54 protein-coding genes (2 of these 54 cut by a window edge) are annotated in these 56,771 nt (G+C 71.8%); 32 read left to right on the top strand and 22 right to left on the bottom strand.

Annotation, left to right across the window (positions count from 1 at the left end; genetic code table 11):
• Together ABEB12_RS21390 and bla are read right to left on the bottom strand one after the other, a co-directional pair.
• Positions 1-116: the 5' portion of an MmcQ/YjbR family DNA-binding protein gene (locus ABEB12_RS21390; RefSeq protein ID WP_185060335.1), read on the bottom strand. Its footprint begins 226 nt before the window's first position; 116 of the gene's 342 nt are visible here — the first part of the coding sequence; it begins with the start codon at positions 114-116; the stop codon falls past the left edge of the window.
• Positions 113-1,018 (bottom strand): class A beta-lactamase, encoded by a 906-nt coding sequence (gene bla, locus ABEB12_RS21385; RefSeq protein ID WP_345703011.1) that lies wholly within the window; start codon positions 1,016-1,018, stop codon positions 113-115. The genes ABEB12_RS21390 and bla overlap by 4 nt, the downstream gene beginning before the upstream one ends.
• Before the next feature lie 162 nt (positions 1,019-1,180).
• Between bla and helR the strand changes: the two genes are divergently transcribed.
• Positions 1,181-3,352, top strand: coding sequence for an RNA polymerase recycling motor ATPase HelR (gene helR / locus ABEB12_RS21380; RefSeq protein ID WP_345703010.1), 2,172 nt, complete (start codon positions 1,181-1,183; stop codon positions 3,350-3,352).
• A gap of 431 nt (positions 3,353-3,783) precedes the next feature.
• Here the strand turns inward: helR and ABEB12_RS21375 are convergent, their stop codons facing one another.
• Positions 3,784-4,500 (bottom strand): FCD domain-containing protein, encoded by a 717-nt coding sequence (locus ABEB12_RS21375; protein ID WP_185060337.1) that lies wholly within the window; start codon positions 4,498-4,500, stop codon positions 3,784-3,786.
• A 254-nt stretch (positions 4,501-4,754) separates the two neighbouring features.
• Between ABEB12_RS21375 and ABEB12_RS21370 the strand changes: the two genes are divergently transcribed.
• The 8 genes from ABEB12_RS21370 to ABEB12_RS21335 all read left to right on the top strand — a co-directional run bounded on the left by ABEB12_RS21370 (position 4,755) and on the right by ABEB12_RS21335 (position 14,155).
• Entirely contained in the window at positions 4,755-5,912 is a 1,158-nt protein-coding gene (locus tag ABEB12_RS21370; protein ID WP_185060338.1) for an exonuclease subunit SbcD, read from the top strand.
• The gene (locus ABEB12_RS21365) at positions 5,912-9,316 is read left to right on the top strand and encodes an AAA family ATPase (RefSeq protein WP_185060339.1); all 3,405 of its coding nucleotides are present in this window, start codon (positions 5,912-5,914) and stop codon (positions 9,314-9,316) included. The genes ABEB12_RS21370 and ABEB12_RS21365 overlap by 1 nt, the downstream gene beginning before the upstream one ends.
• Positions 9,313-10,305 carry a hypothetical protein gene (locus ABEB12_RS21360; RefSeq protein ID WP_345703009.1) on the top strand — a complete coding sequence of 331 codons (993 nt, stop codon included), beginning with the start codon at positions 9,313-9,315 and terminating at the stop codon, positions 10,303-10,305. The genes ABEB12_RS21365 and ABEB12_RS21360 overlap by 4 nt, the downstream gene beginning before the upstream one ends.
• Before the next feature lie 10 nt (positions 10,306-10,315).
• Entirely contained in the window at positions 10,316-11,221 is a 906-nt protein-coding gene (locus ABEB12_RS21355) for an SDR family NAD(P)-dependent oxidoreductase (protein WP_185060340.1), read from the top strand.
• Between the two features lie 191 nt (positions 11,222-11,412).
• A complete protein-coding gene (locus tag ABEB12_RS21350; protein WP_185060341.1) occupies positions 11,413-11,721 on the top strand; it encodes a PIN domain-containing protein in 309 nt (102 codons plus the stop codon).
• An 83-nt stretch (positions 11,722-11,804) separates the two neighbouring features.
• Positions 11,805-12,803, top strand: coding sequence for an acetamidase/formamidase family protein (locus tag ABEB12_RS21345; protein ID WP_185060342.1), 999 nt, complete (start codon positions 11,805-11,807; stop codon positions 12,801-12,803).
• Positions 12,803-13,564: an SDR family oxidoreductase gene (locus tag ABEB12_RS21340; RefSeq protein ID WP_185060343.1), complete on the top strand. Its 762-nt coding sequence runs from the start codon at positions 12,803-12,805 to the stop codon at positions 13,562-13,564. The genes ABEB12_RS21345 and ABEB12_RS21340 overlap by 1 nt, the downstream gene beginning before the upstream one ends.
• 18 nt (positions 13,565-13,582) lie before the next feature.
• Positions 13,583-14,155, top strand: a complete 573-nt coding sequence (locus ABEB12_RS21335; RefSeq protein WP_185060344.1) for a TetR family transcriptional regulator — start codon at positions 13,583-13,585, stop codon at positions 14,153-14,155.
• On the opposite strand, the gene ABEB12_RS21330 is transcribed toward ABEB12_RS21335, so the two are convergent.
• Both ABEB12_RS21330 and ABEB12_RS21325 read right to left on the bottom strand, forming a co-directional pair.
• Complete coding sequence (locus ABEB12_RS21330; protein ID WP_185060345.1) at positions 14,136-15,110, bottom strand: hypothetical protein; 975 nt, start codon at positions 15,108-15,110, stop codon at positions 14,136-14,138. The two genes, ABEB12_RS21335 and ABEB12_RS21330, sit on opposite strands and share 20 nt — an antisense overlap.
• Positions 15,111-15,611: 501 nt before the next feature.
• Positions 15,612-16,952, bottom strand: a complete 1,341-nt coding sequence (locus ABEB12_RS21325; RefSeq protein ID WP_185060346.1) for a cytochrome P450 — start codon at positions 16,950-16,952, stop codon at positions 15,612-15,614.
• Between the two features lie 112 nt (positions 16,953-17,064).
• Between ABEB12_RS21325 and ABEB12_RS21320 the strand changes: the two genes are divergently transcribed.
• Positions 17,065-17,925, top strand: a complete 861-nt coding sequence (locus ABEB12_RS21320; protein ID WP_185060347.1) for an oxygenase MpaB family protein — start codon at positions 17,065-17,067, stop codon at positions 17,923-17,925.
• Between the two features lie 194 nt (positions 17,926-18,119).
• On the opposite strand, the gene ABEB12_RS21315 is transcribed toward ABEB12_RS21320, so the two are convergent.
• Positions 18,120-18,440, bottom strand: a complete 321-nt coding sequence (locus ABEB12_RS21315; RefSeq protein WP_185060348.1) for a hypothetical protein — start codon at positions 18,438-18,440, stop codon at positions 18,120-18,122.
• A 290-nt stretch (positions 18,441-18,730) separates the two neighbouring features.
• On the opposite strand from ABEB12_RS21315, the gene ABEB12_RS21310 reads away from it, so the two are divergent.
• From ABEB12_RS21310 to ABEB12_RS21265, 10 genes are read left to right on the top strand one after another with little or no spacing between them, the layout of a single operon-like run.
• Positions 18,731-19,465 carry an MlaE family ABC transporter permease gene (locus ABEB12_RS21310; protein WP_185061301.1) on the top strand — a complete coding sequence of 245 codons (735 nt, stop codon included), beginning with the start codon at positions 18,731-18,733 and terminating at the stop codon, positions 19,463-19,465.
• Positions 19,466-19,477: 12 nt separating this feature from the next.
• The gene (locus tag ABEB12_RS21305) at positions 19,478-20,320 is read left to right on the top strand and encodes an MlaE family ABC transporter permease (RefSeq protein ID WP_185061300.1); all 843 of its coding nucleotides are present in this window, start codon (positions 19,478-19,480) and stop codon (positions 20,318-20,320) included.
• A 4-nt stretch (positions 20,321-20,324) separates the two neighbouring features.
• Entirely contained in the window at positions 20,325-21,419 is a 1,095-nt protein-coding gene (locus ABEB12_RS21300; protein WP_185060349.1) for an MCE family protein, read from the top strand.
• Between the two features lie 7 nt (positions 21,420-21,426).
• Complete coding sequence (locus ABEB12_RS21295; protein WP_185060350.1) at positions 21,427-22,443, top strand: MCE family protein; 1,017 nt, start codon at positions 21,427-21,429, stop codon at positions 22,441-22,443.
• Positions 22,443-23,441 (top strand): MCE family protein, encoded by a 999-nt coding sequence (locus ABEB12_RS21290; protein ID WP_185060351.1) that lies wholly within the window; start codon positions 22,443-22,445, stop codon positions 23,439-23,441. Before ABEB12_RS21295 ends, ABEB12_RS21290 begins: the two co-directional genes overlap by 1 nt.
• Positions 23,438-24,511, top strand: coding sequence for an MCE family protein (locus tag ABEB12_RS21285; RefSeq protein ID WP_185060352.1), 1,074 nt, complete (start codon positions 23,438-23,440; stop codon positions 24,509-24,511). The genes ABEB12_RS21290 and ABEB12_RS21285 overlap by 4 nt, the downstream gene beginning before the upstream one ends.
• The gene (locus ABEB12_RS21280; protein WP_185060353.1) at positions 24,508-25,587 is read left to right on the top strand and encodes an MCE family protein; all 1,080 of its coding nucleotides are present in this window, start codon (positions 24,508-24,510) and stop codon (positions 25,585-25,587) included. Before ABEB12_RS21285 ends, ABEB12_RS21280 begins: the two co-directional genes overlap by 4 nt.
• Positions 25,584-26,810: an MlaD family protein gene (locus ABEB12_RS21275; protein WP_345703006.1), complete on the top strand. Its 1,227-nt coding sequence runs from the start codon at positions 25,584-25,586 to the stop codon at positions 26,808-26,810. The genes ABEB12_RS21280 and ABEB12_RS21275 overlap by 4 nt, the downstream gene beginning before the upstream one ends.
• A gap of 26 nt (positions 26,811-26,836) precedes the next feature.
• Positions 26,837-27,586: a methyltransferase domain-containing protein gene (locus ABEB12_RS21270; protein ID WP_185060355.1), complete on the top strand. Its 750-nt coding sequence runs from the start codon at positions 26,837-26,839 to the stop codon at positions 27,584-27,586.
• A gap of 58 nt (positions 27,587-27,644) precedes the next feature.
• Positions 27,645-27,827 (top strand): hypothetical protein, encoded by a 183-nt coding sequence (locus ABEB12_RS21265; RefSeq protein WP_185061417.1) that lies wholly within the window; start codon positions 27,645-27,647, stop codon positions 27,825-27,827.
• Here ABEB12_RS21265 and ABEB12_RS21260 read toward each other — a convergent pair.
• Complete coding sequence (locus ABEB12_RS21260) at positions 27,824-29,101, bottom strand: MFS transporter (RefSeq protein ID WP_185060356.1); 1,278 nt, start codon at positions 29,099-29,101, stop codon at positions 27,824-27,826. The two genes, ABEB12_RS21265 and ABEB12_RS21260, sit on opposite strands and share 4 nt — an antisense overlap.
• A 118-nt stretch (positions 29,102-29,219) precedes the next feature.
• Between ABEB12_RS21260 and ABEB12_RS21255 the strand changes: the two genes are divergently transcribed.
• Positions 29,220-30,515 carry an acyltransferase family protein gene (locus ABEB12_RS21255; protein ID WP_185060357.1) on the top strand — a complete coding sequence of 432 codons (1,296 nt, stop codon included), beginning with the start codon at positions 29,220-29,222 and terminating at the stop codon, positions 30,513-30,515.
• Positions 30,516-30,747: 232 nt separating this feature from the next.
• Here the strand turns inward: ABEB12_RS21255 and ABEB12_RS21250 are convergent, their stop codons facing one another.
• Positions 30,748-32,169 (bottom strand): AarF/UbiB family protein, encoded by a 1,422-nt coding sequence (locus tag ABEB12_RS21250; RefSeq protein ID WP_185060358.1) that lies wholly within the window; start codon positions 32,167-32,169, stop codon positions 30,748-30,750.
• A 456-nt stretch (positions 32,170-32,625) separates the two neighbouring features.
• Complete coding sequence (locus ABEB12_RS21245; protein WP_185060359.1) at positions 32,626-33,267, bottom strand: TetR family transcriptional regulator; 642 nt, start codon at positions 33,265-33,267, stop codon at positions 32,626-32,628.
• 223 nt (positions 33,268-33,490) lie between these two features.
• Here ABEB12_RS21245 and ABEB12_RS21240 point away from each other — a divergent pair, with 223 nt between their 5' ends.
• The 6 genes from ABEB12_RS21240 (at position 33,491) to ABEB12_RS21215 (ending at position 39,564) form a co-directional block, all read left to right on the top strand.
• The gene (locus ABEB12_RS21240) at positions 33,491-35,050 is read left to right on the top strand and encodes an NAD(P)-binding domain-containing protein (RefSeq protein ID WP_185060360.1); all 1,560 of its coding nucleotides are present in this window, start codon (positions 33,491-33,493) and stop codon (positions 35,048-35,050) included.
• A gap of 2 nt (positions 35,051-35,052) precedes the next feature.
• The gene (locus ABEB12_RS21235; protein WP_185060361.1) at positions 35,053-35,898 is read left to right on the top strand and encodes an SDR family NAD(P)-dependent oxidoreductase; all 846 of its coding nucleotides are present in this window, start codon (positions 35,053-35,055) and stop codon (positions 35,896-35,898) included.
• A complete protein-coding gene (locus ABEB12_RS21230) occupies positions 35,895-36,254 on the top strand; it encodes a DUF4873 domain-containing protein (RefSeq protein ID WP_345703005.1) in 360 nt (119 codons plus the stop codon). The genes ABEB12_RS21235 and ABEB12_RS21230 overlap by 4 nt, the downstream gene beginning before the upstream one ends.
• A gap of 111 nt (positions 36,255-36,365) precedes the next feature.
• A complete protein-coding gene (locus ABEB12_RS21225) occupies positions 36,366-37,136 on the top strand; it encodes an SDR family NAD(P)-dependent oxidoreductase (RefSeq protein WP_185060362.1) in 771 nt (256 codons plus the stop codon).
• A gap of 107 nt (positions 37,137-37,243) precedes the next feature.
• Positions 37,244-38,167: an extracellular catalytic domain type 1 short-chain-length polyhydroxyalkanoate depolymerase gene (locus ABEB12_RS21220; RefSeq protein WP_185060363.1), complete on the top strand. Its 924-nt coding sequence runs from the start codon at positions 37,244-37,246 to the stop codon at positions 38,165-38,167.
• Positions 38,168-38,337: 170 nt separating this feature from the next.
• Entirely contained in the window at positions 38,338-39,564 is a 1,227-nt protein-coding gene (locus ABEB12_RS21215; RefSeq protein ID WP_185060364.1) for a CoA transferase, read from the top strand.
• Here ABEB12_RS21215 and ABEB12_RS21210 read toward each other — a convergent pair.
• A complete protein-coding gene (locus ABEB12_RS21210; RefSeq protein ID WP_185060365.1) occupies positions 39,527-40,837 on the bottom strand; it encodes an MFS transporter in 1,311 nt (436 codons plus the stop codon). The two genes, ABEB12_RS21215 and ABEB12_RS21210, sit on opposite strands and share 38 nt — an antisense overlap.
• An 81-nt stretch (positions 40,838-40,918) precedes the next feature.
• Positions 40,919-41,311 carry a VOC family protein gene (locus tag ABEB12_RS21205; RefSeq protein WP_345703004.1) on the bottom strand — a complete coding sequence of 131 codons (393 nt, stop codon included), beginning with the start codon at positions 41,309-41,311 and terminating at the stop codon, positions 40,919-40,921.
• Positions 41,312-41,461: 150 nt separating this feature from the next.
• On the opposite strand from ABEB12_RS21205, the gene argS reads away from it, so the two are divergent.
• Both argS and ABEB12_RS21195 read left to right on the top strand, forming a co-directional pair.
• Positions 41,462-43,234, top strand: coding sequence for an arginine--tRNA ligase (gene argS / locus ABEB12_RS21200; RefSeq protein ID WP_345703003.1), 1,773 nt, complete (start codon positions 41,462-41,464; stop codon positions 43,232-43,234).
• Positions 43,231-43,992, top strand: coding sequence for an RluA family pseudouridine synthase (locus tag ABEB12_RS21195; RefSeq protein WP_345703002.1), 762 nt, complete (start codon positions 43,231-43,233; stop codon positions 43,990-43,992). The genes argS and ABEB12_RS21195 overlap by 4 nt, the downstream gene beginning before the upstream one ends.
• A gap of 1 nt (position 43,993) precedes the next feature.
• Here ABEB12_RS21195 and lepB read toward each other — a convergent pair whose 3' ends face one another.
• From lepB to ABEB12_RS21145, 10 genes are all read right to left on the bottom strand, one after another.
• Complete coding sequence (gene lepB / locus ABEB12_RS21190; RefSeq protein ID WP_345703001.1) at positions 43,994-44,716, bottom strand: signal peptidase I; 723 nt, start codon at positions 44,714-44,716, stop codon at positions 43,994-43,996.
• A gap of 490 nt (positions 44,717-45,206) precedes the next feature.
• Positions 45,207-46,157, bottom strand: a complete 951-nt coding sequence (locus ABEB12_RS21185; RefSeq protein ID WP_345703000.1) for a TAXI family TRAP transporter solute-binding subunit — start codon at positions 46,155-46,157, stop codon at positions 45,207-45,209.
• The gene (locus ABEB12_RS21180; protein WP_185060367.1) at positions 46,151-47,593 is read right to left on the bottom strand and encodes an ATP-binding protein; all 1,443 of its coding nucleotides are present in this window, start codon (positions 47,591-47,593) and stop codon (positions 46,151-46,153) included. The genes ABEB12_RS21185 and ABEB12_RS21180 overlap by 7 nt, the downstream gene beginning before the upstream one ends.
• Before the next feature lie 18 nt (positions 47,594-47,611).
• Positions 47,612-48,268 carry a winged helix-turn-helix domain-containing protein gene (locus ABEB12_RS21175; RefSeq protein ID WP_185060368.1) on the bottom strand — a complete coding sequence of 219 codons (657 nt, stop codon included), beginning with the start codon at positions 48,266-48,268 and terminating at the stop codon, positions 47,612-47,614.
• 14 nt (positions 48,269-48,282) lie between these two features.
• Complete coding sequence (locus tag ABEB12_RS21170; RefSeq protein ID WP_185060369.1) at positions 48,283-49,629, bottom strand: MFS transporter; 1,347 nt, start codon at positions 49,627-49,629, stop codon at positions 48,283-48,285.
• A gap of 162 nt (positions 49,630-49,791) precedes the next feature.
• Positions 49,792-50,115 carry a hypothetical protein gene (locus ABEB12_RS21165; RefSeq protein WP_185060370.1) on the bottom strand — a complete coding sequence of 108 codons (324 nt, stop codon included), beginning with the start codon at positions 50,113-50,115 and terminating at the stop codon, positions 49,792-49,794.
• 33 nt (positions 50,116-50,148) lie between these two features.
• A complete protein-coding gene (locus tag ABEB12_RS21160; RefSeq protein ID WP_185060371.1) occupies positions 50,149-50,358 on the bottom strand; it encodes a DUF2283 domain-containing protein in 210 nt (69 codons plus the stop codon).
• 34 nt (positions 50,359-50,392) lie between these two features.
• The gene (locus ABEB12_RS21155; protein ID WP_185060372.1) at positions 50,393-50,746 is read right to left on the bottom strand and encodes a DUF4258 domain-containing protein; all 354 of its coding nucleotides are present in this window, start codon (positions 50,744-50,746) and stop codon (positions 50,393-50,395) included.
• Positions 50,747-50,869: 123 nt separating this feature from the next.
• Positions 50,870-52,996, bottom strand: coding sequence for an acyl-CoA dehydrogenase family protein (locus tag ABEB12_RS21150; protein ID WP_221497655.1), 2,127 nt, complete (start codon positions 52,994-52,996; stop codon positions 50,870-50,872).
• Between the two features lie 22 nt (positions 52,997-53,018).
• Positions 53,019-53,744, bottom strand: coding sequence for an alpha/beta fold hydrolase (locus ABEB12_RS21145; protein WP_185060373.1), 726 nt, complete (start codon positions 53,742-53,744; stop codon positions 53,019-53,021).
• 114 nt (positions 53,745-53,858) lie between these two features.
• On the opposite strand from ABEB12_RS21145, the gene ABEB12_RS21140 reads away from it, so the two are divergent.
• From ABEB12_RS21140 to ABEB12_RS21130, 3 genes are all read left to right on the top strand, one after another.
• Positions 53,859-54,593: a tyrosine-protein phosphatase gene (locus ABEB12_RS21140; RefSeq protein ID WP_185060374.1), complete on the top strand. Its 735-nt coding sequence runs from the start codon at positions 53,859-53,861 to the stop codon at positions 54,591-54,593.
• A gap of 177 nt (positions 54,594-54,770) precedes the next feature.
• Positions 54,771-55,253, top strand: a complete 483-nt coding sequence (locus tag ABEB12_RS21135) for a DUF3145 family protein (protein WP_185060375.1) — start codon at positions 54,771-54,773, stop codon at positions 55,251-55,253.
• Between the two features lie 282 nt (positions 55,254-55,535).
• Positions 55,536-56,090, top strand: coding sequence for a hypothetical protein (locus tag ABEB12_RS21130; protein WP_185060376.1), 555 nt, complete (start codon positions 55,536-55,538; stop codon positions 56,088-56,090).
• A gap of 57 nt (positions 56,091-56,147) precedes the next feature.
• Here ABEB12_RS21130 and ABEB12_RS21125 read toward each other — a convergent pair whose 3' ends face one another.
• Positions 56,148-56,771: the 3' portion of a beta-ketoacyl-ACP synthase II gene (locus ABEB12_RS21125; protein WP_185060377.1), read on the bottom strand. Its footprint extends 600 nt past the window's final position; 624 of the gene's 1,224 nt are visible here — the last part of the coding sequence; the start codon falls outside the window, past its right edge; it ends in the stop codon at positions 56,148-56,150.

The raw sequence follows: 56,771 nt of genomic DNA, 5'->3' as shown, positions 1-56,771 counted from the left end.
GAGAACGCCAGGTAGACGATGCGGCCGATGCGGAACCGGGCACCGTCCCCGACGTACCCGAGCGTGGTGCGCGGCAGGGTCAGCGCGTACTCCCGCACCGCCTCCGCCGTGGTCACCCCGCCAGCGTAGCGACCGCGTGGGCGGCGGCCTCGGCGACGAGCGCCTCGCTGTAACCGGCGTCCCGGGCCGGCTTGCTGGTCATGATCGAGATGATCAAGGGCTCAGTGTGTGGCGGCCACACCACGGCGAAGTCGTTGACCGTGCCGTAGTCGCCGGTGCCGGTCTTGTCGGCCACCCGCCAGCCCCTTGGCAGCCCCGCCCGGATGCGGCGGGTGCCGGCGGCGGTGGCGTTGCGCTCCATCAGGTCGCGCAGGAGGTCGCGCTGCTCCGGCGCCAGCGCGTCGCCGAGCAGGATCCGCTGGTAGTCGCCGCCGAAGGCGCGGGGCGAGCTGGTGTCGCGCGGGTCGCCCGGGGTCGCCTCGGTGATGAACGGCTCGAAGCGGTCCATCCGGGTCACCTGGTCGCCGAGACTCCGCGCGTACGCGGTGAGCTCGGCCGGCCCGCCGAGGTCACGCAACAGCAGGTTGCCGGCGGTGCCGTCGCTGTACCGGACGGCCGCGTCGCACAGCTGGCGGACGGTCATGCCGGTGTCCACGTGGCGTGGGGTGATGGCGGCGTTGCGCAACAGGTCGGCCCGGGTGTAGCGGACCAGGGTGTCCAGGTGCGACGGCGGGTTGCGCCGCAGCACCGCCGCCGCGGCCAGGCCCTTGAACGCCGAGCAGAACGCGAACCGTTCGTCCGCCCGGTACTCGATGGTCGCTCCGGTACCGGTGGCCAGCGCGTACATCCCCAGGCGCGCGCCGTAGCGCCGTTCCAGCTCGGCGAGCCGGTGCTCGCTCCGGGCGGGCTGCGGCGCGACCTTCGGGTCCGGTGCGGTGGGCTCGTCGGCGCATCCGGCCAACGGCAGGAGCGCGGCGGCGGCCAGGAAACGGCGACGGGTGAAGGCTGGTTCGATCACGCCCGCATCATCCGGCCCGGCCGTCGATGCCGTCCAAGACGGAAGCCGGGGGTTCGATGCGGAAGCGGCATAAAGGGACGTCATTTCCTCCCGCCACTTTCAACTTATAGCGCACCGGGGGGCTTGCGGCAAGACCCCGGTGGTGCCGCACAATCTCCCGCCGTGGCCAAAAGCTATGCGGAAGAATTGCTGTCCGAACGGAACTATGTGGCCGGGCTCTACGCGCGGCTGGACGCGGAACGGGCCCGGGTGAAGGGCAAGTACGGCGAGGCACTGGGGGGCACCGGCGGTTCGCCCATGGAGCGGGACGTCGAGGTGCGGGCGCTGGCCAAGGTGGTGAAACGGCTGTACGCGGCCGACAACGGGCTTTGTTTCGGTCGGCTGGACACCATTTCCGGCGAGCATTCCTATATCGGCCGGATCGGTATTTTCGACGAACGGAACGAGTTCGCGCCGCTCTTGCTGGATTGGCGGGCACCGGCGGCGCGCGCCTTCTACACCGCGACCGGAGCGACCCCGGAGAACATGCGCCGGCGCCGGCAGTTCCACACCCGGGGCCGCCGGGTGGAGGGCTTCACCGACGAGGTGCTCGGCCGGCCGGACGGTGCCGAGCGGGGCGACGCGGCGCTCCTCGCGGCGGTGAACGCGCCGCGCGGCGACGGCATGCGCGACATCGTGGCGACCATCCAGGCCGAGCAGGACGAGATCATCCGCCTGGACCACCCGGGCGTGCTGGTGATCGAGGGTGGCCCGGGCACCGGAAAGACCGTGGTCGCGCTGCACCGGGTCGCGTACCTGCTCTACACCCAGCGGGAACGGATGGAACGACACGGCGTGCTCGTGGTCGGCCCGAACCCGTCGTTCCTCGACCACATCGGCCGGGTGCTGCCGTCGCTGGGCGAGTCCGACGTGGTCTTCATGACCACCGGTGACCTGGTACCCGGCATGCGCGTCACCGCCGAGGACGGTCCGGAGGCCGCGCGGCTCAAGGGTTCGCTGAAGATCCTGGACGTGCTGAGGGCGGCGATCGCCGACCGGCAGACGTTGCCGGAGCAACCGGTGCCCGTCGCGCTGGGCGGCGCCGAGGTGCGCATCGACGCCGAGACCGCCGAATGGGCCAGGGAGGAGGCGCGGGCGAGCGGCCTGCCGCACAACGAGGCGCGCGGGGTGTTCGCCGACGTCGTCGCCTACGTGCTCACCGAGCGCGCCATGACCCGGATCGGCCGGGGCTGGCTGACCAGGGCGGAGCGCGAGCCGTGGGAGCGGTTGCGCGCCGACCTGGCCAAGGAGCTCGCGGGCAACGACGAGTTCGTCGCCGCGCTGGACCGGCTGTGGCCGATCCTGGCGCCGGAGGAGGTGCTGGCGTCGCTGTACGAGTCGCCGGGCGCCGACCCGGTGCTGCGGCGCGCGGACGGGCGGGCCTGGACGGTGTCGGACGTGCCGCTGCTGGACGAGCTGGTCGACCTGCTCGGGCGGGACCGGGTGGCCGAACAGGCCGCCGAGGAGGCCGGCGCGCGGGAGCGGGAGACCGAGGCCGAGTACGCCGCCGGCGTGCTGGACAGCCTGGTCGACCGCCGGGACTCGATGGACGACGAGGACCACCTGTTCGCCACCGACCTGATGTACGCCGAGGACCTGGCCGACCGGTTCGTCGAGCTGGACACCCGGGAGCTGGCCGAACGCGCCGCCGCGGACCGGGACTGGACCTACCGGCACATCGTGGTCGACGAGGCCCAGGAACTGTCCGAGATGGACTGGCGGGTGCTGATGCGGCGCTGCCCCGGCCGGTCCTTCACCGTGGTCGGCGACCTGGCGCAACGCCGTTCGCCGGCCGGGGCGGCCTCGTGGGACACCATGCTGGAGCCGTACGTGCCCGGCCGCTGGGTCTACCGGTCGCTGACGGTCAACTACCGCACGCCGGCGGAGATCATGGACGTGGCCGCCGCGCTGCTGGCCGAGTTCGCGCCCGGGATCCGGCCGCCGGACTCGGTCCGGGCCTGTGGTGTGCGGCCGTGGGCCCGGCGGGTCAGCGGGGAGGAGTTGGCGGCCGCGGTCGAGGAGTTCACCCGGGAGGAGGCCGGGAGGGACGGCACCAGCGTGGTGATCGGGCCGCCCGGGGTGCCGGGCGCGGTGCCGGCCTCGGAGACGAAGGGCCTGGAGTTCGACGCGGTGCTGGTGGTGGAGCCGGAACGGATCCTCGCCGACGGCCCGCGCGGCGCGGCCGAGCTGTACGTCGCGCTGACCCGGGCCACGCAGCGCCTCGGCGTGCTGCACCGGGAGCCACTGCCGAAGGCGCTGGGTGGGCTGGCGGAGAGGGCCGGCGTCGGGGCGTAGCGGTCGGGCGGAAGCGGGTCGGTGCCGGTCCCCGGTGGTGGGGATCGGTGCCGGATTAAGGATCGGCTTGGACGGCCGCGGTTGGGCTGGTCTGCCGCGGCTCGGGTGCGGCCCGTCGCTTTCTCGTTCGTCACTTCGGTTTCGTGAGGGGGACATGATGGGGTCGCGCGAAGATCGAATCCCAGTCGGCGGTCAATCCGTGATCAGCATGACATGGTGGTCGCCTCGGGTTGCCCGGTGCGGCCATGGTGTCATGTTGACCATGTAACCGATGATCATCAGGCAACCAAGGCGGTTTTGGCGGCCGCACACCACCCTGAGTGCCTGCTGATCATGAAACGCAACGGCCGTCACCCCAGGGCGCGGGAGACCAGCCAAGCCGCGGCCGTCCAAGCCGGTCGTTAAAACCCGCACCGGACAAAAGGTGGCGGTCAGCCGCCCGGTTCCGGTTCGGCGAACAAACCGGTCCCCAGGGGTAGCGTGTCCAGCGCGGTGCGCAGGCGGGCGTGGTGCTCCCGGGCTATTCGCACCAACTCGGCCGCGTCCCGGGCCAGGAACGCGGCGAGCAGTGCCTCGTGGTCGGAGTGCAGCTCGGACCGCTCGGTGGCCGGCAGGTGCGCCATGGGCTGCACCGGCTCGGTGATGTTCCACGCCGACTCCAGCATGCCGAGCAGCCGTCGCATGCCGCACGGCTTCACCAGCGCCCAGTGGAAACGACGGCTCTCGCGTTGGTACGAGCGCGCGTCGCTCCAGGTCACGGCGGTGCCGAGGGACTGGTGGGTGGCGCGCGCCTCGGCGTCGTCGGCCGGGCCGGCCTCGGCGACCGCCGCACCCAGCGCCGCCGTCTCCAACACCTCCCGCACCAGGTACAGCTCGCGCAGCTCGCGGACGGTCAGCCGGGCGACCGTGTAGCCGAAGTTGGTCCGGTGCTCCACCAAGCCCTCGCCGATCAGCGTCTTGAGCGCCTCCCGCACCGGTATCCGGCTGACCCCGAACACGTTCGCCACCTCGTCGCACGGGATCAGCGTGCCGGGCGGCACGCCGCCGTCCAGCAGGCAGCGGCGCAGCTCCTCGAGGATCGCGGCCTGGGTGTGCCCGCCCCGGCGCAGCCGGGCGAGCAGGACGGACCGGTGCCGAGGTGCTGGCATGTCGCCTCCAGTGCAGTGCCCTGGTGAAGGACAGTAAGCCAGCCCGGCCCAGAGCGTCCGGCGAGCGAGGGGTCCGGCTCGCGGCGCCCAGGCGGATACCTCGCGGCGTTGTCCTCCTCGCCCATAGCTCCGCTATGAACTCGTCGTCCGCCTTGCGATTGCCCGGGTGCGGGTGTCCCGCATCGACATGGCACCTGGACACCGCTCCCTGCCCGAACCCCTCGCTCGCCGCACGCTCTAATGTTTGCCCTGTCATGCGCTTCCTGCACACCTCCGACTGGCATGTCGGCAAGACGCTCAAGGGCCGCTCCCGCCTGGACGAGCAGCGCGAGGTGCTGCGCGAAATCGTCGGCATCGCGCGCGCCGAACAGGTGGACGCGGTGCTGGTCGCCGGCGACCTCTACGACAACGCGGCGCCCGGTGCGGCGGCCCAGCAGCTGGTGGTCGGCGCGCTGCTCGCGCTGGCCGACACCGGCGCCCAGGTCATCGCGATCGCCGGCAACCACGACCACGCGGCCAGCCTGGACGCCTACCGGCCGCTGGCCGAGCACGCCGGGATCACCCTGGTCGGCGCGGTCCGGCCGGCGGACCGGGGCGGGGTGGTGCGGTTCGAGGCCCGGTCCACCGGCGAGCCGGTGAACGTGGCGGTGCTGCCGTTCGTCTCGCAGCGCTACGCGGTGCGCGCCGCCGAGCTGGTCGCGCACACGCCGGCGGAGAACGCGGCCAGCTACGACCAGCTGGTCCGGGACGTGCTGGCCACGCTCACCGCCGAGTTCACCGACGACGCGGTGAACGTGGTGATGGCGCACCTGACGGTGACCGGCGGGGCGTTCGGCGGGGGCGAGCGGGCCGCCCAGTCGATCTTCGAGTACCACGTGCCGGCCACGGTGTTCCCGGCCGAGGCGCACTACGTGGCGCTCGGGCACCTGCACCGGCGGCAGAGCCTGCCCGCTCCGTGCCCGGTGCACTACTGCGGCGCCCCGCTGGCCGTGGATTTCGGCGAGCAGGACAACACCAACGTGGTCTGCCTGGTGGAGGCCGCGCCGGGGGTGCCGGCGAAGGTGCGGGACGTGCCGATCAACGCCGGCCGCCGGCTGCGCACGGTGCGCGGCAGCGTGGCCGAACTGTCCGAGCTCGCCGGTACGGTCGGCGACGACTTTCTCCGGGTGTGGGTGCGCGAGCCCAGCCGGGCCGGGCTGCGGGACGAGGTGCTGGACGTGCTGCCGAACGCGTTGGAGGTGCGCATCGACCCGGAGTTCGCGGCGCCGGTGGAGGGCTCCCGCCCGGCGAGCGGGCCGGGCATCGAGCGCACGCCGGGCGAGCTGTTCGCCCAGTACTGCGCCGAGCACGGTGTGGCCGACGACCGGGTCGCCACCCTGTTCGCCCACCTCCACGACCGGCTCAGTAGCTGATGCGCCCGGTACGACTGGAACTCGACGGATTCGCCGCGTTCCGCGAGCCCACCACGGTGGACTTCACCGGCGTCGACTACTTCGCGCTGGTCGGGCCCACCGGCGCCGGCAAGTCCACGGTGATCGACGCGATGACGTTCGCGCTGTACGGGTCGGTGCCGCGCTGGGACGACCGGCGCACGGTCGCGCTGGCGCTGTCCCCGACGGCCAACCGGGGCACCGTGCGGCTGCTGTTCGACGTGGGCTCGGTGCGGTACGTGGTGGCCAGGGAGCTGCGCCGGTCGGCCACCGGCTCGGTGACGGTGCGCAACGCCCGGCTGGAGCGGTTGGTCGGCGAGTCCGAGCTGGACGAGTCCGAGACCGAGGTGCTGGCGCACGACGGCGCGGTTTCCAAGGCGGTGGAGGAGCTGCTCGGCCTGCCGTTCGAGCAGTTCTGCATCTGCGTGGTGCTGCCGCAGGGCGACTTCGCGCAGTTCCTGCACGCCAAGCCGGCCGACCGGCAGCGCACGCTCACCCGGATCCTGGGCCTGAGCCGGTACGAGGCGATGGCCAGGGAGGCCGCCAACGAGGCCAAGCTGGCGGCGCAGCGGGCGGACGTGCTCGGTGAGCAGCTCGCCGGTTACGCCGACGCGGACCAGGCCGCCGAGGCCCAGGCGGCCGAGCGCGAGGCCGAGCTGGCCGCGCTGGTCGAGTGGGTGGACCGCACCCAGCCCGAGCTGCTCGCCACCGGGGAGCGGGTGGCCGAGATGGAACGGGACACCCGGCGGCTGGCCGACGAGCGCACCCAGCTGGCCGCCGTCGCGGCCCCGGAGGGACTGGACGAACTGGCCGAGCGGGCCCGGCGCACCGGCTCCGAGCTGGCCGAGGCGCGCCGCGCGCTCGCCGCCGCCGAGCGCGCCGACAACGAGGCCCGCGCCCGCCAGGCCGGCGTGCCCGACCGGGAGCCGCTGCGGCAGCGCCAGAGGGACCACGCCGAGCGGGCCGAGCTCACCGAACGCGCCCCCGAGCTGCGCGAACGCTGGGAGGCCGCGCGGCGGGCCACCGAGACGGCCGGCGCGGACGCGGAGGCGGCGGCGAAGGAGCTGGCCGGCCTGCGGAACCGCCTGAACGACGCGACCGCCGCCCTGCGCGAGCTGCGTACCCGGGCGGACCGGCTGGCCGGGGAACGGGAACGCCTGGCGGCCGTCCGGGTGCCCGACTCGGTGGCCGAGTTGGGCGCCCGCCGCCGCGCCTCGGTGGACGCGCTGGCCGCCGCGCGCCGGGAGCTGGCCGAGGCCGAGCGGGCCGACCTCGCGGCCCGCGACGAGCTGGCGCAGGCCCCCGACCGCGCCCAGCTGGAGCAGGCCCGCCGCGACCACGCGGCGCTGGCCGAGGCGCAGCGGGCCAGGGACTCGCTGACCGCCCGCTACGACCAGGCCGCCGCGCGCACCGCCGAGGCGGACCGCGTGCTCGCCGCCGCCGAGCACGCACTGGCGCACGCCCGGGCGCAGCGGGACGCCGCCGCCCGGGTGGACCTGGTGGCGGCGGTGCGCCCCCGGCTGCGGCCGGGACAGCCGTGCCCGGTGTGCACCCAGCAGGTGCACCGGCTGCCCCCGCCGGCCGAGGGCGGTGACCTCGCCGCCGCCGACCGGGAGGTGCAGCGCGCCGGCGCGCACCGCGACCGGGTCGCCGCCGGGCAGCGCAAGGCGGCCGAGGCGGAGCACCGCACCGGCGCCGAGCTGGACACCCTGCTGGACCGGGTGGAGGGACTGCGCGCCGCGTTGGCCGATGCGCCGGCCAACCCCAACGAGGTGGACGCGCTGCTGGCCGAGTCCAACCGGCTGGCCGGGACGGCCAGGGCGGCCGACGAGCGGCTGCGCAACGCGCGCCGCGAGCGGGAAGCCGCCGAGGCCGCCGGGACCGAGGTGATCCGGGGGTTGGCCGCTTCGTTCGGCGAGCTGCGCGCGGCCCGCGACCCGCTGGTGGAGCTGGGCGCGCCCGGCCTGGACAGCGAGGCCGACGACCCGGCGGCCGCGTGGCGGGAGCTGGCCCGGTGGGCCTCCGAGGCCGCCGGCCAGTGGGCCGACCGGGAGAGCGCCACCAGGAAGGAAGCCGAGGGCGCCGAGCGGGCGCACGCGGAGGCGGAGCGCGCGCTGCGCGAGGCCGAAGAGGGTGCCGAGCGGGCCGACCGGGCGCGCACCGGCGCGGTGCGCGCCGAGCAGGACGCGCACAACGAGCTGACCAGGGCGGACCGCCGGCGGGAGGAACTCGCCGAGGCACTCGAGGACGGCCCGGACGAGGCCGAGGTGACCGCCCGGCTGGGCGAGCTGGACGAGCTGGACGCCGAGGTCCGGGCGGCCGACGAGCGGCTGCGCGCGGCCCGGGAGGCGGCCCGCGAGGCGCGCACGGCGGACGTGGAGGTCTCCGGGCAGCTGGACCTGGGCTGGCGCCGGCTGCGCGGCGCGCGGGACCCGCTGGTCGGGCTGGGTGCCCCGGTGCTGGACCGGCCGTCCGGCGGCCTGGACGACGACTCCGACGACCCCGACGAGGACCCGGACGAGGAGCACGAGGGTGACGACCCGGACGGCCCCGGCGACCACCTGGTCGGCGCCTGGCGGGCGCTGACCGGCTGGGCCGAGCGGGGCGCCCGGGACCGGGCCAAGCGGCTGATGGCCGCCGCCGTCGAGCTGGCCGACACCCGGCGGCGGTGGGAGGAGCTGCAGCGGGAGCTGCTCGACGCGCTGGCCGAGCAGGGCATCGAGCCGCCCCAGGGCGAGCAGCGCCCGGTGGCGACCTGGGCGCCGGCGGGGGTTTCGGCGGCGCTGGAGCGGGCGCGCGCGGCGACCGCGCGGCTGGTGGAACGGCGCGCGGCGGCGGCCAGGCTGACCGCCGACCGGGCCGAGGCCGAGCAGGCCCACCAGGTGGCCAAGATGCTGGCCGGGCTGCTCCGCTCGGACGCGTTCCCCCGCTGGCTGGTCGCGTCCGCGCTGGACACGCTGGTGGCCGACGCCTCGCGGAACCTGGAAGAACTGTCCGGCGGGCAGTTCGAGCTGGCCCACTCGGACGGCGAGTTCGTCGTGGTGGACCACGCCGACGCGGACGCCCGCCGCCCGGTGAAGACGCTGTCCGGCGGCGAGACCTTCCAGGCCAGCCTGGCGCTCGCGCTGGCACTTTCCGAGCAGCTGTCCACGCTGGCCGCGGCGGGTGCCGTCCGGCTGGACTCGATCTTCCTGGACGAGGGCTTCGGCACCCTGGACGAGGCGAACCTGGAGGTGGTCGCGGCCACCCTGGAGAACCTGGCCTCGCTGGGCGACCGGATGGTCGGCGTGATCACCCACGTCCCGGCGCTGGCCGAGCGGGTGCCGGTGCGGTTCGCGGTGAGCCGGGACCAGCGCACCGCCACGATCACCAGGGAGATGGCGTGACCACCGCCGCGACCGGCATGCGCTGGCGGGTGGAGAGCTGGGACCCGTCCTACGGCGCCAGCACGGACGGGGACTCCACACCCGACGCGCGCGCGGCCGACCAGGTGGCACTGGACGTGGAACGGCCGGCGGCCGACTGGCAACCGGTGGACCCGGGTGACGCCGCGCCCGAATGGCCGGTGGTGCGGTTCGTGGACGGGGTGCGCCGGGTGGACGCGCTGGCCTGGGTCACCGAGCCGGACACGGAGACCGCCAGCATGGCGCTGTGCGCGTCCTACGCCGCCGGCGTGGTCCGCTGCGGCCCGGACGGCGCGCACCTGGCCAGCGCCGAGGTGCGCCGGGGGTTGTTCACCACCAGCCGGCACGCCACCGACGCGCGCACCGCCGCCGGGCACTACCGGATGGTGCGCGCCACCCCGCGCGGCGAGCCGATGGCCGACCTGAACGCGGCGGTGCAACGCGAGCTCACCGACGTGGAGGCGGCCGTCGCCTCGGCCGCCCGGGAGGGCGTGTCGGGCGGGTTGGAAGACGACGACCTGCTGGTGGTGGACGGCCCGCTGCGTGGCCGCGCCCACCTGCCCCGGGTGCTCGGGTTCATCAAGTCGCACAACCGCCCTTACCTGCCGGCCGAGCTGCACCGGCTGGTCGGCACGCTGCGGGCCGGGCAGCGCACGCCGGTGTTCGGCCTGGTCACCAGCTGGCAGCGGTACACCTGGTACCTGAAGCTGCCGGAGCGGACCGGCGCGCCGTGGGCCGGGGTGGTCCGGGTGGAGTGCCCGATCGAGCTGCCGCCGGCCGAAGCGGTGGCGCTGGCCGACCGGTCGGCCCAGGTGCTGTGCCGGTACGCGTCCGCCGAGTACAAGGACTCCCGCGCGCCGCAGAACCTCTACCCGATCGCCGGCCTGGAGCGGGAGCTCAAGCACCGGCTCGGCGAGGCGGCCCTGCTCTATCGTGCGATCCGGAGCGCGGCCCAACCGAACGAGCGATAAGCTGCGGCCCGTGACTGATATCAACTTCATCGACCGCGTGGCCATCGTGACCGGGGCCGGGGGCGGTCTGGGCAAGACGTACGCACTGGACCTGGCCTCGCGCGGCGCATCCGTCGTGGTCAACGACCTGGGTGGGGCCGCCGACGGCACCGGGGCCGACGCCTCGGCCGCGCAGAAGGTGGTCGACGAGATCAAGGCGGCCGGCGGCAACGCGGTCGCCTCCCACGACTCGGTGGCCACCCCGGAGGGCGGCGCGGCCATCGTGCAGACCGCGCTGGACGCGTTCGGCAAGGTCGATGTCGTGATCAACAACGCCGGCATCCTGCGGGACAAGACCTTCGCCAAGCTGTCCGACGAGGAACTCAACGCGGTGCTGGACGTGCACCTCAAGGGCGCCTTCTACGTCAGCCAGCCGGCCTTCCGGGTGATGAAGGAGAACGGCTACGGCCGCTTCGTGTTCACCGCCTCGAACGCCGGCGTGCTGGGCAACTTCGGCCAGACCAACTACGGCGCGGCCAAGATGGGCCTGGTCGGGCTGAACAACGTGCTCGCCCTCGAGGGCGCCAAGAGCAACATCAAGAGCAACGTGATCTGCCCGATCGCCCGCACCCGGATGACCGAGGACCTGCTCGGACCGCTGGCCGAGATGGTGGAGCCGGACCTGGTCACCCCGATGGTGGTCTACCTGGCCAGCGAGGCCTGCGAGCTGACCCACGAGGTGTTCTCCGCCGGCGGCGGCCGCTACGCGCGGATGTTCGTCGGCCTCACCCCCGGCTGGTTCGCCGGCAAGGGCACCAAACCGGCCGCCGAAGACATCGCCGGCAACATCGAGCAGATCCGCAACCAGGACGGCTACATCGTCCCCACCTCCATCGCCGACGAACTCCAGCAACTCCTCCCCCTCCTGCAGTCCTAGGCAGCCCGCACCCACCGTTCGGCGCTGGCACACGTGCCGCGGTCCGTGTGCCAGCGCCGAGCTGATCGCTTCGGGAAAGTTGCGCCCGGCGAGCGTCGGCGGGCCGATCCCTAGGCCGACCGGGCCGGTGCGCACCGACAACGAGGCCGGCGAACTGATGCGCCGGCTGCGCGACGACGAGCGCTACTAGCGTGATCTCCTCCGCGTTGGTGGAGGTCGAGCTGCCGAGGGCGTTGCGGCGCACCGAGCCGGAACTGGTCGCGCAGGTGCCGGCTCTGCTGGCCCGGGTGGCCCGCTACGAGGTCGACGAGCTGGTTCGAGCGTCGGCGGCGGCCTTCCCGGAGCCGGAACTACGGTCGCTCGAGGCGATCCACCTGGCGACCGCGCATGCCGTGTTCGGTGGCCGGTTGACCGCGTTCGTCAGCTACGACCGGCGACTGCTCGCGTCCGCCTCGGTGCTCGGTCTTCCGGTGGAACACCCGACACCTCCGGCGGAATAGGCGCCGGCACGGTGCGGTTGCGTGGTGGGCGTTGAGCCGAGATGCTTCCACTTGCAACTGTTTCGCCGGGAGGAGCGTCTGGGATGGATGTGGTGGAGTTCCGGCCGGCCCCGGAGCAGTACGCGTGGACCTTCGGCGGGGTGCCGCCGGTGGCCAGGGTGACGCCGGGGTCGCTGCTCAAGGTGTGGACCGAGGACGCGTTCGCCGGTCGCATCCGGTCCACCGGCGACCTGCCCACCCGGTCGCTGCAGATGCCCGACGTGAACCCGCAGACCGGGCCGTTCCACGTGGAGGGCGCGGAGCCGGGGGACACCCTGGCGCTGCACTTCGTGTCCATCGAGCCGGCCAGGGACTGGGCGGCGTCCACCACCATCCCGTTCTTCGGCGGGCTGACCGGCACCGACCGCACCGCCACCCTGCAGGAGCCGCTGCCCGAGCGAACCTGGATCTACCACCTGGACCGCGCGAAGGGCACGGTGGCCTTCGAGGCGAGCAACGGCCTGGTGATCGAGCTGCCGATCGACCCGATGCACGGCACGGTGGGCGTCGCCCCGCCGGCCAGGGAGGTGCGCTCCTCGCTGGTCCCGGACACGTTCGGCGGCAACATGGACACCCCGGAGATGCGCGCCGGGGTGACCTGCTACCTCGGCGTGAACGTGCCGGGCGCACTGTTCTCCATCGGTGACGGGCACTACCGGCAGGGTGAGGGCGAGGCCTGCGGCACCGCCGTGGAAGGTGCCATGAACACCACGCTGCTGGTGGAACTGATCAAGGGCCGGGGGCCGGCCTGGCCGCGCATCGAGTCGGACGACGAGATCATGGTGGTCGGCTCGGCGCGGCCGCTGGAGGACGCCTGGCGGGCCAGCCAGGTGGAGATGGTCGGCTGGCTGGCCGAGCTGCTCGGCATCGACCGGCTGGACGCGTACCAGCTGCTCACCCAGGTCGCCCGCTGCCCGCTGGCCAACGTGTGCGACACCAACTACAGCGCGGTCACCAAGGTGGCCAAGGCGTTGCTGCCGCCCGTCCGGGCGTTCGACGGCATGCACTCCTACCTGCGCGAACAGGCGAAAGGAACGATGTAGTGGACCTCGGGCTGAAGGGCCGCCGGGCACTGGTCACCGGCGGCAGCAAGGGCATCGGCCGGCGCATCGCGGAGACCTTCGCCGACGAGGGCGCGCACGTCTCCATCTGCGCCCGGGACGCCGGCGACGTGAACGCCACGGTCGAGGCGCTGCGCGGACGGGGAGTGAGGGCGTTCGGCCAGGCGCTGGACGTGGCGGACGCCGAGGCGCTCACGCGCTGGGTGGAGCGGTCGGCCGAGGAGCTGGGCGGCCTGGACATCGCGGTGGCCAACGTGAGCGCGCTGGCCATCCCGATCACGCCGGAGAACTGGCGCATGTCCTACGAGGTCGACCTGATGCACACCGTGCGCATGGTCGACGCGGCCATGCCCCACCTGGAGCGCAGCGAGGTGCCGTCCATCGTGACGGTGTCCAGCGTGTCCGGCCGGGAGATCGACTTCACCGCCGGCCCGTACGGCACCTTCAAGGCCGCACTGGTGCACTACACCCAGGGCGTGGCCTTCCAGCAGGCCGCCAAGGGCATCCGGGCGAACACGGTCTCCCCGGGCAACGTCTTCTTCGAGGGCGGCGTCTGGGACAACATCGAGCGCAACAACCCGGAGCTTTACGCGCAGGCGCTGGGCCTGAACCCGACCGGCCGGATGGCCACCCCGGAGGAGATCGCCCGGGCGGTGGTGTTCGCGGCCAGCCCGGCCGTGCCGTTCATGACCGGCACCAACATCGTGGTCGACGGCGCGCTGACCAGGGGTGTTCAACTCTAGTTGGTAATCTGGGGCTCGATGTCGACCGCGCTGACCGAACATGAGCAGCAGATACTCGAAGCCGCCAGGGTGGAGTTCGAGACCTACGGGCTGCGCCGGGCCAACGTGGACTCGGTGGCGAAACGGGCCGGCGTCGGCCGCAGCACCCTCTACCGCCGCTTCCCGAACAAGGAGGCGCTGTTCAGCGAGGTGGTGCGGCACCAGGGGCGGGAGTTCCTGCGTGCGCTGGACGCGGCGATCGAGGGGTGCGGCCCGAAGGAAGCGGTGGTCGAGTCGTTCGCCGCGACTGCCCAGCTCGCCCACCGGATGCCGCTGGTCGCCCGGCTGCTGGACAGCGAGCCCGAGGCGCTGTTCGCCCCCGGCACCGCGCCGGGCGGCGCGCTGTTGCGCGACGAGTTCACCGCGCGCATCGCGGCGGCGCTGAAACGTTGCGGTTCCACCATGGAGCAGGACGACCTGCTGGCGGTCTCCGAGATCCTGCAGCGGGTTGCCATCTCCATGGTGCTGTTCCCGGGCGGCCAGTTCGACCTGGCCGACACCGCCGCCGTGCGCCGCTACGCCGAACGCCACCTCACCCGCCTGGTGGACTGACCCGGCCGGACCGCTTCCGCCACGCCGCTCCGACGACGACGAACGCGCCGAGAATTGACGCGAGCACGCACGACAGGTAGGCGCTGGGCGTGTAGGCCTGCGGGTCGTACACCGGCTGGTTGCCGGCCAGCCTGGTCAGCTGGTCGCCGATGACCCATTCGTTGTAGCGCGCGAGGTAGTTCGACCATTCGCCCCAGGTGAGCATCAACAACACCAGCGGCGCCAGCCAACCCGCCAGCACCGCGCCGGCGGCGGCGGCCCAGCCGCCGTCCCGACGCACCGACCAGGCCGACCCGACCAGCATGGTCAGCAGCACCAGGTGCAACGCGACCAGCAGGAGGCTCAGCAGCCAGGCCGCACCACCGATCAGGGGAGCGAGGGCGTAAACGAGGATGGACAACGCCAGCAGCGCGCCCACGGCGATCGCCACCGGTTTGGCCCGTCCTGGCTCCGCCACCGCCACACAGCCGACCGTGACGGCGCAGCCGAGCAGCAGGAGCAGCCCGCCGGCCGGCCGCCACAGCGCCGAGGCGTCCTCCGGCGCACCCGGGATCCAGCCGATGCCCTCCGCCGCCGTCAACGCGAACACCGCCGCGACGTACAGCCCGGCGGCGCCGGGCTTCGGTTCACCCCGGCGGGCCAGCAGGCACAGGCCGGTCAGCACCAGGCCGGCCACCGCCGCCAGACCCGCCGCGGCGGTAACGCCGGCCAGGTTCGCCCGGTCGAGCAGCACGTCGAGCGCCACCCACGCCAGCGCGCCGGCGATCGCGCCCCGGCCGGCTCCCCGGCGCCCCCGGCCGGCGCACACCAGCGTGGCGGCGGCCAGCACGATCAGCGCCATCCGCAGGTCACGCGCCCAGTAGTTGCCGATGTCCAGGTGCCCGGACACCCGCTCGGCCAGCGGCTGCCACAGGGCCAGCGACACCGCCCAGCCGACCGCGCAGGCCCAGAGCATGACCAGAGGCAGCGTTGGCGACAACCGGTCGATTCGCATACCGGAAGATCGCCGAGCGTCCCCGGCTCGTTATCTGTCGGTCTGGCGCGGCTCGAACCTCGCTCGGTGCCTTATCGCTCGCCGCCCGCGCCTGGGCCCGTGGCGAGCGGCTGGTGCATAGCGGCCTTCGTCACGCAGCGTCGCCAAACCGTCGAGCCCGCGCGGGCGATTCCGCGGCGGATCTCCATCGAGTGCGACACCATTCTGGTTCGATCTTGAAAAAACCAGACTGGTGTCGACTTCGAGAACGAGATGAACCGAACTCGGCCACTACCGGTCACGCTCCGCGGTGAGGCCGGCGGCCGGGAGCGAGAACCGCGGCAGGGCGGCCACCGATCCGCGGTCCAAGCCATCTTTCGAACCCGACCCCCACCGCGCCGGCGCTCTAGTCATGGTCATCAGGACCTGGGGGCCGCTTTCCGGGCCGATAGGTGACCGTGACGTCCTGATGATCATGCGGGCTCAGCGGCGGCGCAGGTCCACGGGCAGGCCGTCGCGGGGGAACGGCAGGCTGCTGTAGTCGATCGGCCAGGTGTAGTCGTCCGGCACGCTCCACTCGAAGCGTTGCAGCAGCTCGTGGTAGATGGTCTTCACCTGCATGCCGGCGAAGTGCAGTCCGATGCACTTGTGCACGCCGCCGCCGAACGGGTGCCAGGCGTACTTGTGCACCTTGTCCTCGGCGCGTTCGGGGGAGAACCGGTCGGGGTCGAACACGGTCGGGTTGGACCAGTACTCGGGCAGGAAGTGGTTGGTGAGCAGGGTCGGCGAGATGTAGGAACCCTCCGGGATGCGGTAACCGAGCACCTCGGTGTCCTTGATCGCGCGCCGGGGCAGCCCGGGCACCGGCGGGCACAGCCGCAGCGACTCCTTCATGATCCGGTCCACCGCGACCAGTTCGCCCAACTGCTCGTAGCCGAGGTCCGGGCCGAGCCCCAGTGACTGCTCGCGCGCCCGCCGCTGCCACTCGGGGTGTTTGGCCAGGTAGTAGGACATGGTCGTCATGGTGATGGTGGTGGTGTCGTGCGCCGCCATCAGCAGGAAGATCATGTGGTTTACCACGTCCTCGTCGCTGAACCGCTCGCCCTCGGCGGTGGTGGCGGCGCACAGCGCGGCGAAGAGGTCGTCCCCGCCGTCGCGGCGCTTCGCCTCGATATGGGAGTAGAAGAACTCCTCCAGCACCTTCCGCGCCCGGATGCCCCGGTGCCAGCGCAGCCCGGGCACGGGCATCCGGACCAGCGCCGTGCCGGCGAGCACCGCGTCGATGAACGCCTTGTTGATCCGGTCCGCCTCGGCGCGGGGCAGCTTCAGCCCGACGAACACCTCCAGCGCGAGGTCCAGGGTGAGCTGCTTGAGGGCGGTACGCAGGCGGAACCCAGGGCCGGGGGACCAGCGGTCGAGCTGTTCGCGCACGTTCGGCTGGATCAGCTTCGAGTAGGCGCGCAGCCGGTCCGGGGTGAACGCGGACTGCATGATCCGGCGGTGCAGCAGGTGCTCGTCGAAGTCCAGCAGCATGATGCCCCGGTTGAAGAACGGGCCGATGAAGTAGCTCCAACCGGGCCCGCTGGCGAACGCCCGGTCCCGGTTCACCAGGATCTGCTCGGCCGCCTCCGGCCCGCGCGCGTTGACGATCTGGATGCCGAACACGTTGATGGAGACCAGCGGGCCGAACTCGCCGTGCAGCTTGTCGCCCATGCCGTACGGGTCGCGCATCAGCCGCAGCGCCAGCAGTGGACCACCGGAGCGCGGGCCGCGAACCTCCTTCAGTCCTTCGGTCGGGGTGTTGCCGGCCTGAGTTGGCTGCATGCGCTTCGCCCATCGCGTCGGTGCGGGTCTCACTGGAACGCTGGGACATATCTATGCTTATGTCCCAGGGCAGTGTACCGTTCGGGTGAGCCCACGGGAAGGGAGTCGGTAGATGACGGGCGTGGAGACGCGACGGCTGGGGCCGGATTCGCTCACCTGGCGCTACTTCGGTGACTACCGGTTGGTGCTGCTCGGGCCGCGCGCGGCCCTGCTGCAGAACATGCTGCCCGAACTGGGCCAGGCGGTACTGGACCACTCGGTGTTCTTCGCCGACACCCTCGGCCGCCTGCGTCGCAGCGTGCCGCCCATCCTGAACACGGTCTACGGCGGTCCCAGGGCCGGTGAGTCCGGCCGGACCGTGCGCGACTTCCACACCGAGATCAAGGGCGAGCTGCCCGACGGCCGGCGCTACCACGCGCTCACTCCCGAGGTCTACTTCTGGGCGCACGCCACCTTCTTCGACCAGCTGCGCGAGGGCATCCAGCGGTTCGTCCGCCCACTGGACCGGGCCGAGCAGGAGCGGCTCTACGAGGAGTCGAAAATCTGGTACCGGCTGTACGGGGTGAGCGACCGCCCCATGCCGGAGACGCTGGACGAGTTCGACCGGTACTGGGACCGGATGCTGCGCGAGGAGCTGGTCGCGCACAAGACCGCGAAGTACGGCATCGGGTACGCCACCAAGGGCATCCCGAGGCCGCCGAAGGTGCCCGGGCCGGTGTGGGCGGTGGTCCGCCGGCCGCTCAACCACGTGGCGCGGCTGCTGTCCGTGGGCGGGCTGCCGGAAAGGGCGCGGGAGATCCTGGACCTGCCGTGGACCGACCGCGACGAGCGGTCGTACCAGCGGGTGGCCGCCGCGGTCCGCGCGCTCGCCCCGCTCTGGGACCGCCTCCCGATGAAGGCACGCTACATCTCGGTCGCCCACCGCGCCTTCGCCCGAGAAGCCCAACCCGATTCAGTCACTCCTGCACACTGATTCAGTCACTTCAGCTCGGTGATTCAGTCACTCCTGCACAGTGATTCAGTCAACACTGTTGACTGAATCGGCCTGCTGAAGTGACTGAATCGGCCTGCTGAAGTGACTGAATCGGCCTGCTGAAGTGACTGAATCGGCCTGCTGAAGTGACTGAATCGGCCTGCTGAAGTGACTGAATCAGGTTGGGGTGGGGGTTAGCTGATGCCTAGGGCGGCCGCGATTTCGGGGTAGCCGGCGCCGGCTTGGCCGGCGTAGAAGGCGTCCGCGTCCGCCCGGCTGTCCGCGCTGGCCCGGATCTTGGCCAGCAGGTACAGCCGGGCCAGGTGGGCCGCCGCCCGGTCCGACTCGGGCAGCTGGGGGTCGGCCGGGCCGAACGGGGCCTGTTCCACGCGCAGCCCGCCGAGGCGGCGCGCCCACCGCCAGGCCAGCTCCGCGACCTCTCGATCCAGGTCGGCCAGCTCGCTCTCCGTCAGCGTCCGCCAGCGCATCGATCCGTCCTGGCCCCGTGTCCGCATCTCCCTACTTTCGCTCTACTTCGCCGGCCTCGCAAGGGGCTGACCAGGGGTGATCATCAGGCTCCGTGCGACGCTGCAACAAATCCACCGATTTGTCGTAGCGTCGTAACCGTGACGCACGTCGCTCGTTATAGCTGCCATCGGGTCGCGCCGGGGCGGCGCGGACAGGACTGAGGGGACGGGAGTTGGACCTCCTCCAGCGATACGGACAGAACCGACTCGGGGGACTTGTCGGAACCGTCCTCGGCCGGATCTACGACGGGGTCGTCACGGCCGGAAAGATCTTCGTGATGGCCGTCGACGTGGTCGTCTTCCTGGTCCGCGACACCCTGCGCGGGCAGTTCCAGTTCAAGGAGACGATCACTCAGGCCTGGTTCATCGTGCGCGTGTCGGTGGCCCCGACGCTGCTGGTCGCGGTGCCCTTCGGCGTGATCATCTCGGTGCAGATCGGCAGCCTGGCCAGCCAGGTCGGCGCCACCTCGTTCATCGGCGCGGCGAACGGCCTCGGGGTCATCCGGCAGGGCGCGCCGACCGTGGTCGCGCTGCTGCTGGCCGGCACGGTGGGTTCGGCGATCTGCAGCGACCTCGGCGCCCGGACCATCCGCGAGGAGATCGACGCCCTGGAGACGCTGGGCATATCCCCGATCCAGCGGCTGGTGGCCCCCCGGGTGGTGGCCACCACGGTCATCGCGCTGCTGCTGTGCGGCGTGGTCGCGTTCGCCGGCGTGCTCACCGGCTTCCTGTTCAACATGCTCGCGCAGAACGGCACGCCGGGCAGCTACATCTCCTCGTTCGCCGCCTTCGCGCTGCCGTCGGACCTGATCCTGGCCGAGGTCAAGTCGGGCATCTTCGGCGCCATGGTCGGCGTGGTGGCCTGCTACAAGGGGCTGGACGCGAAGGGCGGCCCGAAGGGCGTCGCGGACGCGGTGAACGCCTCCGTCGTGCTGTCGGTGGTCCTGCTGTTCGCGGTTAACGTGATCATCACCCAGATCTACGCGGTGATCTCGCCGCCCCGGCTGGGCTGAGCCGTGGCACAACTGAGCTCGCGAACCGGGCGGGCCGTGGAGGACCTGGCCCGCAAGCCGGTGGACGCGGTGGCCCAGGCCGGCCACCAGGCGACCTTCCTCGGCCAGACCTTCGCCGCCGTGCCGCTCACCCTGCGCAGCTACCCGGGTGAGGTGATCCGCCTGCTCGGCGACATCTGCTGGGGCAGCGGGGCGATCGTGGTCGGTGGCGGCATCATCGGCGTGATGGTGCTGCTCTCGCTGTTCACCGGCGCCTCGGTGGGCATCGAGGGGTTCAACTCGCTGGACATCCTCGGCCTCGCGCCGCTCACCGGCTTCGTCTCCGCGTACGGCAACACCCGGGAGATCGCGCCGCTGGTCGCCGGCATCGCGTTCGCCTCCCAGGCCGGCTGCCGGTACACCGCGCAGCTGGGCTCGATGCGCATCTCCGAGGAGATCGACGCGCTGGAGTCGATGGCCATCCGGCCGCTGCCGTACCTGGTCACCACCCGGGTGATCGCCGCGTTCCTGGCCATCCTGCCGCTGTACCTGATCGGCATGGGCGGCAACTACATCGCCACCCAGCTGGTGCTGAACATCGGCTACGGCCAGTCGGTCGGCACCTACCTGCACTACTTCCACTCGTTCCTGGTCCCGGTGGACATCCTCTACTCGGTGCTCAAGGCGGTGGTCTTCGTGGTGCTGGCCACGCTGATCCACTGCTACTACGGGTACTACGCGTCGGGCGGTCCGCAGGGCGTCGGCGAGGCGTCCGGGCGGGCCATCCGGAACAGCCTGATCGCCATCGTGCTGAGCGACATGATGATCACCATGGCGCTCTGGGGCTTCGACCCCGGCATCCGGATCTCGGGGTGACGCGGTGCCTTACGCGGTAGACACATCGGGCAGAGGGCCGTCCACCGGCGCTCTGGTGGTGCGCGGCCTGATCGCGCTGGCCGTGGTGGTCGTGGTGATCGGGCTGCTGTTCGCGCAGTACCGGGGCGCCTTCCGGCCGGTGTTCGAGGCCGTCGCCGTGGTGGACGACATCGGCGACGGGATCGCGCCCGGCGCGGACGTGAAGCTGCGCGGCGCGCGGATCGGCAACGTCTCCGGGGTGCGCGCACTGCCCACCGGGGACGGCCTGGTCGAGGTGGCCCAGCACGAGGTGGACCTGGAGCTGCGCTCCCAGTACGCCGACGGCATCCCGGCCGGGGTGACCGCCCGGGTGGTGCCCAGCAACGTGTTCGGTGCGCCGGCCATCGAGCTGCTCGACCCCTCGGACACCGGCGGGCCCCGGCTGGCCGTGGGAGCGCGCATCCCCGGCGACCGCTCGCTGGAGACGGTGCAGCTGCAAACGGTGATCACCCAGCTGAACAAGGTCCTCAAGGCGATCCACCCGGCCGAGCTGAACGTGGCGCTGACCAACATCTCCCAGTCGCTGCAGGGCCGGGGCCAGCGGTTCGGGTCCATCGTCGACCGCGCCGCGCCCTACCTGAGCACGCTGAACGCGCACACCCCGGAGTTCGTCACGGACCTGCGCCTGCTCGGCACCGACCTGGACACCCTGGCCGACTCGGCGCCGGACCTGCTGGACACCGTGGACAACGCGGTGGTCACCGCGCGCACGGCGGTGGACAAGCGGGACCGGCTGGCCGACGTGCTCACCGGCGGGGAGCGCACCGCGAAGTCGGTGGACGAGTTCCTGGACCACAACTCCGGGCACATCATCCGGGTCACCGACAACCTGAGCGGCATCCTGCGCACCCTGGCGATCGCCCCGGACGAGATCCCGGAGGCGCTGCGCCGGCTGGGCGAGGGCGCCCGCCCGCTGGCCGTCGGGTTCGACCCCAACGGCGGCAAGCTGGTGATCAAGTTCAGCCTCACCCCGTGGGACCCGTACACCGCCGCCGACTGCCCGCGCTATCCCGGCGTGCTCGGCGGGCCGGCGATGTCCGGCCGGAACTGCGGGAGGTGAGCGGGGCATGAGCGTTCGTCGTGAGGTAGTCAAGCTGCTCGTGTTCAGCGTGGTCGCGCTGACCCTGCTGTGGATCCTCTGGTCCACCCTGCTGAACACTGTCGGCGGGGACACCCGCGCCTACACCGCCGAGTTCACCGACGTCTCCGGCCTGCACGAGGGCGACACGGTGCGCAGCGGCGGCGTGCGGGTGGGCCGGGTGGAGTCGATGAAGCTGGTCGGCCCCCGGGCCCGGGTGACCTTCGAGGTGCAGTCGGCCCAGCCGATGTACGAGAACACCCGGGTGGTCATCCGGTACCAGAACCTGATCGGGCAGCGGTTCCTGTCCCTGGTGCCGGGCGAGGGCAGCGCCCCGCCGCTGGTCGACGGCGCGTTCATCCCGATGGAGCGCACCGAGTCCTCGTTCGACGTTGCCGAGCTGCTGAACGGGTTCCAGCCGCTGTTCACCACGTTCAACCCGGCCGAGTTCAACCGGCTCAACGCCACCCTGGTGCAGGTGCTGCAGGGCAGCGGGAAGGACATCGGGCCGCTGCTGGAACAGACCGCGCAGCTCAGCAACACCATCGCGGACCGGGACAAGGTGATCACCAGCGTGATCGACAACCTGGTCCCGGTGCTGGACCAGCTGTCCAGCAAGACCCCCGAGTTCGACCGGCTGCTGGACCAGTCCGAGCGGCTGGTCGGCGGGCTGAACGAGCACACCGGGGAGATCTACGGCGCGCTGGAGAAGGTGCGTTCGGTGACCGGCACCGCCGAGGACCTGATCTCGGACATCCGCCCCGACCTGCGCGCCGACCTGGGCAAGGCCACCGAGGCCTCCGACGTGTTCCTGGACAACGACGAGCACCTGGTCGCCACGCTGGACGGGCTGCCGCCGTTCCTGGCCGCGCTCGGCCGGACGCAGCACTACGGCTCGTTCATCAGCCTGTACGCGTGTGACCTGGCCATCCAGATCCCCGGGCTGCCGCCGGACCTGCTCAAGATCCCGGACTCCGTGGCGACCCATACCGAGGTGTGTCGCTGATGCAACGACCACTGCTCCGCCCGCTGGGCGAGTACAACCCGTTCTGGCTGGGCCTGGTGGCCTGCGCGGTGATTGCTGCGATCGTGCTGGCCGCGCTGGGCTTCGGCCTGCTCGGCCTGGGCAAGGACCGGTACAGCGCCGAGTTCGCCAACGCCGGCGGCATCCGCCCGGGCAACGAGGTGCGGGTGGCCGGCATGGGCGTCGGTGAGGTCACCGGGGCCGAGCTGGAGGGGGACCACGTGCTGGTCTCCTTCCGCATCGAGTCGGACGTCGAGCTCGGCGCGGACGTGCTGGCCAGCATCAAGCTGGGCACGCTGCTCGGCGGCCGGTACCTGGAGCTGCGCCCGTCGGCCACCGGCAGCCCGAAGAACAACCGGATCCCGCTGGCCCACACCACGGTGCCCTACGACCTGTCCAACGTGCTGGAACAGGCCACCCCGCTGACCGAGCAGCTGGACGAGAAGCTGCTGCACCAGGCCATGGACGAGGTGAACAAGAACCTGCGCGGCGACGGGCCGAAGGTGGCCGCCGCGCTGGACGGGCTGGGCCGGCTGACCGACGTGGTGAACAGCCGCCGGGAGCAGATCGGGAAGATCATCCGATCCACCGACACCCTGGTCACCCTGGCCGACCAGCGCAGCGACCGGCTGTTCGCGCTGCTCGGCCAGACCGACACGCTGCTCAAGGCGCTGGTGTCGCGCCGCGACCTGATCCGGGGGCTGCTCTCCGACCTGGCCTCGCTGACCGACGAGCTGCGCGGCCTGCTCAAGGAGGACGAGCCCAAGTTCGGCCCGCTGCTGGACAACATCGTGGAGCTGTCCGACCTGCTCAAGAAGAGCGACAGCCAGATCGACCACGCGCTGGAGCTGCTCGCGCCGGCCTCCCGGTACACCGCGAACGCGTTCGGCAACGGGCCGTTCTGGGACGTGCACCTGCCGTACTCGATCTTCCCCGACGACTTCCTCTGTGCCGTCGGCTTCAACAAAGGTTGCAAATGAGGACCCTGCGCAGGACGGCCCTGGCCCTGGTCGCGCTGCTCACCGTGCTCGGCACGGTCAGCTGCGGCGTGGGCGCCGGGCCGACGAAGATCAGCGCGCAGCTTTCCGACTCGGTCGGGCTCTATCCGGGCAACGACGTCGCGGTGCTGGGCATCAAGGTGGGCAGCGTGACCGCGGTCCACCCGGCCGGCCGGTACGTGCTGGTCGAGATGGCGGTGGACCCGGAGATCAAGATCCCGGCCGACGCCATGGTGGTGACCCTGTCCCCGTCGGTGGTGACCGACCGCCGGGTGGAGCTGACCCCGGTCTACCGGGGCGGACCGACCATGCGGGACGGCGCGCTGATCCCGATCGAACGCACCCGCACCCCGGTGGAGATCGACCGGGTCTTCGCGGCCGCCGACAAGCTGGCCGCCGAGCTGACCAAGGACAAGGACACCACGCGCGCGCTGAACGGGGCGCTGGCCACCTCGGCCGACCTGGTGCGGGGCAACGGGGACAAGTTCAACCACGCGCTGAAGGGGGTCGCCGACTCGGTCGGCGTGCTCTCGGACAACCGCGACCAGCTGGTCAACCTGATGCGCAACGGCGAGCACCTGACCGCCGTCGCGGCCCGCAACGACCAGGTGATCCGTTCGGTGACCGGCAACCTGAACCAGGCCGCCGCACTGTTCGACCAACAGGGTCCCAACCTGGTGCGGGTGCTGGACGACCTCACCGACGTGCTGGACCGGACCGAGCACCTGCTCAAGGAGCACCGGTCGAAGTTCAACACCTCCGTGGACAACCTCCAGGTCACCGTGGGCACCCTGGCCAACCGCAAGCGCGAGCTGCAGGAGTCCCTGGACGTGCTGCCGCTGCTGCTGCAGAACCTGGGCAACGCCATCGACACCAAGGCGGGCGGGGCACGCGTGCACATCTCGATCTTCCAGCCGATCCTGGACACCGAGCTGGCGAAGGGGCTGTGCGCGCGGTTCCCGCTGCCGCTGTTCTGCCCCACGCCCGGCGGCCTGGCCGGTGCCGGGATGCCGGACCTGGCCGGGCTGTTCCTCGGCGGGAGGAGCCGGTGAGGGCCCGGTTGTCGCGGATGGCGCTGGTCCTGCTGCTGGGCGCGGCGCTGTCCGGCTGCTCGCTGTCCGCCACCGACCTGCCGCTGCCCGGGCTCGGCGTGGAAGGGGAGAGCTACGAGGTGACGGCGGTGTTCGCGGACGCGCTGAACCTGCCGGACGGCGCGCACGTGAAGCTCGGCGGCGACGACATCGGCCGGGTTCGGGAGATCCGGCCGGACAAGTTCGACGCGCGCGTGACCATGCAGCTGCGGGCCGACATCCGCCTGCCCCAGGGCACCACCGCCGAGCTGCGCCAGGCCACCCCGCTGGGCGAGGTGTTCGTGGCGCTGCACCCGCCGGCGGGGCGGGCCGCGCCCGGCGCTCCGGCGCTCAAGGACGGCGACGTGATCGACCTGGCCCGCACCGACTCGGCGGCTTCGGTGGAGGACCTGCTGGCCACCCTGTCCGGGGTGGTCAACGGCGGCGGCCTGGCCCAGCTGCCGGTGATCACGCACGAGGTGAACGCGGCGCTGGCCGGGCGCGCGCCCGAGCTGAACCGGCTGATCAACACCACCCGCACCACGGTGGGCACGCTCACCGCGCACACCAAGGACTTCGACCGGGTGCTGGACGCGGCGAACCGGGCCAGCCACACCCTGCGCGAGGGCTCGAAGACCATCGACGAGGGCTTCCGGGACCTGCCGCCGGCCGTCGAGGTCTTCGCCGACGAGACGGACCACCTGGTCGGGGCGCTGAACAGCGCCGGCCGGGCCAGCCGGACCGCCGACCACATCCTGCGCGAGTCCGATCACGAGGCGCGCGGCCTGCTGCGGGCCGCCGGGCCGGTGCTGGACGGGTTCACCGACACCCGGCCCTACCTGGGGCCGTCACTGGACAGCCTGGTGTACCTGGGCCGTTCGGTCGAGGCGATCACCAAGGGCGAGGGCGCCGCCGCGCACGGGGTCATCGCGCTGGGCAACCTCATCCTGCTGCCGCCGATCTCCGGCCCGCCCGGCCCGAACGACCTGGCCGACGGCGGCCGGGACCTGGCCAACATCTTCGAGCGGCAGCTGCGGACGTTCGGGGGTACCCGGTGAAGGGGCGGGCGGTGATGACCGTGCTCTCGGTACTGGCCCTTTCCGCGGTCGGCCTGGCCTACCTGCTGTTCGGGGTCATCCGGATCGACCCGTTCAGCAGTCCGATGACCATGACGGTGAACCTGGCCAAGACCGGCGGGCTGCTGGACTACTCCGAGGTCACCTACCGGGGCATCCCGATCGGCCGGGTCACCGCGATCGACCTGCCGCCCGGCGGCGCGCGGGCGGTCATCCGGGTCAACGAGGGGGTGCGCATCCCCACCGACACCGAGGTGGTGGTGGCCAACCTCTCGCCGGCCGGCGAGCAGTACCTGGACTTCCGGCCGAGGACCGACCAGGGACCGTTCCTGGCCGACGGCGCGGTGATCGACCAGCGGCAGACCCGGCTTCCGGTGCCGTTCCCGCAGGTGGTGGGCAACGTGACCCAGCTGGCTATGCAGGTGGACCCGGACAACGTGCGCACCCTGGTCGGTGAGCTGGCCAAAGGCCTGCGGGACACCAGCCAGGCCACCCAGCGCACCCTGGACGGCACCGACTACCTGCTCGCCGGCCTGGAGGGCGTGCTGCCCCAGACCGTGGGCCTGCTGCGCAACAGCCAGACCGTGCTCGGCACGTTCAACGACCTGCGGCCGGAGTTCCGAGGGTTCAGCCAGCACGCCCGGGGCGCCACCGGCGCGCTGCGCGACGGCGACCCGGCCCTGCGCGACCTGCTGGACGAGGCGCCGGGCGCGTTGGACCTGGTGGACGACGTGGTGCGCAAGGACGGGCCGGACGTCGGGGAGCTGCTCGGGGACCTGGCCACGTTCAGCCAGATCGCCGCCGACCGGCTGCCGGCGATGCGCCAGGTGCTGCCCGGGCTGATCCGGGTGGGCAAGGCGGCCCCCAGCGCGGTGCAGGGCAACCAGATCACCGCGCTGGCCGACCTCTACCCGCGCCCGGTGTGCGACTACGGCACCCCGCGCCGCCTGCCCACCATCGGCGGCAGCCCGCCGCCCCGGATCTACCGGTACTGCACGGTCGACCAGCCCCGGCTGCAGCAGCGCGGCGCGCAGTACGCGCCGAGGCCGCGCGGGGACGACACGGCCGGCCCGCCGCGCGGGGCGGACCTGCTGGAGCGGGCCCGTCCGGTGAAGCCCAGCCCTCAGGAGGAGCGCACCACCAAGCCGTCCCCGGCTCCGGCTCCCGCCGCCCCGCCGGCGTTGCCGCTGCTCGGCGGCGGGTGAGCGGTGGGTGAGTGGGTGAGCCGCCGGTGAGCACCGCGCGCGTGCGTGAGCTGCTGGACCCCTCGCGGCTGGACCGGGAGCCGGACGACTCGGCCGGCTACCTGGACCTGCTCGGCGACACCGAGGAGTACCGGCGTACCCGGGCGCAGCGGGCGATGCACAGCGGCCTGGTCGCCTCGATCTACCAGCGTTGGTGGCGGCCGGCGCTGACCGTGCTGCTCAGCCAGGGCGCCACGGTCGAGGAGGAGGGCCGGGAGGCGGTGCGGCTGCTCGACCTGGGCGGGCCGATGCGGGTGCTGGACGTGGCCTGCGGCCCCGGCAACTTCACCCGACTGTTCGCCTCGGCGCTGAGCGGTGACGGGCTGGCGGTCGGCCTGGACGCCTCCGAGCCGATGCTGGCCCGCGCGGTGCGGGACAACGCCGTGCCCCGGGCCGGTTACCTGCGGGCGGACGCCCGGCGGCTGCCGTTCCCGACGGCCAGCTTCGACGCGGTGTGCTGCTACGCGGCGCTCTACCTGGTGCCCGAGCCGTTCACGGTGCTTTCGGAGATGCTGCGGGTGCTCGCCCCCGGCGGGCGTCTGGCATTGATGACGTCACTGCGCCCGGACGCCGAGCCGTTGCGCACCGCGGCGAGCGGGCTGGCCTGGGCCAACGGGTTGCGCCTTTTCGACCGCGAGGAGCTGACCGGCGTGCTGCGCTCGGCCGGGCTGGTGGACATCCGGCAGCGGGCCGGCGGGTTCGCCCAGTTCGTCAGCGGCCGCCGGCCGCTCGACTGAGCCGCCTAGTTACACTCTGTCGAAGTTTTGTCACCAACAGCGATCATGGGGGAGAGCCATGGGGGCGCACAGCCGCGACGATGCCGAGGACACCGAGTTCGCCGACGTCGCCGACCAGCCGACCGAGAGTGCCGGTGGTGAGCACGAGGCACCGGAGGGCGCGCCGCTGCACCCGCTGATCGACCTGTCCCGTGACCCCAACCCGGGCAAGGCCGACCACGCCCGCCCCGGCGAGGACTAGCGTCCCCGCGCGCCGGCCACGTCCCGGTCCGGGTGGACCAGTAGCGCCACCGACACGCCACCGATCGCGGCCACCACACCGAACACCTGGAAGGCCAGCGCGTAGCCCTGGGCCGGGGTGTCGGCCGCGTCCACCAGGATCCCGGTGAGGGCGGGGGCGATCAGCCCCGAGGTGGCCTGCAGGGCGAAGTAGAGACCCAGCACCGAGCCCTGCCGCCCGGCCGGGGCGATCCGGGACACGCAGGCCGCGAGCAGCGGCAGCGAGGTCGCCGCGATGCCGTAGCCGACGCAGACCAGCGCGATGGCCAGCGTGACGTCCTTTGCCGCCGGCAGCGCGGCGAGCAGCAGCCCGCCCACCACCAGCGACCCGGCGGCGACCAGCCCGCGCAGGGTCCGGGAGCTGCCCCCGGCGGACAACCGTCGGTCGGTGAACCAGGAGATCCCCACCATCGCCGCCATCGCCACGACGCTGGGCAGCCCCAGCATGCTGCCGGCGGCCAGGCGGGGGAACCCGAGCCCCTTCTCCAGGTAGGACGGCAGCCAGGTGAGTACCACGGAGACCAGCGCGTACATCGCGAAGGTGCCCAGCACCGCGCCGATGAAGGTGGGCCGGCTGACGATGCGCAGGAACGGCACGTCGTCGTTCGCGGCGGCCGCCGACGTGGCGGACCGGGCATACGGCCCTTCACGGCCCACCAGCACCCACACCGCCGCCCACACCAGGCCGAGCACCGCCAGCACCACGAACGCCGCCCGCCAGCCCCAGCCGACCACGATCAGCGCGAGCACCGGAGCAATGGCGATCTTGGCGATGGACGCACCCGAGCTGATCAGGGCGGCCGGAAGCGCGCGCCGCTCCTGCGGGAACCAGGTGAACGCGGCGACGCTGGCCATCGCGGTGCTCGGACCCTCGGCCGCGCCCAGCGCGATGCGGCTGATCAGCAGCGCGGTGCCGGTGGCGAACACCAGCACCGGCAGCTGGGTGACCGACCAGGCCAGCACCATGACCAGCAGCACCCAGCGGGCGCTGACCCGGTCGGCGACGAACCCGGTGATCACGCCGACGATGCTGAACAGGAAGTAGAACGCGCTGCCGATGAACCCCAGCTCGCTGTTGGACAGCTTCAGGTCCTCCATCAGCGGCTGCGCGGCGATGCCCAGGATCGACTTGTCGGCCCAGTTGACCACGATGAACAGCACGGACATCGTGGTGACCGTCCAGGCCTGGACCGCGCGTACCGGCGGGGCTTCAACCTCGGCCGTGGGTGTACCCATGAGCTAACGCCTCCCCCTCGAAGCTGAGAGCCATTAGATGCGGTTCTCTCAGCAAACGTCAACGGGTTACGTAGTTCCCCGGATGTTCGGGCGGCCGCCGGGCGGGAGCCTGATCGGCATGACGGACAACGCAACCCTCCCGCGCGGCGCCCGGGCGCTGGACGCGGCGACCCCGGCCGACCGGGACCGCTACGCCGACCTGCTGCGGCTGTTCTCCATCGGCATGGTCGCGGTCGGGCATTGGGTGGTCGCCCTGCTCACCGTGAACGGCGCCGGCACACTGGGCACGGCGATGCCGGCCATGCTGTCCACCTGGGTGTGGCAGGTGATGGCGCTGTTCTTCTTCGTCGGCGGTTTCGCGCACGCCCGCGCGCTGCGCCACGACGTGCCGTGCCGTGTCTCCGTCGGGCGCCGAACTGGGCGCCCGCGCCGTGCCGCCGGCTCCGCCGGCGGGGACTTCGTCCGGTCCCGGGTGGCCCGGCTGCTGCCTCCGGTGCTGGCCATGCTGGTCATCTGGACCGGGCTGGCCCTGGCCATGCAGGCGGCCGGGCTGACCGGCGGGGTGTTCGCCGTCGGCCGGCGGATCATCACCGTGCCGCTGTGGTTCATCGGCGTCTACCTGCTGGTGGTGCTGGCCGCGCCGGCCATGATGCGGCTGCACCGGCGGCACGGGCTGTGGCCGGTGTTCGGCGCGCTGGCGGCGGCCGCCGGGGTGGTGGATCTGGCCGCGACCTCGGTGCCGTTGGTCGGGTACGCCAACATGCTGTTCGTGTGGCTGGCCGTGCACCAGCTCGGCTACGCCTACGCGGACGGCACGCTGCTCCGGGGTGGCCGGCGGCTGGCCTCCGCGTTCGCGGTGGGCGGGCTGGCCGGCGCGGCGCTGCTGGTGTTCGGCACCGACCGCTACCCGGTGCTGATGGTCGGCCTGCCCGGCAACGAGGCGTCCAACTCCGCGCCGCCCACTCTGGCCCTGCTCGGCCAGGGGGTGTTCCTGGTCGGCGTGGCGCTGCTGCTCCGCCCGGCCGGCACCGCGCTGGCCGCCCGGCCCCGGGCCTGGCTGGTGGTGGCCGCCGGCAACTCGATGATCATGACCATCTTCTGCTGGCACCTCACCGCCTGCTACCTGGTGCAGGGGTTCCTGCTGCTCACCGGCGTGACCGTGCCGGCCGCCTCGGCCCTGCCGCTCTGGCTGCTGGCCTGCACCCTGGTCTGTGCGCTGCTCGTGGTGGCGTTGCGCCGTTTCGAGCGCCCCCGGCCGGCGGGCACCGGTCACCCGGCGGCCGCCGTGGCCGGCACCGTCGCCGCCGCCCTGGGCCTGTTCGCCATCTCCCGCCTGGGCCTGGACAGCGCCGCCTGGCCCCAACTCACCTCCCTGGCCCTGCTAGCCGCCGGCGTCCTGACGCTCAGGCGGTGAGCGCCCACCCCTCACCCATATCGCTGGTTTCACCAGGTCATGTCGCTGATTCGGCTGGCTCGGGCCGATCAGTCCGAGCTGGCGAAATCCGCGACATAGCGTGGTGGAACCAGCGACATGGGGCGGTGGAACCAGCGACATGGGGCGGTGGAGCCAGCGACATGGGGCGGTGGAGCCAGCGATACAGGGTGGTGGAACCAGCGATATGGGGTGAGGAGGGGAGCGATATGGGTTAGTCGGGCATGGGGGTGCCGAGTTGGGCGGCTCGGGCGGAGGCTTCGGTGGGGAAGATGTTGCGCATCAGGAAGGGGTCCATCGGGAGGACCCAGTCCGGCGCCAGGAGGTTGGAGTAGCGCTCGAAGTAGAGAAGCTGCTTGGCGAAGAGGGTCAGCTCGGGCGGGTTCTCGCCGGAGTAGCGCTCCGCCGTGTTGAGCATCAACTCGATGATCTTGCGGGGGTTCAGCCGGGAGATCGGCGCGTCCAGGAATGGCCCGAACACCGCGCTCAGCGCGAAGCCGAGCTGCCCGTCGGTGGCCCCGGTGACCTCCTCCGGGGCGAGTACCCCGCACCGGCGCAAGCCTCGGGCCACCCGCTCGAAGTCCCGGTCGAACATCACCGTGTAGAGCACGTCCCGCAGCAGGTCCCGCCAGTGCGCGTCCAGCTCGCCCATGATGCCGAAGTCGAGGAAGGCCATCCGGCCGTCGTCCAGGATCCACAGGTTGCCGGCGTGCGCGTCGCCGTGGAACGGCCCGTGCACGATGGCCGCCTCCAGCCAGGCCTTCACCCCCCGGCGCATGGGCAGCTCGCCCTCGATGCCTTTGGCCAGCAGCATCTGCGGGTTGTCCATCGGCGTGCCGTACAGCCGCTGCATGCAGATCAGCTTGGGCGCGCAGTAGTCCCAGTAGATCTCCGGGACCACCACGCCCTTGTTGTCCCCGAAGGCGGCCACCGCCTCGCCGAACCGTTCCTGGTTGGTGGCCTCCAGGGCGAAGTTGAGCTCCTGGCAGGTGGCCAGGTAGAGCTGTTCGACGATGCCTTCCAGGCTCATCAGCCGGACCAGCGCGACGTGCTTGTCCAGGCGACGGGACAGGCGGCGCATGATGCGCAGGTCGGTGATCATGCGTGGGCCGATGCCGGGGCGCTGCAGCTTGACCACCGCCGCCCGCCCGTCCGGCAGCTGGCAGGCGTGCACCTGGGCGATGGACGCGGCGGACAGCGGCACGTCGTCGAACGAGGCGAAGAGCGTCTCCACCGGCCGGCCGAGCTCGGCGGCGACCAGCCGCCGCGCCCGCTCGCTGGGGAACGGTGGCATGTTGTCCAGGCAGCGCTGTGCGGCGGTGCTCAGCACCTGCGGGAACAGCCCCGGTGACGAGGCCATCAGCTGGCCCAGTTTCACGAACATCGGGCCGAGCTTGCCGAACGCGGTCACCGCGGCCTCGGAGGCCGCCACCGGGAGCGGGGCGCCGCGCCGGCGCAGCACCCGCCGGACCAACCAACGCAGCCAGGCGCCGGCCAGGTGGGTGTTCAGCACCCAACAGGTGGTGATGATCCGGCGCAGCTCGGCGAGCCCGAACCGGTCCAGCGGCGGGTACTGGATCTCCAACAGCTCGGCCGGCGGCCGTTGGGCGAACGGACCCGCGAACTCTGCTGCCATAGGCAGAGGAACCTAGCGCACCGCTTCCGAAGTCATCTGGTCGCCCGCAACGCCCGCATGTTGCTGATGTGACAACCTCGGCGAACCTTTCGGGGCCGGTCCGGTTTCAAAGACGGCTTGGACGGCGCGGCGTGGCGGTCTCCCGCGGCTCTGGTGCGGCCCGTTGCGTTGCAGTCGGTGGGCTCGCCCCACGCGTCACTTTCGTTTCATGAGTGGTACATGGTGGGGCTTGGTGCGTGATCGAATACGCATGGTGTTCCCCTCGTGAAATACATGTTGCTGATGTGTCCTATGGAATCAGCGACGCTGTCGATCGAAACGGAACCCGCCCGAGGTGAGCCAGCAGCGGCAGAAACGCACCGGGCCGCACCAAAGCCGCGGCGGACTGCCTCGCCGCGCCATCCAAGCTGTCCTCAGGCTGGGCGCCGTCCCAGATATGGGGTGTTTCAGGGGCTGCTAGCGGAGTCGGCGGCGGCGGGACTGCTGGGGCGGTTCGGGCGGGGTGAGGGCCGGGATGAGCAGCTCGCCGAGGAACTCCTCCAGGTTGCCGGGCGGCTCGATGAGGATGAGCGAGGCGGTGATCCGCACCAGCCACTGGGCCAGCGCGACCGGGTCCCGCCGGGCCAGGTGGCCGGTGCTGATGGCCAGGCTGACCAGTGGGACGAAGCTCGCGGTGGCCCGCTCCATCAGGTCGGTCACGTCGCGGGCCACGAACGAGCCGATCAGGTCCCGCTCGTCGGCCAGCATCTTGGCCATCACAGGGTGGTTCCGGGACTCGCGGACCAGGGTGGCGATCAGCTCGACCACCGACTGGGGGCCGATCGGGAAGGCGATCCGCCCGGGCAGCGTGGACAGCAGGCGATGCGAGTCCCGCGCGGCCAGCAGCATGATCTGCTGCTCGATGTTGCCCACCTGCCGGTAGACGGTGGTGCGGTTCACCCCGAGCTCCTGCGCCACGTCCTGCACGGATGTGCGGCGCACCCCGTAGCGGGCGAAGCAGCGCGACGTGGCGTCCAGGAAGGGGTCGAGCGACGCCGGGGGTGGCGGCGGCAGGCCCTGGATCGAGTCGGGGAGTGGCAGCACAGACGGCGTGTCCACCCGCTTCCCTCCAGTCCATCACGTTGGGCCCGACCCGTGTCCACCCTATCGACTCATTGCCCGGGATGAGGTCATGTGTAGCCGATTCCCGGGACAGTGTTATCGATCATCACTGGACCGGCGGTGAGTCACACCCGTGTTGTGCACGAATGTGCGCACCGGTTGCAGTCATTGCAACTTTAGAGCAGAATTGTCGCACTGTAGCTCAGTCTGACGGGCGGCCATGGGTTCCGAGAAGAGAACGACGATCGACACCGAGGTGCTCATCGTCGGTGCCGGGTTCTCCGGGCTCGGCATGGGAATCGGGCTGACCCGGGAGGGCCAGCGGGACTTCATCATCGTGGAGAAGGCCGACGAGGTCGGCGGTACCTGGCGGGACAACACCTACCCGGGCTGCGCCTGCGACATCCAGTCCCACATGTACTCGTTCTCGTTCGAGCCGAACCCCGGCTGGACCCGGCTGTTCTCCACCCAGCCGGAGATCTGGGACTACCTGCGCCGCACGGCCAACAAGCACAACCTGCGCCGGCACATCCACTTCGGCCTCGAGGTCACCGGCGCGCGCTGGGACGCCGGGGCGGCGCGCTGGCTGGTGCGGGTGCACACCGGTGTGGAGTACCGGGCGCGCTACCTGGTCGCCGGGGTGGGCGCGCTGCACATCCCGAACATCCCCGCGCTGCCCGGCATCGAGCGGTTCGAGGGCGAGACCTTCCACTCCGCCCGCTGGAACCACGAGTATCCGCTGGCCGGCAAGCGGGTGGCGGTGATCGGCACCGGGGCCAGCGCCATCCAGTTCGTGCCGGAGATCGCCGGCCGGGTGGCCGGGCTGACCCTGTTCCAGCGCAGCGCGCCGTGGGTGCTGCCCCGGCCGGACCACGCCGTGCCGCTGCCGGTGCGCCTGGCGTTCCGGCTGTTCCCCCCGCTGCGCCGGCTGTACCGGGCGGCGCTGTACTGGCTGAACGAGTCGGCCGTGCTCGGCTTCAACGGGCACCCCCGGCTGCTCGAGGTCCTCGAGCGGCTGGGAACCCGGCACCTGCGCAACCAGGTGGCCGACCCGGTGCTGCGGGAGAAGCTGACCCCGCGCTACCGGATCGGCTGCAAGCGGCTGCTCGGCTCGAACACCTACTACCCGGCCCTGGCCCGGCCGAACGCCGAGGTGGTCACCGCCGGCATCGCCGAGGTGCGCGAGCGCGAGATCGTGGACACCGACGGCGTGGCGCACCCGGTGGACGCGATCATCTACGGCACCGGCTTCCACGTCACCGACGCCTTCGAGTACCTGGACATCAAGGGCCGTGACGGGGCGGACCTGGCGCGGCGGTGGCGCGAGGAGGGCATCCAGACCCACCTCGGCATCACCGTCGCCGGTTTCCCCAACCTGTTCTTCCTGCTCGGGCCGAACACCGGGCTCGGCCACAACTCGGTGGTCTTCATGATCGAGTCGCAGATCCGGTACGCGCTGGACGCGATGGCGATGGCCGCCGAGCACGGCGCGGAGACCCTTGAGGTGCGGCGCACGGCCCAGGCCGCGTTCAACGCCCGCATCCAGCGCCGGCTGGCCAAGGGCGTGTGGAGCACCGGCGGCTGTACCAACTGGTACCTGGACGCCAAAGGCGTGAACCGCACCATATGGCCCGGATTCACCTGGCGTTATTGGCTCGCGACGCGCAGGGTCAAACCGAGGGACTTCGAACTGACCGTGCGCCGGGAACCCTCGGTGGATGAACCGGGCGCGCCGTCGGCGCCTCGGTCGCTGACGGCACTGCCCATGGAGGGAAGGTAGCTGTGAAGAACTTCGCCGACCGGGTCGCGGTGATCACCGGCGCGGGCTCGGGAATCGGGCGCGCGCTGGCCATCGAACTGGCCGCCCGGGGCGCCAAGCTGGCGGTGTCGGACATCGACGAGATCGCGGTCGCGGACACCGCCGCGCACTGCGAGAAGCTCGGCGCCGAGGCGCGCTCCTACCGGCTGGACGTGGCCGACCGGGCCGCGGTCACCGCGCACGCCGAGGCGGTGGCCACCGAGTTCGGCCGGGTCAACCTGGTGGTGAACAACGCCGGGGTGGCCGTGATGGCCACCGTCGAGGACCTGTCCTACGAGGACTTCGACTGGATCGTCGGGATCAACTTCTGGGGCGTGGTGCACGGCACCAAGGCGTTCCTGCCGCACCTGATCGCCTCCGGCGACGGGCACCTGGTGAACATCTCCAGCGTGTTCGGCCTGGTCGGGGTGCCGACGCAGAGCGCCTACAACGCCACCAAGTTCGCGGTGCGCGGGTTCACCGAGGCACTGCGCCAGGAGATGCTCATCGAGAAGCGGCCGGTGGGGGTCAGCTGCGTGCACCCCGGCGGCATCCGCACCAACATCGCGCGCGACGCCCGCTCGGCCGACGACAGCACCGCCGACCAGCGCGCCACCGACTTCGCCCGGATCGCCCGGACCACCCCGGAGGACGCGGCCAAGACCATCCTGCGCGGCGTCGAGCGCAACCGCTCCCGGATCCTGATCGGCCCCGACGCCTACGTGTTCGACGCGGTGCCCCGGCTGCTCGGGCCGTCCTACCAGCGGGTGGCCGCTCTCGGCGCCCGGGTGGCGAAGCGGTTCGGCGCACCGCTGGGGGGTGGCCTGTGAGCGAGGATGTGGACGATCGGCGGCAGCCCGGTGCGAGCGAGGACGCAGAGCACGAGGAGGGTTACACCGGTGCCGCCGTCGTGCTGATCGAGGACGTGAGCGTGCCGGTCTCGGTGATGCTGCGCGGGGTGTTCCAGCCGATCGACGGCCACTACCACTGGTACGGGCGGCTTTCCGCGAACGAGCAGCTGGACGAGCTGGTGGCCGGCAAACGCACCGAGGTGCTGCTGCGCACCCCGGTCGGCGAGGGCCGGGGCGCGCTGGCCGACCAGGACGTATGGGGCCGCTACCGGATCGACGGACAGGGCCGGCCGCCGTTCCCCCTCGAACTGGACGTCTCGGAAGAGACGTCCTGAGCCGGCCGGGTGCCGCGCGCGGAACAGGGGAGCGCGCGACACCCGGCCGGTGATTGTTATATCTCTACCCCCGAACGTGTCCGGGTGATCGCAACCTGCCAAGCTCAAGGGATGACCGAGCGCGCGCCGTCCCCGGACGACTGGGGCAACGTGCTGCTGCTCGGCGGCCGCAGTGAGATCGGCCTCGCCGTGGCCCGGCGGCTGGTCGCCGGCGGGGCGTCCACGGTGGTGCTGGCCGCCCGCGGGGCGGACCGGCTGGACGAGCAGGAGGCGGCGCTGCGCGCGGCCGGGGCGCACGCCGTGCACCGGCTGGAGTTCGACGCGGACGACCTTGCCGGCCACCGTTCGGCGCTGGAGAAGGCGGTCGGTCTCCTCGGCCGGCTGGACGTGGTCGTGCTGGCCTTCGGGGTGCTCGGGGATCAGGCGCGCGCGGAGCGTGACGCCGAGCATGCTTTGGCCGTTGTACATACCGACTACACCGCCCATGTGGGCGTGCTCACCGAGCTGGCCGGGCTGCTCCGTGGGCAGGGCAGCGGAAGGATCGTGGTGTTCTCCTCGGTGGCCGGGGTGCGCGTGCGGCGGGCCAACTATGTCTACGGCTCGGCCAAGGCCGGGCTGGACGGCTTCGCCAACGGCCTGGCCGATGCGCTGCACGGCTCCGGGGTGCGGCTGCTGCTGGTGCGGCCCGGGTTCGTGGTGGGCCGGATGACCGAGGGGATGAGCGCGGCGCCCTTCTCCAGCACCCCCGACCAGGTGGCCGGGGCGACTGTCCGCGCGCTCCGGGCCGGGCGGGGCGAGGTCTGGGTCCCGTGGGTGCTGCGGCCGCTGTTCGCCGCGCTGCGCACGCTGCCCCGGGCGGTCTGGCGGCGGATGCCGCGATGAGTCTTCGCGCCGAACCGGGGGCCGCCGCGCGGCCTCCGGTCACAATTAGCAACGCGCTAGCACAAAAACCGCGCCGATCGGGCCGCTGGCCTGGTATCAATCCACTCATGCGAATGGCGGCGGTCCGCTGGTTTGCGGCGGTGGCCCTGCTCGCTGCCGCATCGGTGAGCTGCGCCGCCGAAGAGCCCGCTCCGCCGGCCAAGGCACCCACCATCCAGGTGAACCGCACCGTCACCCTCTCCACCGCCTCCGGCCCCCGCACCGCCCTGGTGCACCGGCCGGCCAACCTGCCGCGCAATGCGCCGCTGGTCGTGGTCATGCACGGCGCCTACGGCACGGCCGAGCACACCAAGGCCTCGTTCGGCTGGGATGCGCTGGCCGACCGGGACGGGTTCGAGGTGGTCTACCCGAACGGCTACGGGCGGTTCTGGAACGCCGGCTCCTGCTGCGGCTCGCCGCACGCCCGCAACGTCGACGACGTGGAGTTCCTGCACCGGCTCACCGAGCAGCTGGTGGCCACGGACGGGGTGGACCCGCGCCGCGTGTACGCCGTCGGCATGTCCAACGGCGCGATGATGGCCTACGCGTGGGCCTGCGCGCATCCGGACGACGTGGCCGGCATCGGCGCCGTGGCGGGCGCACTGGTGGCCAGGTGCGACCCGGCGCCCGCGATGACCGTGGTGGCCATACACGGCAGCGCGGACCGAAGTGTGCCCATCAACGGCGGGGTCGGGCCGAAGAGCGTCTCCAAGTACAACTATCCGGCGCTCTCCCAGACCCTCGCGCCGTTCCTGGCCGCCGACGGCTGCCTGCCGACGCCCACCCGCACGGAGAAGGCGCCGGTGCAGCTGAACACCTGGTCCTGCGCCTCCGACCGGAGCATCCTGCTCGCCGTGGTGAACGGCATGGGCCACGACTATCCCGGCGCCCGCCCCGCCGACGCGGTCAAACGCGTGCTCCGCCAACCCCCCGGCCCACTCGACGCCACCACCTTCCTCTGGACCAACCTCCGCAGCTCCGTCCTCAGCTGATTCAGTGCATCCAGCACACTGATTCAGTCACTTTGGTACGCCGGTTCGGTGCGTTCAGCACGCTGGTTCAGTCGGTTCAGCAGGCCGATTCGGTCGGTTTGGCAGGGCCGCCGCGGGCTGGGGCCGTGTCGCGTAGCCGCTGAGTGCGTGCGTCGCGCCATGATCGGGGCATGACTCCCGACGACGTAGCGTTGCCGCTGGCCGGTATGCGAGTGCTCGAGGTGTCCTCGTTCGTGGCCGCGCCGCTCGGCGGTATGACGCTGGCCCAGCTGGGCGCCGAGGTGATCCGGGTGGACCCGCTGGGCGGCGCGCCGGACCACGGGCGCTGGCCGCTCGCCCCCTCCGGCACCAGCCTCTACTGGGCCGGCCTGAACAAGGGCAAGAAGTCGATCTCGGTGGACCTGCGCTCGGCGGAGGGCCAGGAACTGGTCACCCGGCTGGTCACCGACTCCGGGCCGGAGGGCGGGATCGTGCTCACCAACGCGGTCGGCCGACGCTGGCTGGAGTACGCCGAGCTGCGCAAGCACCGCCCGGACCTGATCCACGTGCAGATCGAGGGGCACCACGACGGTACCCCGGCGGTGGACTACACGGTGAACGCCGCCGTGGGCTTCCCGATGGTCACCGGGCCGGAGGGGCACGCCGACCCGGTGAACCACGTGCTGCCCGCCTGGGACATCGCCTGCGGGCTGTACGCCACCCTGGGCATCCTCTCGGCCGACCGGCGGCGCCGGCTCACCGGCGAGGGCCAGCGGATGAGCGTCGCGCTCTACGACGTCGCGCTGGCCATGGCCGGGAACCTGGGCTTCCTGGCCGAGGCACAGGTGAACCGGGTGGTGCGCAAGCGGCTGGGCAACTACCTGTACGGCGGGTTCGCCCGGGACTTCGCCACCCGGGACGGTGGCCGGGTGATGGTCTGCGCGCTCACCAAGCGGCACTGGTCCGACCTGCTGGAGGCCACCGGTCAGCGCGAAGTGGTCGGCGCGCTGGAGCAGAGCCTGGGTGCCGACTTCAGCACCGAGGACGACCGGTTCGAGTACCGCGAGGTGCTGGCCGGACTGCTGTCCCGCTGGTTCGCCAAGCACGACCTCCCGCAGGTGCAGGCCGCGCTGGCCGGCACCTCGCTGCTGTGGTCCACCTACAACACGTTCGCCGAGCTGGTGGCCGACGACCTGATCGCCAGCAACCCGATGATCCAGGTGATCGACCAGCCCGGGGTCGGCCGGCACATGGCGCCGGGGATCCCGCTGGCGCTCGGCGCCGGGCCGCGCGCGCCGGTGGCCCGGGCACCGGTGCTCGGCGAGCACACCGAGGAGGTGCTCGCCGCGCTCGGCATCGACGATCAAGGGGTATCCGCGCTCATCGGGCGGGGAGTGGTCGGTCCTCCTCCGAAGTGACCGCGCGGTCCCGCGCGGTGTCCGGGGCGAACGAGATGGCCAGCAGCGCGACCAGGGACACCGCCGAGAGGTACCCGCCGACGGCGAGGCCGCTCCCGGTCGCGGCGTACAGGTAGGTGGCCACGAACGGCGCGGGCGCGGACGCGATGATCCCGCTGAGCTGGTAGGCCAGCCCGGCCCCGGTGTAGCGAATCTCGGTCTCGAACAGCCCGGGGATGAAACTGGTGATCACCGCGCTGGACAGCGCGTGCGCCACGGGCAGGGCGAGCACGGCGGCCAGCAGGATGCCCGGTGTCGTGCCGGTGCGGAACGCGGCGAAGATGGGCACCCCGACCACGATCCCGGCCACCGCGCCCCACTGCAGCAGGCGCTTGCGGCCGATGCGGTCGGCCAGCACGGCGATCAGCGGCATGCTCACCACGTCCACCGCGGCCGCCACCATGATGCAGAGCAGGATCGGGCCGCGCGCGATGCCGAGATCCTTCGGCCCGTAGGCCAGCAGGTACACCGTGGCCAGGTAGAACACCGTGTTGCCGCCGGCGATGGACAGCGCGCCGATCAGTACCGCGCCCGGCCGGCGGCGCAGCACCTCCAGCAGCGGGACCGTCGGTTCCGCCGGCCGCCGCGCGCGCATCCGCTCGAACTCGGGTGACTCGGTGATCCGCACCCGGATGTACAGGCCCACCGCGATCAGGGCCGCCGAGGCGAGGAACGGCACCCGCCATCCCCAGGCCTGGAACTGCTCCTCGGGCAACCGCTGCGCCAGATAGAACCCGCCGGTGGCCAGCACCAGCCCGGCCGGCACACCGGCCTGCGCCCAGCTGGCGAAGAACGCCCGCTTGCGGTCCGGCGCGTGCTCCAGGGCCATCAGGGCCGCGCCGCCCCACTCCCCGCCGACCGCGAACCCCTGCACGAACCGCAGCGCGACCAGCGCCACCGGGGCGGCGATGCCCACCTGGGCGTAGGTGGGCAACAGCCCCACGAGCACGGTGGCCACACCCATGCCGAGCAGCGAGAACACCAGCATCCGCTTGCGGCTGACCCGGTCCCCGAAGTGGCCGAACACCACGCTGCCCAGGGGCCGGGCGATGAACGCCACGGAGAACGTGGCGAACGAGGCCAGCATGCCGGCGGTCGGGCTGAGCGTCGGGAAGAACTGCTTGTTCAGCACCAGCACCGCGGCGGTGCCGAAGATGAAGTAGTCGTACCACTCGACGGTGGTGCCGACGAAGCTGGCGAACGCGACTTTGACCGGCCCCACCCGCTGAGTCATGACTCAGTATGGCTCAGAAAGGGTGTAAGCATCACCCCGGAAATCGATTTCAACTGCCGGTCGCGCGAGTTGGTTCTCGGGTCAGTCGGTGCCCGTCCGGCTGCGCAGCGGGTGGTCCGGCGGTACCTCGACCACCGCGATCCGGATGCCGTCCGGGTCGGCGATCCACATCTCGTCCAGGCCCCACGGCTCGCGTTTCGGCTCGCGCAGGATCTTCACGTCCCGTTCGCGCAGCGTGCGGTGGGTTTCCGCCAGATCCCGCACCTGCATCCACAGCTCGACCGTCTCGCCGGCGGGCCCCGCCGCCCGGCCGGACACCTCGAGCAGGCCGTTCCCCAGGAAGAACACCGTGCCGCGTTCCGGGCCGGTGCCGAACTCCCGGTAGATCGCCAGGCCGAGCTGGTCGCGGTAGAAGGCGCGGCTGCGTTCCGGGTCGACCGGCCGCAGCAGGACCCGGCTGCTGAGGATCTCCACAGGGGGAGTGTAGGTGCGTACGCCAGCTGAGCCCGGAGCTGCGTGCCGGGCGATCGGCGGCGCGGCTAGCATGAATGGGGCGTTCATGTAGACCGCCAATACGGTGTCGACGCGTGTGGGAACCGCTCGACCAATTCTGGAGGCAAGTGCGTGGCTGACGACGTGTGCTCTTTGGCGGAGCTGACCCGGGGGGCGGTGTCGGCGGCCATGCGCGCCGCGCTGCCGGCCGAGCTTGCCGAGGCGGACCCGTTGATCCGCCGATCCGAGCACGCCGACTACCAGGCCAACGCCGCGATGTCGCTGGCCAAGAAGGCCGGCCGCAAGCCCCGTGACCTGGCCGATGCGATCGCCGGCGCGCTGCGCGAGGACCCGGCCGCCGGCCTGGCCGTGGAGGTTTCCGGCCCCGGCTTCCTGAACCTGAGCGTCACCGACCGGGCGGTGTGGCGGCAGGTGGCGGCGCGGCTGGCCGACGACCGGCTGGGCGTGGGCACCCCGCAGCTGGGCCGGCGCACGGTGGTGGAGTACTCCTCGCCGAACATCGCCAAGGAGATGCACGTCGGGCACCTGCGCACCACGATCATCGGGGACGCGCTGGCCCGGCTGCTCGAGTACCTGGGCGCCGAGGTGCTCCGGCAGAACCACCTGGGCGACTGGGGCACCCAGTTCGGCATGCTGATCCAGTTCATCGACGAGCACCCGGACGCCAAGTGGCGCGCACAGGACCTGGCCGAGGGCGACGCCGGCACGGTTTCCGCGCTCGACGGGCTCTACCGGCAGGCCAGGGCGAAGTTCGACGCCGACCCGGAGTTCGCCGACCGGGCGCGCCGCCGGGTGGTCACCCTGCAGTCCGGCGACGAGGCCACGCTGGCGGTGTGGCGGGAGCTGGTCCGCGAGTCGGAGAAGGCCTTCCAGGTCATCTACGACTACCTGGGCGTCTCGCTGAACGCGCAGCACTCCGCCGGCGAGTCCACCTACAACCGGTACCTGGACGAGGTCGCCGCCGAGGTGGAGGCGTCGGGCGTCGGGCAGATCTCCGACGGCGCGCTGTGCGTGTTCTTCGACGGCGTCACCGGCGCGGACGGCAACCCGGTGCCGCTGATCGTGCGCAAGAGCGACGGCGGCTACGGCTACGCCACCACCGACCTGGCCGCCATCCGCTACCGGATCCGCGACCTCAAGATGAACCGGCTGATCTACGTGGTGGGTGCCCCGCAGGCGCTGCACTTCCGGATGGTGTTCGACACCGCCCGCCGGCTGGGCTGGCTGACCGACGACGTGGAAGCCGTGCACATCGCGTTCGGCAACGTGCTCGGCCCGGACGGCAAGCCGTTCAAGACCCGGGCCGGCGGCACGGTGCGGCTGGTCGAGCTGCTGGACGAGGCGGTCGCGCGGGCCCGCGCGGAGATCGAGACCAAGCCGCACACGCTCGAGCCCCAGGAGCTGGACGTGGTGGCCCGGCAGGCCGGCATCGGCGCGGTCAAGTACGCCGACCTGGCCACCTCGCGCACCAAGGACTACAGCTTCGACCCGGACCGGATGGTCTCCTTCAACGGCAACACCGGCGTCTACCTGCAGTACGCGCACACCCGGATCCGGTCCATCCTGCGCAAGCTGCCGGAGGACGCGCGAACCGAGCTGGACGTGGACGCGCCGCTGCACCCGGCCGAGCGCGGACTGATCCTGCTCAACGACCAGTTCGCCGGCACGTTGACCGAGGTGGCCGACACCCTGGAGCCGCACCGGCTGTGCGGCTACCTGTTCTCGCTGGCCAAGGCGTTCACCGAGTTCTACGAGGCGTGCCCGGTGCTGACCGCCGAGACCGAGCAGCTGCGGGCGAACCGGGTGGAGCTGTGCCGGCTGACCGGGGCGACGCTGGCCGAGGGCCTGCGCCTGCTCGGCATCGAGACACCCGACCGGATGTGATCTCCGACTGGGGCGCGGTACGGCGGGACCGGGTGCTCGCCGAGACCGACGACTACCTCGTACTGGACAAGCCCGCCGGGGTGTCCGTGGCGGGCGAACGCCACGACACCGACCTGGTGCGCATCGCCGCGGCGGCGGGGGAGCAGCTCATCCCGGTGCACCGGATCGACAAGGTCACCTCCGGGGTGGTGCTGCTGGCCAAGAGCACGGCCGCGCACGGCCCGTTGACCAGGCAGTTCACCATGCGCACGGTGGAGAAGACGTACCTGGCGATCACCCGGTCCACCGGGCTGCCGGCGGCCGGTGAGATCGAGCTGCCGCTGGGCGTCGGCCGGAAGAACCGGGTCCGCATCGCCGCGCCCCGGGAGGAGATCGTCTTCGATCCGGCCGCCGCCCGGTGGACCGTGCCGGCGGCCTCGGTGCGGCCCCGCGCGTTCCCGTCGTCCACCGCGTTCACCCTGGCCTGGCAGGGCGAACGGCACAGCCTGCTGGTGCTGCGCCCGCACACCGGACGGCGGCACCAGATCCGGGTGCACCTGGCCTGGATCGGCCACCCGATCGCCGGTGACCCGTTATTTCCGGACGACGACGGCCCGGCGGCGCCGCGAACCTGCCTGCACGCCTGGCGGCTGGAGTTCGACGACCTGGCAGGGAAGCGGGTGGAGGCACGGACCTCGCCGGACCCGGGGTTCTGGTCTCCGGTCGCCCCCGAGCTGCCCCTGGACCGGCGCCGGCAGGTCCTGCTCGACCTCGGCTGAGCTACCGCTGGGGGTTGTGGTCGTCGATCCAGCTCAGCCGGTTCAGCGGGATGGTGATCAGTCGAGCCTTGCCGATCACGCTCTCCAGGGGCACCGGGCCGTGCCCCGGCGCCCGCGAGTCCAGCGAGTTGTTCCGGTTGTCGCCCATCATCCACAGCGCGCCCGCCGGCACCTTGACCGGCCCGAACGGGGCCTGCTGCTCGGGCGCGCCGTCGGGGCCGTCCGACGGGAAGTGCAGGTACGGCTCGTCCAGCGGCCGGCCGTCGACCAGCAACCGGTTCCGCGCGTCGCAGCAGGACACCGTCTGGCCGCCCGTCGCGATCACCCGTTTCACCAGCTCGGAGCGGTACGGCGGGACCAGGCCGAACAGCGCGGCCAGGTCGTGGCTGCCCCGGGCGAGCAGGTTGTCCGGCGGGGCGGGCTCCAGCCGGGACTCCTCCCAGCTGTCCGGCATCTGGAACACCAGCACCTCACCCGGGTGGGGATCGCGGAACCGGTAGGTCAGCTTGTCCACCAGCACCCGGTCGTTCAGGCAGCCGGTGCAGCCGTGCAGCGTGGCCTCCATCGAGCCGGACGGGATCATGTACATCCGGGCCAGGAACGCGGAGATCAGCGTGGCCAGCACCAGCGCGAGCAACAGCCGACCCAGCCAGCCGCCCACCGAGGGCCAGAACCGGCCGGACTTGCGCGCTGACGGGGTTTGCTCGACCGGGGCTTCGGACACCGGCTGATCGTTCCACACGGGTCGGCGGGGTCGCGCCGACGCTCCGGTTGGGTGCGGCGCCGGTTCCAAGGATTGCTCGGACGGCCGAGGCCGGGGTTCTCGGCCGGCCTCGAGCGGCCCTCGCGTTCGTCCGGGCGTTCGAAGAGCGGCGTGGGGGCTCTGCCGCAACTTGGGTGCCGCCTCGTGCGTTCGTTTCCGGCGCCGGCGCCGTGGGGCTGCCTGATGATCATCGAATACATGGTCAGCATGACACCAGGGCTGCTCCGGACGGGCCGACGCGTCCACCATGTCATGCTGATCATGGAATGGCCAGGAGGGCCGGACCATTGGTCACTCTGGTTGCGCGGACCGCGGGGCGGAGGCCGAGTCCGGGCACGGCCCGTGACTCCGTGGCCCACGACCAACGCAACGGCCGCTCCGTATCGGCGTGAAACCCGAGCTGCGGCCATCCAAGCAAATCTTGAGAACCGGCATCGCACGAATTGGAACTTCAGCCGTGCAGGGAGCGGTAGGCGGCCATGGCGCCGGGGTGCAGGGGGATGCCGCTGGTGACGATCAGGCTGCGCGGGTCCAGGAACTGGGTGCCGAGGGCCTGCTCGGGTACCAGGCGGGCGGCGTGGGTGACCAGCGTGCGGGTGACCACGTCGACGATCTCCGCGTCCAGTTCGGGCCGGCACACCACCAGGTTGGCCACCCCCACGGTGACCACCTCGCCGCCGGCGTCGTAGCTGTCCGCCGGCACCGAGACCAGCTCGTAGGCCGTGTTGTACGCACGGCGCAGCGCCGGCAGCAGCTCGTTCATCGGCAGCAGCCGGATGCGCCGCCGCTTGGCCAGCGCGGCCAGTGCCGGCGTCGGCACGCCACCCGACCAGAACAGCGCGTCGATCTGGCCGGCTTCCAGGGCGGCGATGGCGGCGACGAACGGGTGGTTCCGCACCGTGACCGGCTGTCCGCCCGGCTCGGTGTGCAGTCCGGCGACCTGCATCACCCGCCGCGCGGTCAGCTCGGCGCCGGAGCCGGCCGCGCCGGCCGAGACGGTCCGCCCGGCCAGGTCGGCCACCGTGTGGATCGGGCTCTGCTCGAGCACCACCAGCTGCAGGTAGTTCTCGTAGACCCGGCCGACGGCGCGCACGGCGGACCGGCGGTCCGGGTGGCCGTTCGCCACCTGCGCACTGTCCACCAGGGTCAGCGCCAGGTCGGCCCGCCCCTCGCTGAGCAGCCGCAGGTTGTCCCGGCTGCCCTCGGTGGCCAGCGCGCGCACCCGCAGGCTGGACTCCCTGGCCGGGATCTCCCGGGCCAGCAGCTGGGCGAACTCCAGGTAGAAACCGCCGGGCTCGCCGGCGGCGACGGTCAGCTCGCGGGCGCCGCCGGTCCCGCAGCCGGCGGCCCAGCCGAGGGCCCCGGTGCCCATCGCGGTCAGCAGCGCGCGGCGGGTCAGCACGGCAACCGCTCCGGGTCGACCACGGGCAGGGTCACCCGGACCATCAGTCCGCGCGGGTGGTTCGAGGTGAACCGCAGCGTGCCGGTGCGCATGGTGACCAGGCGCTCGGCGATCGCCAGCCCCAGGCCGGTGCCCCGGCCGTCGTCGTTGCGGGCGGCCCGCCAGAACCGCTGGGTGGCCTTGCGCATGTCTGCCTCGGACATGCCGGGGCCGTCGTCGGCCACGTTGAGCCGGATCGTGCGGTGGTCGCGGGTGGCGGTCACGGTCACCGTGGCTCCCTCGCCGGCGTACCGGATGGCGTTGTCCAGCAGCACGTCCAGCACCTGGGCCAGCTCGGACTCCGGGCAGCCCACCGGCTCCAGGTCCTCGGGCAACGCGTGGGTGAGCCGCACCCCGGCCCGCTCGGCGGCGGGTTCCCACGCGGTCAGCTGGGACAGCGCCACCGTCTCCGGCCAGCACCAGGCCGGTTGGGCCTCGTCCGGGTCGTCCTCGGCCAGCGCGTCCGCCGCGCTGGCCCAGTCCGCCGCGCCGAGCCGGTCGGCCGAGGCCAGCGCGAGCAGGCCGTCCAACAGGGTCTCCAGCCGCTCCACCTCGCCGGCCAGCGACTGGTAGCCGGCCTGGGCGCTGTCCGCCACGTTTGGGGCCAGCGAGTCCACCCGCAGCCGCAGCGCGGCCATCGGGTTGCGCAGCTGGTGGGAGGCGTCGGCGACCAGCTGGCGCTCCCGCTCGGCGGCAGCGGCCACCGCGTCGGACATCTGGTTGAACGACTCGGTCAGCTCGCGCAGCTCGGGCGGCCCGCCACCGCGCTGCACGTGCGTGCCCCGTTCGCCGGCGGCCATGGCGCGCACCCCCACCTCCAGCTTGGCCAGCGGGCGCAGCACCCAGCGGGCCAGCAGCAGCGCGAGCAGTACGAACCCGGTGCCCGCCATCAGCGCGCCGAGCACGATCAGCGCCCACGCGGCCGCCACGTCCGACGCCGCCCTGGCCACCGAGACGCGCAGCGCGACCACCCCGGCGATGCGGGTGTCCGTGCCGATCGGCCGGGCCAGCAGCTCCTCGTCGTCGGACCACGGGGTCAGCCGGGGGATGTAGCGGCCACTCTCGTTGCGCAGCGCCCCGTCGATCAGGCGCTTCACCTTCGGGTCGTCCAGGGTGAGCCCGCCGGCCGCGACCAGGGGCAGGCGGCGCTGGTCGGTGACCAGCACCCCCTCGCCGTACAGCTCCGCGTACGCCGTCGCCTCCTTCTCCAGCGCGGACGCGTCACCGCCGGCGGTGGCCTGCGCGGCGAGCGCGGCGAACCGGTTTAGCGCGGCCGTGCGGTCGATGACCAGCCGCTGGGTTCGTTCGGCGGCGGCGCTGGCCAGCAGCGGCCAGGCGAACGCGGCCACCGCGACAGCGGCGAAGGTGAGCAGCGCCAGGATCAACCGGCGGCGCATGGCTGGCCCGCCGCCCGCTCAGCCGAGGCGGTAGCCGAAGCCCCGGATGGTGCGCAGCATCTCCGGGCGGTCCAGCTTGGCCCGCAGGGTTGTCATGTGCACGTCCAGGGATCGGGAAACCGCGAGGTAGGCGTCGCCCCACACCTCGTCCATGATCTGTTGCCGGCTCACCGCGACGCCGGCCCCCCGGGCCAGCACGGCGAGCACGTCGAACTCCTTGGTGGTCAGGGGGACGGGCTGGTCGGCCACCCGGACCAGCCGGGCCTCCAGGTCCACCGCGATGTCGCCCACCTCGACCACCCGCTTCGGCTCGCTGGTCTGCGCGGCGGCCCGGCGGGTGACCGCCTCCACCCGGGCCAGCAGCTCGCGCAGCCGGACCGGTTTTATCAGGTAGTCGTCCGCGCCGGAGCGCAGGCCGCGCACCACGGACCGTTCGTCCCCCCGGGCCGTGAGGACCAGCACCGGCACGGAGCTGACCTTGCGCAGCTTTCGCAGCACCTCGAGCCCGTCCATGTCGGGCAGGCCGAGGTCGAGCAGTACGAGATCGGCGTCCCGATGCGCGACCAACGCGTCGGCGCCCAGGTGGCACCGGATGGGCCGGTGTCCCTGGGCGCCGAGCGCGTCGACCAGCGCGCCGGCAACGCCATCGTCATCTTCGACGAGCAGTACCCGCACGTGGTACCTCATCCCTAAGTGCGAACGGCCTCCGAGTCCTGCTCCCGCCGCGGCGGGCCATCGTCCAGCGGCGAGTCCTGGGAAGTCTCCCGCATGAACCGGTAAACGATCAACGAGATCAGAGCACATCCGGCAACGTAGTAGAAGTAGATCTCCCCATGGCCGATTTTCAGCAACCACAGCGCCAGCAGTTCCGCCGTGCCACCGAAGATTGCCACCGTGAGGGCGTAGGGCAGGCCGACCCCCAGCGCCCGGATGTGGGTGGGGAACAGCTCGGCCTTCACGATCGCGTTGATCGAGGTGTACCCGGTCACGATGACCAGTCCGGCCATCATGATCAGAAACGCCACCACCGGGTTGTGCGCGCTGCCGAGCAAGGTCATCAGCGGCACCGTGCACAGCGTGGCGCCCACACCGAAGAAGGTCAGCAGCGGACGACGGCCGATCCTGTCGGACAGCTTGCCGGCCAGTGGCTGCAGGACGACGAAGATCAGCAAAGCGGCGAAGTTGATCAGGGTGACGGTCTTCGTCTCGATCTTCGGCACGGCGATCATGTATTTCTGCAGGTAGGTGGTGAAGGTGTAGAAAGAAATCGTGCCGCCTAGGGTCAGACCGACCACGGTCAGGCAGGCTCTCGGGTGCTGAAGCAGCACACGCAGACCCCCGCCGGGCTTGCGCCCGCCGGCCTGCTGCTTCTCGGCCAGGAAGCTTTCCGACTCCTCCATGCTGCGCCGCAGGTACATGGCGACGACCGCGCCGAGGGCGCCGATCGCGAACGCGATGCGCCAGCCCCAACTCTTCAGCTGATCATCGGTGATGAGCTGCTGAAGGACGATCTGTAGTCCTAGCGCGAGCAATTGGCCCGCGACCAGGGTCACGTACTGGAAGCTGGAGTAGAACCCGCGCCTGCCCGGTGTTGCCACTTCGGACAGGTAAGTCGCCGAGGTCGCGTACTCGCCACCAACCGACAGGCCCTGTACCAGCCGGGCGGTGAGGAGCAGCAGGGGTGCCCACACCCCGATGGTCGCGTATCCGGGGGAGAGCGCAATCAGCAGCGAGCCGGCGGCCATGAGCGTGACCGAGAGGGTTAGCGCCGAGCGTCGCCCGTAGCGGTCCGCGAAGTGACCGAGCAACCAGCCACCCAGTGGTCGCATCAGGAAGCCGACCGCGAAGATAGCGGCGCTCTGCATGAACTGCGTTACTGGATCGCTCTTCGGGAAGAAGGTGGCCGCGAAGTATGGCGTGAACGCCGCGTAGGCGTACCAGTCGTACCACTCGATCAGATTACCGATCGAGCCTTTGAACACGTTCTTGACAACTTTTCGCTCGCCGGTCGATCCGGCGTCTACCGTGCGCGTCATTGAGCCCTCCCCAGACATACGTCGTCGCCGTTCCACCGTCGGGGTTCGCGGAGCGCTCGGCAACGTGGTAGGCCCGGTATTTACGATCGCTTAGGTCGGATCGCCCGCCGATCGGCGCACCGTCGGCGGATGGGGCGCGGACAAACTGACAGCCGGCTGGTCTTAGCAGCCTTCTTTCACGAGGGTGACGTCCTTGATGTTGTTGACCCCACCGTAGTCGAAATCTCCGCCGATGTAGGAGCCGTAAATTTGTGTCTGTTGTGGCTCGAGGCAGGTGTTTCTGTCTGGTGCTACCAAGTAGTCGATGTGCAGCGTGATAGGTCGGTACCCGCAGTTGCTCCAGCCGATTTGGGTGGGGATGCCGGCCTCGACGAACCGGCCGCACGGAAAATCCTTGGGTGCGCCGGGCGCGATCCGCGTAGCCGCGCCATCCGCAGTCGGCGCGGAAAATGCGGCCGCAGCCAACAGCAATAGACCGGTCTTCATCTCTGCTCCGTTCGATTCGGCGCCGTCAGCGACTTAGTGATTAAGGTCTCGATAGATCTCGGGTAGTTGGCGCGCCGCGTCGAGAAGTTCGATGCCGAGCAGTTCTCCCGTGGCCGAGAGATCAATCACAAGAAGTGCGCCGCCCGCGTCGTCAAATATGGGTCTGGTATCCACCGCTCCACCTGGTGGTATCTCTTTGAAGGCGATGTAGGCCACGTTGTTCTGCTTGTCGTGGCTCCTCACCTGCGGATACTCGGGTCCTTGCATGCGATACCTCTCAGCTATTTCGCATGAATACTGTAACGACATAGCCGTCGTCATTCAGGCAAGCGATAATGCCATTCGGGTTCCCTCGATCAGTGTATTGCCAGGTTCCCTGTCTGTTGAGAAATGCCGTTCGATAGTGGAGAGCGACCGTCAGCTCGACATCAGATTTGCTGATGTTCCGGTCGCGCATTTGCGTCAGCGCGTGCGGCGTATAACCCGCAACCCGCTCAGGTGCGTTGCTCGATGCGATTTGCCTCAACGAGAGATCACTTGCTTGGGCAACTAAATGGGGGCTCGGTAAGACCATAGCCATGGCGGCGATGGCTGCGCAGATCGGTATCATGCCGTTCCTGAACGATGGCATGGCCTTCTCGACCTCACTTGGGCGGTGTTCGGATCTGCCTGCGTGGATGTACGCTACCCGCCGCCGATGCACGGCGTACCGATATCGGCAAAATTCTGGTGCGGCCGAAGCGAGCGCACTGAGTTATTTCTGTAGGGGGTCCCTGGGTAGGCCGAGGAGGCGTTCCGCCACCTGGTTGCGGACAATCTCCGCGGTGCCGCCGGCGATGGTCAGGCAGCGGGCGAAGAGGTATGCGTAGAGCTCCCGGTGCGCCCGGCCGAGCAGCGCCTCGGTGCCGGCCAGCCGACGGGCGAGGTCGGTGATCCGCTGGTCGTGCTCGGCGGAGAGCAGCTTGGCCAGGTTCCCCTCCGGGCCGGGGCCGGCCCCGGTGACCGCCCGCGCCGCCTGCCGCACGCCCAGCAGCCGGCGCGCCTGGTCCTCGGCGAGCAGCTCGGCCAGCTCGGGTTCGAAGCGGGCCCGGCGGGGGTGGGCGAGTACCGGCTCCACCAGGTCGATGGCGGTGAACCCGACCAGGCCGGTGCCGCCGCCCAGGGACACCCGCTCGTTCCCCAGGGTGGCCCGGGCGACCGTCCAGCCCTGCCCGACCTCGCCGACCACGTCGGCGTCCGGCACGAACACGTCGTCGAAGAACACCTCGTTGAACAGCGAGGCGCCGGTCAGCTCGCGCAGTGGCCGCACCTGCACGCCGGGGGCGGACAGGTCGATGGCCATCATGGTGATGCCGGAGTGCTTCGGGCCGGACGAGTCGGTGCGCACGGTGGCGAAGCCCCACTGGCTGAACTGTGCGCCCGACGTCCACACCTTCTGCCCGCTGACCCGCCAGCCTCCCTCGTCCCGCACCCCACGGGTGGAGATCGCGGCCGCGTCCGAGCCGGCGCCCGGCTCGGAGAACAGCTGGCACCAGATGGTGCGGCCGGTCAGGGCGTCGGCGATCCAGCGCTCCGCCTGCTCGGCGGTGCCGTGCTGGAGGATGGTCAGGGCCACCCAGCCGGTGATGCCCAGCCCGGGCACCTTCACCCCGGCGAACTCCTCCTCGATCACCAGCTGTTCCACCGCGCCGGCGTCCCGCCCCCACGGCGGCGGCCAGTGCGGCACCAGGTAGCCGGTGGACACCAGCTCGGCCCGCCGCTGGTCCCGGGGCAGCTCCCGCACCCGGGTGGCCACCTCCCTGGCTTCCGTGCGGTACCGCTCCGCCTCGGCCGGCAGGTCCAGCGAGGCGCGGCGGCGCACCCCGGCGGCGACCAGCCGGAGCACGTCGTCCTCGGCCGGCGCGGCGGTCTCCAGCACGGTGTGCAGCGCCTGGGCCCGGCGCAGGTAGAGGTGCGCGTCGTGCTCCCAGGTGAACCCGATGCCGCCGTGCAGCTGGATGTTCATCTCGGCCGCGCGCACCGCTCCGGGCAACGCGCGCGCCGCGGCCACGGCGGCGGCCAGCTCGGCCTCCTCGCCGGTGCCGGCGCGCGCGGCGTCCCAGGCCGCCGCCACGGCCAACTCGGCGTCCACCAGCATGTCCGCGCAGTGGTGTTTGACCGCCTGGAAGTGCCCGATGGTGCGGCCGAACTGCTCGCGCTGACCGGCGTACTCCACCGACGCCGCGACGCAGGCGTGCCCGATGCCGGCCGCCTCGGCGGCGAACAGCGTCCGGGCCAGCCGCAGGGCCACCGCCCGCCCGCCTGCTACCCGGCCGGACGGTTCGCCGGCCAGGACCACCTCGGCCACCCGGCGGGTCGGGTCCAGCCCGGCCACCGGCGTGACCTTTGCTGCCTCCCGGGGCACCACCAGCAGGTCCGGGCCTTCCGGCAGCAGCAGCAAGTCGGCCAGGCCGGCGCCGAGCACCAGCCACCCGCGCTCCGGGTCCGGGTCGGCCAGCCCGACCGCCGCGGTGCGCTCGCCACCGGCCAGGCCGGGCAGCAGCGCCGCGCGCAGCTCGTCCGGCGCGGCCTCGGCCAGCACCGCGCCGGCCAGCGCGGTGGGCAGGAACGGCCCCGGCGCCACCACCCGGCCCAGCTCGGCCAGCACCACGGCCAGCTCGGGCAGCCCGAAGCCCTCGCCGCCGTACTCCTCGGGCAGGTGCAGGCCGGGCCAGCCCAGCCCGCGCAGCGCGGGCCAGAAGCCGGGTGGCTGTTCCTCCGGCGCGTCCAGCAGAGACCGCGCGGCGGCCAGGGCCTTGTGCTCGGCCAGGAATGCCCGGGCGACCGCCGCGAGCTCGCGGTGTTCCTCGGCGATCGCGAACTCCAGGTTCACCACGGGCATCTCCGGCTCCCTTGCTCGGCGGCTACGCGGGCTTCCCCGCGGTCTTCAGGATCGCGGCGGCCACCTCCGCCGGCCGGGTGAGGCTGGCTTCGTGACTGCCCGGAACCTCGACGGGCGGCACGCCCAGCCGGGCGGCGAACCGGGGCAGCTCGCCGCGCGGGAACATCCGGTCGTCGGCCGCGTGCAGGTAGCTGGTGGGCAGGCCGAGCGAGGTTACCGGCGGTAAGTCTAGCCCGTCGGAGAGGTAGCCCATGGGTTGTGGCACGAGCAGCGAGTGCACCAACCGCTGCACGTCCTCCGACGCGTCCTGGATGTAGTCCCGGCGCCACAGCTCGAACGGCATGGCCACCGAGTCGGTCCCGGAGGCCTCGGCCAGCTGCTCGCAGGTCGACCGGCCGGCCGGGGTGGCTTCGTCCAGGAACGACCCGCCCTCGGCCGGTACCACCGCGCTCCAGAAGACCAGGCGGCGCAGCCGGCCGAGCAGCCGGTGCGCGGCGCCGGCCATCGGGATGCCGCCCCAGCAGTGCGCCACCAGGGTCACGTCCGTCAGGTCCCGGCCGCGCACCTCGTCCACCACGTGCGCCACCGCGCCGGCCAGCCGCCGGCCGCGCGGGTCCTCGCCGTCCCGCAGGCCCGGCAGGGTGAGCGTGACGGCCCGGTGGCCGGCCGTGCGCAGGCGGTTCGCCACCGGCCGCCACGCCCAGTCGCCGTGCCAGGCGCCGGGGATCAACACGTACGTCTCGGGCATCTTTGCTCCGAAAATCATTTAGGGAACCGGTCACAGCGCCGCCACGCGGTGGTATTCGTCTCCTGATTACCGGCTCGACTTTCCCTTGTCACCGATGCATGGCTCACTGGAGTCATGACGGCCGAAGCGTTGCACACCATTCCGCCCGATGTGCTGCCCAACCTGCGCGACGTCGGGGGCCTGACCACAGATACCGGCGGAACCACCCGTCCGGGTGTGCTGCTGCGCAGCGCCGCGCCGCTGGCCGGGGACCGGCTCCCCGAGCTGGCCGGCTGGCCGCCCGCGCTGGTGCTGGACCTGCGGGGCGGCGACGAGCTGGGCGGCCTGGCGCACCCGCTGACCGCGCCGGGCACCCTGGTGCACGCGCTGCCGCTGCTGGACCGGGCCGTGACCCCGGAGGCGGGCGGTGAACCGGTCATCGACTGGGATCAGGTGCCGGACCTGGCCACCGCCTATCTCCACTTCCTGGAGCGCAGCGAGACCAAGCTGGCCACCATCACCGAGCTGGTCGCGGCGGCCGAGGGCGCGGCACTGGTGCACTGCGCGGCCGGCAAGGACCGCACCGGGGTGGTGGTCGCGGTGCTGCTGCGCGCCGTCGGGGTGAGCCGCGAGGCGATCACCGCCGACTACCTGCTCACCGAGCCCGAGCTGCCGGCCATCCTGGCCCGGCCGAACAACGTCGTGGCCGACGCGACGCGCTACCAGCGCCTGCTCGGCGTGCCGGCGGAGGCGATCACCGGGGTGCTGGACATGCTGGACGACACGCCGGGCGGCGCGGCGGGTTGGCTGCGCGCGCGGGGCGTGGCGGATGATGTACTGGCCGCCTGGCGGCTCCGCATTCTGGGGTGATCGGGCCGGCGCGGCCGCCTCCGGAGCCGCGCGTGAAGAACAACACGCCCGACCCGCGTGTTGCGGCTGGCGCCCCGCCATGCGGTCGGGCAGACTGCCACCGCGACTGTTGGCCAAGACTGTTGATCATGAGGACGTTGGGGAAGACGTTGCCTCATTCGACAGCGGAGGTCTGCAGTGAGTACACGTGGAGTGATCTACGTCCACTCGTCGCCAGCTGCGGTATGTCCGCATGTCGAGTGGGCGATATCCGGCGTGCTCGGAACCCAGGTGTCGCTGCGCTGGACACCCCAGCCGGCGGCGCCGGGGACCCTGCGCGCCGAGTGCTCGTGGCGGGGGCCGGCCGGCGGCTCCGGCGCGATTGCCGGTGCCCTGCGGGCCTGGCCGGTGCTGCGCTTCGAGGTGACCGAAGAGCCCAGCGAGGGCGTCGACGGCCAGCGCTTCACCCACGTGCCGAACCTGGGCCTGTGGCGCGGCCGGACCAGCGCGAACGGTGACATCGTGGTCGGTGAGGACCAGCTGCGGTCGGTGATGTCCGCGCGCGGACAGGTGCGCGGCCGGATGCACGAGCTGCTCGGCACCGCCTGGGACGAGGACCTGGAACCCTTCCGCCGCGCCGGCGACGGCGCCCCCGTCACCGTCCTCCACCAGGTCGGCTGAGCCGGTCTGCCGCCGCGGCGTCGCACAGGAACCGGCACGTCGCACGCCCCGCGGGCGGTGCGGCGTCACAGTTGGTTGCGCGGCGAACCGCCGCGGACAGCGATCAACCTCAATGCGTCGCGGCTCTACCGCCACGGCTGGCGATCATGCCTGGAATATCGCTGAAGCAGTGATCTTTGATGTCGATCTTGGGCGTGGTCACCCGACTGGGTGGGGACGACGGTGGACCGCTGGTAGGGACCGGTACGGGCGGCGGCGGGCGGGTGTGTAAAGCTTCCCTCCGTGGCCAGAGCGGGAGAGCGGCGTTGGGTGGTGACCTTCGCCGTGGTGTTGGTGGTAGTGCTGCTCGGACTGCTGGCGGTGGCCGGGCTACGGCTCGCGCAGATGCGCTCGGTACCGCTCGGGGTGGCGCGGGAGCGGCCGGCGCAGGGCGCGGGCCCGACCGAGGTGGAAGTCAGCGCGGACGCGTGGGTGCACCCGGCCGGGCCGGCCGTTCAGGACGCGCTCAACCGCTACTTCAGCGCGATCAACGACAAGGACTACCGGAGCTGGGTGGCGACGGTGACGCCGGCGGTGGCCAACCAGCGGCCCGAGGCCACCTGGTTGCAGGGCTACGCGAGCACCACCGACGGCACGATCCGGATCAGCCGGATCGACGAGGCCGGACCCGGCCGGCTGGTCGCGCTGGTCTCCTACGTGAGCACGCAGGACGCCGAGGACGGGCCGGACGACCTGAAGGTGCCGCGCATCTGCTGGCGCTCGTCCATCCCGTTGGTCGGCAGCCCACCACTGGTCGACATGGTCAAGACCAGCGGCGTCCTGCGAGGCTCGTGCTGAACGCGGCCCCCCGGGGCGAGCACCACAGATAGCTGTGGCGCCCGCCCGGAGGTCAGATCACGCGGCGGTGAAGGCCAGCGCGACGTTGTGCCCGCCGAAGCCGAACGAGTCGTTCAGCGCGGCGGTGAGCTCGATCTTCCTGGCCTCCCCGGACACGACGTCCAGCTGCACGCCCGGGTCGAGGTTCTCCAGGTTGGCGGTGGGCGGGATCACGCCGTCCCGGATGGACAGCACGGTGGCGATGCCCTCCACCGCGCCGGCCGCACCGAGCAGGTGACCCAGGGTGGACTTGGGCGCGGTGAGCACCGGGTGGTCGCCGATCGCCCGGCGCACCGAAGCGGCCTCACCGACGTCCCCGACCGGGGTCGAGGTGGCGTGGCAGTTCACGTGGCCGATGTCCGCCGGGTCCAGCCCGGCGGAGCGCAGCGCGGCCTTCATGGCCCGCGCCTGACCGATGCCCTCCGGCTCCGGGGCGGTGATGTGGTACGCGTCGGACGAGGTGCCGATGCCGGCCAGCCGGCCGTGCACGGTGGCGCCCCGGGCGGCCGCGTACTCCTCCCGCTCCAGCACCATGATGCCGGCGCCCTCGCCCAGCACGAACCCGTCGCGGCCGGCGTCGAACGGCCGTGACGCGCCCTCGGGGTTGTCGTTGTGGCTGGTGCACATGGCCCGCATCTGGGA

The organism is Actinospineispora eucalypti (genome assembly GCF_039543365.1).
Classification (GTDB): Bacteria; Actinomycetota; Actinomycetes; order Mycobacteriales; family Pseudonocardiaceae; genus Pseudonocardia; species Pseudonocardia eucalypti.
The sequence above is the reverse complement of the archived record's forward strand: the minus strand, read 5'-3'. Positions and strand labels throughout refer to the sequence as shown.

Coding starts and splice junctions, on each gene's coding strand:
- ABEB12_RS21215 (WP_185060364.1), top strand. CDS start 38,338: ATGACTCCCGACGACGTAGCGTTGCCGCTGGCCGGTATGCGAGTGCTC.
- ABEB12_RS21295 (WP_185060350.1), top strand. CDS start 21,427: ATGAGCGTTCGTCGTGAGGTAGTCAAGCTGCTCGTGTTCAGCGTGGTC.
- ABEB12_RS21375 (WP_185060337.1), bottom strand. CDS start 4,500: ATGCCAGCACCTCGGCACCGGTCCGTCCTGCTCGCCCGGCTGCGCCGG.
- ABEB12_RS21365 (WP_185060339.1), top strand. CDS start 5,912: ATGCGCCCGGTACGACTGGAACTCGACGGATTCGCCGCGTTCCGCGAG.
- ABEB12_RS21320 (WP_185060347.1), top strand. CDS start 17,065: ATGACGGGCGTGGAGACGCGACGGCTGGGGCCGGATTCGCTCACCTGG.
- ABEB12_RS21285 (WP_185060352.1), top strand. CDS start 23,438: ATGAGGACCCTGCGCAGGACGGCCCTGGCCCTGGTCGCGCTGCTCACC.
- ABEB12_RS21155 (WP_185060372.1), bottom strand. CDS start 50,746: ATGCCATCGTTCAGGAACGGCATGATACCGATCTGCGCAGCCATCGCC.
- ABEB12_RS21210 (WP_185060365.1), bottom strand. CDS start 40,837: ATGACTCAGCGGGTGGGGCCGGTCAAAGTCGCGTTCGCCAGCTTCGTC.
- ABEB12_RS21255 (WP_185060357.1), top strand. CDS start 29,220: ATGACGGACAACGCAACCCTCCCGCGCGGCGCCCGGGCGCTGGACGCG.
- ABEB12_RS21145 (WP_185060373.1), bottom strand. CDS start 53,744: ATGCCCGAGACGTACGTGTTGATCCCCGGCGCCTGGCACGGCGACTGG.
- ABEB12_RS21265 (WP_185061417.1), top strand. CDS start 27,645: ATGGGGGCGCACAGCCGCGACGATGCCGAGGACACCGAGTTCGCCGAC.
- ABEB12_RS21370 (WP_185060338.1), top strand. CDS start 4,755: ATGCGCTTCCTGCACACCTCCGACTGGCATGTCGGCAAGACGCTCAAG.
- ABEB12_RS21335 (WP_185060344.1), top strand. CDS start 13,583: ATGTCGACCGCGCTGACCGAACATGAGCAGCAGATACTCGAAGCCGCC.
- ABEB12_RS21165 (WP_185060370.1), bottom strand. CDS start 50,115: ATGAAGACCGGTCTATTGCTGTTGGCTGCGGCCGCATTTTCCGCGCCG.
- ABEB12_RS21290 (WP_185060351.1), top strand. CDS start 22,443: ATGCAACGACCACTGCTCCGCCCGCTGGGCGAGTACAACCCGTTCTGG.
- ABEB12_RS21315 (WP_185060348.1), bottom strand. CDS start 18,440: ATGCGGACACGGGGCCAGGACGGATCGATGCGCTGGCGGACGCTGACG.
- ABEB12_RS21220 (WP_185060363.1), top strand. CDS start 37,244: ATGCGAATGGCGGCGGTCCGCTGGTTTGCGGCGGTGGCCCTGCTCGCT.
- ABEB12_RS21330 (WP_185060345.1), bottom strand. CDS start 15,110: ATGCTCTGGGCCTGCGCGGTCGGCTGGGCGGTGTCGCTGGCCCTGTGG.
- ABEB12_RS21240 (WP_185060360.1), top strand. CDS start 33,491: ATGGGTTCCGAGAAGAGAACGACGATCGACACCGAGGTGCTCATCGTC.
- ABEB12_RS21140 (WP_185060374.1), top strand. CDS start 53,859: ATGACGGCCGAAGCGTTGCACACCATTCCGCCCGATGTGCTGCCCAAC.
- ABEB12_RS21345 (WP_185060342.1), top strand. CDS start 11,805: ATGGATGTGGTGGAGTTCCGGCCGGCCCCGGAGCAGTACGCGTGGACC.
- ABEB12_RS21310 (WP_185061301.1), top strand. CDS start 18,731: ATGGCCGTCGACGTGGTCGTCTTCCTGGTCCGCGACACCCTGCGCGGG.
- ABEB12_RS21325 (WP_185060346.1), bottom strand. CDS start 16,952: ATGCAGCCAACTCAGGCCGGCAACACCCCGACCGAAGGACTGAAGGAG.
- ABEB12_RS21250 (WP_185060358.1), bottom strand. CDS start 32,169: ATGGCAGCAGAGTTCGCGGGTCCGTTCGCCCAACGGCCGCCGGCCGAG.
- ABEB12_RS21260 (WP_185060356.1), bottom strand. CDS start 29,101: ATGGGTACACCCACGGCCGAGGTTGAAGCCCCGCCGGTACGCGCGGTC.
- ABEB12_RS21180 (WP_185060367.1), bottom strand. CDS start 47,593: ATGCGCCGCCGGTTGATCCTGGCGCTGCTCACCTTCGCCGCTGTCGCG.
- ABEB12_RS21225 (WP_185060362.1), top strand. CDS start 36,366: ATGACCGAGCGCGCGCCGTCCCCGGACGACTGGGGCAACGTGCTGCTG.
- ABEB12_RS21170 (WP_185060369.1), bottom strand. CDS start 49,629: ATGACGCGCACGGTAGACGCCGGATCGACCGGCGAGCGAAAAGTTGTC.
- ABEB12_RS21150 (WP_221497655.1), bottom strand. CDS start 52,996: ATGCCCGTGGTGAACCTGGAGTTCGCGATCGCCGAGGAACACCGCGAG.